This is a genomic window from Acidimicrobiales bacterium (assembly GCA_041394245.1).
GTDB lineage: Bacteria > Actinomycetota > Acidimicrobiia > Acidimicrobiales > Aldehydirespiratoraceae > JAJRXC01.
Window position 1 is genome coordinate 2,745,405 of the sequence record JAWKIR010000002.1, and the last position, 56,868, is coordinate 2,802,272.

The window sequence follows — 56,868 nt, forward strand, 5'->3', positions numbered from 1 at the left end:
GGGCTCGTCGGCGCCGGGACGTCTTCGTCGAGTACGAGACCCTGTTCGACTTCTACGACCAGCGGCTCGGCGGCAAGGTCACCTCGGGGGCCGACTTCGATCGATGGTGGAACCGGCGCCGAGAGAAGGATCCCCATCTGCTCGACCTGCACCTCGACGACATCTTCGACGTCGCCGAGGTCGACGCGGATGCCGAATCGTTCCCCGACCGCTGGAAGGCGGGGGACGTCGAGTTCGCGCTCGACTACGAGTTCGACGAGACCTCCGCGCACGACGGTGTGACCGTCACGGTGCCGGTCACGCTTCTCGGCCATGTCGACGCGAGGGCGTTCGACTGGACGGTGCCGGGGCTGCGTGAGGAGCTGGTGACGGCCTTGCTGCGTTCGATGCCGAAGGAGGTGCGCAAGTCATTCGTGCCGATCCCCGACACGGTGGCGCAGATCCTTCCCGCGTTGACGCCCGGCTCCGGCGCGGACCTGGTCGACGCGGTTCGCCGCGAGCTGCGGGCGATCTCCGGCGAACCGCTTCCGCCGGACGCGCTCGTGTTGGACCGACTGCCCAATCACCTGCGACCGATCTATCGCGTCGTCGACGATGCCGGTGAGGTTCTGGTGCAGGGCCGTGATCTCGCGATGATCAGGCACCAACTGGCCGCGGAGGTGAGGGAGGACCTTGCCGGCGGCGCCCACGACCTCGTGCGATCGGGCGAGAAGCGGTGGGTGTTCGGCGACATTCCCCCGCTGGTGCGCACCAGCGCGGCCGGCCTGGAGGTCGACGCGTTCCCTGCGCTCGTCGACGAGGGTGAGACGGTCGGCCTCCGCCTCTTCGCCGATGCCGATCAGCAGCACGACGCCATGTGGGCGGGCAGCGCGCGTCTGCTGCGGCTCAATGTGGGTGGATCGGCGCGGATGCTCAACGACCTCTTCGACAATCGGGCAACGCTCGCGTTGGCGTCGAGCCCGCATGGATCGAAACTCGCCTGGGTCAACGACGCAGCCGATTGCATCTTCTCGCATCTGCTGGGTGAGGCCGGTGGCCCGGTGTGGACCGAGCGCGACTTCGTGGCGCTGGTCGAGCAGGTGCGTCGCAGTCTTCCCGATGCTGTCGAGACGATCGGCCGTGAGGCGGTGGCGATCCTGATCGCGGCCGCCGGCCTCACCCGCGATCTCGCTGCGCCCGTCGCGAGCGCACTGCACCCGGCCTATCTCGACATGCAGGCCCAGCTCGACCGCCTCGTGTATCCGGGCCATCTCGCGGGGGTGGGAGCCGGCCGACTCGGCGATGTGGCCCGCTATCTGGCCGGCATCCGGATGCGGCTCGACAAGCTGCCCGACCGGGTCGCCCTCGACCGGCAGCTGATGCAACGGTGCCGCTCACTGGAGCACGAGTTCGACGCCTACGCCGAACGGCTCGCACCCTCGGTCGCGCTGGAGGATCTCAACTGGCAGCTCGAGGAATTCCGGATCGCAACCCTCGCCCAGCAGGTGGGCGCGAAGGGGAAGGTCAGCGAGAAGCGCATCCGCGCCGCCCTGCACGCCCTCTGATCCCGTCGTGTCTGACGATATGATCATGTCCGACATCGAAGGAGCGGCGATGCCGAAACCCATCTACGACGTGAAGGCGCAGTTCTTCAAGACGCTCGGCCATCCCGCACGAATCCGGATCCTGGAGATCCTGGCGGGTGGTCCCCGCTCGGTGTCGGAACTCCAACCCGACGTCGGTCTGGAATCCTCCCACCTCTCCCAGCAACTCGCGGTTCTCCGCAAGGCGGGTGTCGTGCGGGCGAAACGCCAGGGGTCCTCGATGATCTACTCGGTGGCCGATCCGCAGGTGTTCGAGTTGCTCAGCGTGGCCAAGAAGATCATCGTCACATCGCTGTCCGGAGCCGACGACCTGCTCGCCGCCCTCGACTCGATGAGCTACGGCCCGTTCACCGAGGAGAATGCGGCGGGCTAGACGGATGACCGCCCCGACGGCCGGCCGGCCTCCGACGGCGCCCCGGTGATCGCCATCGCCGTCGTGCTGACGGTCGTGGTGGCGGCCGCAGCGCTCCTGCGACCGGGACTGCGTGCATCACCCCGATGGCGAGCGACGGTCACCCCGCTCGCCTCGATCATCGGGTCGGGGTTCCTGGTGGTGACGCCACTCCTGGCGGCGGTCGTCGGTTCGTGGGCACCGGTCGCCATGGCCGGAGTCGTCGCGGTCGCCCACTGGGTGGGCGCCGCGATGCGACTGGTGATCGCCGAGGTCGAACCCCGGCTGGAGAAGACTGATCCGTCTCGCATCCTGGTCGATCTCGATCGATTGTCGCGGCTTCTCCTCAGCTTCGCATACGTCGTCTCGGTGGCGTTCTACCTCCGGCTCATGTCGTCGTTCGTTCTCCGTTCGGTCACCGACGACCCGCGTGCGGCACAGGTGCTCACCACGATGGTGCTGGTCGGTATCGGTGCAGTCGGCTGGCGACGGGGCCTGCACGGACTCGAGGCGCTCGAGGAGGTTGCCGTCGGCATCAAGCTCTCGATCATCGCCAGTCTCGTGGTCGCGCTCCTCGCCTTCGACCTCGGCGACCCGGGCGCGGTGGTCGATGCGTACCGGACGGCGCAGATCGAGTGGGGTGGATGGGACGCGGTGCGGGTCCTGGCGGGGATGTTGTTGGTCGTCCAAGGGTTCGAGACGTCGCGTTACCTGGGTGCTCACTACGACGCGCCGACCCGCATCGCCTCCATGCGACGGGCCCAGTTGATCTCCGCGGCGATCTATCTCGTCTTCGTGGCGCTGTCCGTCCGGGTCTTCGACGCGCTCCCGTCGACGGTCCAGGAAACTGCGATCCTGGATGTCGCGGGCGAGATGACCGTGGTGCTGGTGCCGTTGCTGGTGGTCGCAGCCGTCGCCAGCCAGCTGAGCGCCGCGATCGCCGACACCGCCGGCGGAGGAGAGATGCTTGCCGGCGCGATTCCGCGGATGTCGTCAGCGGGAGTCGGCTATGTCGCCGTCACCGGGTCGGCCGTCGCCGTGGTGTGGCTCGCCGACGTGTTCGCCATCGTCAGCCTCGCCTCGCGTGCGTTCGCGGCGTACTACCTCGTCGCCACCATGATGTTGCTGGTGGTCCTGATCCGCGACCGCTCGGTACCGCGTCGCACCGCCCGCCTCGCCGGCTTCGGGACGCTCGCGGTCCTGCTGGGGCTCGTCGTGGTGTTCGCGATTCCGGCGGGCTCGTGAGGTCGGCGCCACACGATCGGCCGGGAGGCGGACTCACGACTCCAGCGGTATGTCCGCCAGCTCTCTCCACAGGTCACGCAACCTGCGGTACTCGCGTTCGTGGAGGCGACCCAGCACCTCGATGACCGGTGGCCGGGCACCATGATCGGTGGCGAACTGGACGAGTGACTGCGCAGAGACGGGCGAACCGCCGAACGCGTCTTCCAGACAGTCGGCGATTTCTGCACGGCACACTGTTCCCATGATCTGACCATATGACGGATTGCTCATCATTTGCAGGCGGGCGGGGTGATATCGGTCACTCGAACGGAGGGAGAGCAGCGTCGAAGGGCATGGATCCCTGCTGTCGTGAGCGTCTCGCCCACGAGTCGCTCGATGTTCGCTGGTGCGTCATTCGGATCCGAATGGAAGGAGATGAGGCGCGCGACGGTTGACGAGTGCATGACGACGACACCGATCGACATCCGGCGCTCCGACGATCGGTACTCCACCCGGATCGGATGGCTCGACTCGAAGCACTCGTTCAGCTTCGGGCGTCACCACGATCCCGCCAACACCGGCCACGGTCAGCTGATCGTGTCCAACGACGACCGGGTGGCCCCGGGCGCCGGTTTCGACACCCACGCCCACCGCGACATGGAGATCGTCACCTGGGTGCTCTCCGGAGCACTCGAACACAACGATTCCGAGGGCAACCACGGTCTGATCTATCCCGGTCTCGCCCAGCGGATGAGCGCCGGGCGCGGGATCTGGCATTCCGAGATGAACGCGAGCACGACCGACGAGGTCCATTTCGTGCAGATGTGGGTGGTGCCCGACACGGTGTCGATCGACCCCGGCTACGAGCAACTCGACGTCAACGCCCGCCTCGCCGGCGGCGATCTGGTGCCCATCGCATCCGGGCAGGGTCACGACGGCACGATCACGATCCATCAGCGCGACGCGGTGCTCTGGGGTGGCCGCCTGCCGACCGACCGGCGGGTCGAGGTGCCCGATGCGCCCTGTGTGCACGTCTTCATCGCGCGCGGGAGCGCCGATCTCGAGATGGCCGGACCCCTGGGAACGGGTGATGCCGTCCGCCTCACCGACGCCGGCCGGTTGGCGCTCACGGCAGGACCCGAAGGTGCCGAGGTGTTGATCTGGGCCACCGGCCGAGGCTGACGCCCGGCGCAACGGTTCCTACATCATTCCCAGTTCGAGACGGGCGACGTCCGACAGGCGTGAACTGTCCCACGGCGGATCGAACACCAGCTGCACGTCGACGAACTCGACACCGGGAATCCGTGCCACCGCGTCGTGGAGGTCCTGGCGCATGATGTCGCCCATGCCGCAGAAGGGGGCAGTCACCGACATGTCGATCTCGACTCGCCAGCCACCGTTGGGCAGCTCGATCGCGTCGACTCGATAGACCAGACCGAGCTCCACGATGTCGACGGGGATCTCGGGGTCGTAGACCGTGGTGGCCGCTTCCCAGACCTGATCGACACTGAAGTCGGCGCCGGCGTCGTCGGTCCGGGCCTCGGGAGCCTGGATGAATCCGAACTCGATCGCATCGGCCGGGGCGAGGCGAGCCATCTCGCCGTCGCTCGTCGTGACCGTGGCCGTGCCGCCCAGGGCCTGGAGCAACGTGACTTCGTCACCCTCGGCGAGCACCGCCGTGTGGCCCGCCGGAACGATGGTGACCTTGCAGGCTCGGGGGAGTGTGAACCCCTTCGGCCCTCCGAGGTTGACCGGGGTCTCACGCATCGGCGCGTCGCAATCGGTCGATGATCCAGGTGCGCAGTGTCTCGAAGGCGACGTCGTCGACCACCTGATCGGCAAAGCCGTTGATCAGGAGCCCGCGTGCCTCGCCGGCGGGGATCCCTCGGGAACGCAGGTAGTAGAGCGCCGTCTCGTCGAGCTGGCCGACGGTGGCGCCGTGCTTGCAGGCCACGTCGTCGGCGAGGATCTCGAGGCGGGGTTGGGTGTCGGCCTCGGCTCGGTCGGACAGCAGCAGGTTGTGGTTCTCCTGCTCGGCGTCGGTCCCGTCGGCCCCGGGGCGCACGTCGATACCCCCGCTGAAGATGCCGGTACTCGCATCGTCGAGGACACCGCGGAACAGCTGACGGCTGGAGCAGCCCTTCGCTGCGTGGACGACGTCGATCTGCTGATCGAGGGTCTGGTCGCCGAATCCGAAATAGAGACCGGACAGGTCGGCGTGCGCGGCCTCGCCCGCGAGCTGCACGTGGAAGGCGATGCGTCCGTAGGACGCGCCGAGGTTGAACGAGCGGGCGCGATAGGTGCTGGCGGCACCCTGGATCACCTCGACACGGTTCAGGCTGATCTGGGTGGCGGGCGCGTCCTGGAGCACGATGTGCTCGAGGGTGGCGCGGTCGCCGAGGGTGATGGTGGTGCGGACGTTGGCACCGCCCTCCTGCGGGCCACCCAGTCGGGTCTCCACGACGGTGGCCCGGCAGTCGTCGCCCAGTTCGATGACGACGCCGGTCGAGGCGGTGTTGTGGTCGTCTCCGGGCACGGCGAGGTCGACGACGTGGATCGGCACCGTGATGGTGTGGCCCGACACAACCCGGATGACTGCGCCGTCGCGACCGAACCGGGTGTTGAACGCGTCGAACGCGTCGACGGGATCGTCCTCACGGGGAAGGCCTGTCGACGGTGACGACGATCCGCCGTCGAGTTCGTCGGCCAGGGTGGTGATCGTCAGGCCCTCGGCGGTCATGGTCAGGTCGGAGAGGGCCGGGTCGACGGCGCCGTTGACGATCACGACTCGAGGACCGTCGAGCTCGGGGATCTGGGCCGCGACATCGGCAGGCACCGCGGTGGGGCCACCGGATGGCCCGAACGTGAGTCGGGCGAGGTCGGCATGGGGCGCGTAGCGCCAGGCTTCGTCGCGTCGGGTCGGAAGATCCGGCGCCGCCGCGGTGGCGGAGCGGTTCACGAGGGCGCTCCGGAGAGGGGTCGACCGGAGCCGTCGAGGTCGTGGTTGACGAAGTCGGCGTAGCCGTGGTCCTCGAGATGCAGGGCGAGGGTGTAGTCGCCCGACTCGACGATGCGACCGTCGACGAGGACGTGTACGAAGTCGGGCTTGATGTAGTCGAGGAGGCGTTGGTAGTGGGTGATCACGATCATCGATCGCTCGGGAGTGCGCAGGGCGTTGACCCCCGACGCGATGACGCGCAGCGCATCGATGTCGAGGCCGGAGTCGGTCTCGTCGAGCACGGCGAGACGCGGTTGCATCACGGCCATCTGGAGGATCTCGTTGCGCTTCTTCTCGCCGCCACTGAAACCGGCGTTGACCGCGCGATTGAGGAAGTCGTCCTTCATCTCGACGAGCTCCGTCGCCTCCTTGGCGATCGCCAGGAACTCGCGGGCGCTGATCTCGGTGTCGCCGCGGGCGCGGCGCACCGAGTTGAGCGCGGTGCGCAGGAAGTACATGTTGTTCACGCCCGGGATCTCGACCGGGTACTGGAACCCCATGAACACGCCGGCGGCGGCTCGTTCCTCCGGTTCCATCGCGAGGAGGTCGGCGCCGTCGAGCGTGACGGTGCCGGTGATGTCGTAGCCGTCGCGGCCGGCCAGGGTGTGGGCGAACGTGCTCTTGCCCGAGCCGTTCGGACCCATGATCGCATGGACCTCTCCGGCGCCGATGTCGAGGTTCAGGCCCTTGAGGATCTGCTTGTCGCCGATCGCGGCGGTGAGGTTTTCGACGTGCAGCATCAGCCGACACTTCCTTCCAGGCTCACGCTCAGCAGGCGCTGAGCTTCGACGGCGAATTCCATGGGGAGTTCGTCGAACACGTCACGGCAGAAACCGTTGACGATCATCGCCATCGCGTCTTCTTCGGACATGCCGCGCTGGCGGCAGTAGTAGAGCTGATCCTCGCCCACGGTCGAGGTCGATGCCTCGTGCTCCACCTGAGCCCGGGGGTTCTTGACCTCGATGTAGGGGATGGTGTGGGCACCGCAGTCGGAGCCCAGCAGCAGCGAGTCGCACTGGGTGTAGTTGCGGGCGTTCTCGGCCGAACGCATCACCTTGACGAGGCCCCGGTAGGTGTTCTGGCCGCGGCCGGCCGAGATGCCCTTGGAGATGATGCTGCTGGTGGTGTCGGCACCGATGTGGATCATCTTGGTGCCGGTGTCGGCCTGCTGGCGCTTGCTCGAGAGGGCGACGCTGTAGAACTCGCCCACCGACCGGTCACCCTGCAGGATCACGCTCGGGTACTTCCAGGTGATGGCCGAACCGGTCTCGACCTGGGTCCACGAGATCTTGGCGTCGGTGTGGGCCCGCCCGCGCTTGGTCACGAAGTTGTAGATGCCACCGACACCGTTCTCGTCGCCGGGGTACCAGTTCTGCACGGTCGAGTACTTGATCTCGGCCCGGTCCTTGGCGACCAGCTCGACCACCGCGGCGTGGAGCTGGTTCTCGTCGCGCTGAGGGGCGGTGCAACCCTCGAGGTAGGAGACGTGGGAGTCGTCCTCGGCCACGATCAGGGTGCGCTCGAACTGGCCGGTGTTCTGGGAGTTGATGCGGAAGTAGGTGGAGAGCTCCATGGGGCACCGCACCCCCTTGGGGATGTAGCAGAAGGACCCGTCGGAGAAGACTGCCGAGTTGAGCGCGGCGAAGAAGTTGTCGCGCACGGGCACCACCGAGCCGAGGTGCTCGCGGACGAGATCGGGATGGTCCTTCACGGCCTCGGAGAACGAGCAGAAGATCACGCCGGCCTCGGCGAGGGTCTCCTTGAACGTGGTGGTGACCGAGACCGAGTCGACGATCGCGTCGATGGCGACATTGCTCAGCATCTTCTGCTCGTGGAGCGGGATGCCGAGCTTGTCGAACATGTCGCGGATCTCGGGGTCGACGTCGTCGAGGCTGTCGAGCACGGGCTTCTTCTTCGGCGCCGCCCAGTAGCTCAGGCCCTGGTAGTCGATGGGCTGGATCTGGAGCTTCGCCCAGTCGGGTTCGTCCATCGATTGCCAGGCCTCGTACGCCTGGAGGCGCCACTCGAGGAGCCACTCGGGTTCGTCCTTCTTGGCCGAGATGAGCCGGACGGTGTCCTCGGTGAGGCCCGGGGGCGCGATGTCGGTGTCGAGGTCGGTGCTGAAGCCGTATTCGTAGCCGGCCTCGGTCAGTGCCTCTATCTCGCGCAGTGAATCGTTCATCGAACTACTTTCCCGTTCATCGAGGTCAGGTCTAGCCGTCGACCTCGATGAAGATGCACTCGCCGGGACATTCCTCGGCCGCTTCGATCACGCTCTCGACCGCCTTGTCGGGGATTCTCGCCATGCCTTCGGCCCCGGCCGGGTTGGCGGTGCCGTCGAAGAGCTTCTCACTGCCGAAGTTGCTCGCGGACTCCTTCACGTAGAAGAGCCCGTCGTCGAGTCCGAAGAAGACCTCGGGGGCGATTTCCTCGCACAGACCGTCGCCGGTGCAGAGATCCTGGTCGATCCAGACCTTCATGTCGTTCCTTTGGGGGTTGGCGTGCCTCGAGGTTACCAAGGTTTCGCCAGTTGTAACTGCTGAAAGTGCAGAAAATGGCCCTTCATGTTACGGTCACGAGCATGGATTCCGCCAACCGCGCCCTCTCGGCGACGCAGCGCCGGGTGCTCGTCGCCGTGAAGCGGCAGGGCGAGTCGACGGTCGACGAGCTCGGCGAACTGCTCGAGATCTCCCCCAGCGCGGTCCGCCAGCACCTCGGCGCGCTGGAGTCCGCAGGAATGGTGTCGTCTCGTCGCCAGTACGGGCTCCCTGGTCGGCCGGCGAACCGCTATCGGGCAACGGCGCGGGCCGAGTCGCTCTTCGAGGCCGACGACGGCCGCTTCTCGCTCGAGCTGCTCGGGCATCTCGAAGCCGAAGCCCCTGAGCTCGTCGCCCGGGTGTTCGATCGACGCCGTGTGAAGATGGTCGACGATGCCCGCTCGCGGGTGGAGGGGATGACCACCGACGAGCGGGTCGGCATCGTCGCCGAGCTCCTCGACGACCAGGGTTGTCTCGCCGATTCCGAGGTGGTCGACGACGGGCACCACCGCATCAACCTCCACACCTGCCCGGTCTGGGCAGTCGCCAGTCGCCACCGCGAGGCGTGCACCAGCGAACTCGACTTCATCTGCGACCTGATTCCGGGCGCGACGGTGGAGCGGGTCACCCACAAGACGTCCGGCGACCACACCTGCGTCTACGAGATCCGCGCTACGAGCTGACCACGTCGCGGTTGCGCCACCGGAACGGTCCCGATGATCGCTCCCGGGTCGCGAACGCCGCGATCTGATCGGAGAACCGCGTGGTGAGCGGACCGACGATCGCGGTCACCAACACATAGCCCGCCGCGAGCGCGCCCAACTCGGGGCCGTCGGCGAGCCCGGCTCCGAGCGCGGCGATGACGATCGAGAACTCGCCACGGGCGATCAGCACGGTGCCGGCCCGTAGGCGGCCGCGCGTGCCCACGCCGCGACGCCGCGCCGCGTACCACCCGGTGGCGACCTTGGTGAGCGCCGTGATCACGGCGAGGAGCACCGCCCAGCCGGCCACATCCACGAGATCGGCGGGATCGATCTGGAACGAGAAGAACACGAAGAAGGTCGCCGCGAAGAGATCGCGCAGCGGCGAGAGGAGTTCGAGCGCTCGTTCCTCCGCCTTTCCGGAGAGGGCCAGGCCGACCAGGAAGGCGCCGATGGCTCCGGACACCTCGAAGAGCTGGGCGACGCCGGCGACGAGGAGGACGAGACCGAACACGCCCAGGAGCACGGACTCGTTCGATCCGCTGCCGAGCCCGCGGCTGAGGTGAAGCCCGTAGCGGAGGGCGATCAGGAGAATCACGGCAACGACGGCGAGTGCGATCGCCACGCTGATCAGCGTTTCTCCGAGCGTGCCCCCGACGATCAGCGCGGCCACCACGGGGAGGTAGATCGCCATCGCGAGATCCTCGATCACGAGGAGGTCGAGCACCGACGGTGTCTCACGGTTGCCGATGCGGCCGAGATCGTCGAGGACCTTCGAGATCACACCCGACGAGGAGACCCAGCAGACACCACCGAGCAGCAGCGCGGCCAGCGGCGTCCAGCCGAGGATCATCCCGACCGCGAAGCCGGACCCGGCGTTGAGCACCATGTCGACCAGTCCCGGCGGTACGCCGGTCTTCAGCCCGGTGCGCAACTCGTCGTCGCTGTACTCGAGGCCGAGCGTGAAGAGCAGCAGCAACACGCCGATCTCGGCGGCCAGCGAGACGAAGTCCTCGGTCACGTCGAGCTCGGCGACGCCGCCGTTGCCGAACGCCAGCCCGGCGATCAGATAGAGCGGGACCGCAGTCACGCCCAGACGGCCGGCCAGGCGCGACAGGATGCCGAGGCCGAAGACGACTGCGCCGACCTCCAGAAAGGCGACAGCCGTCTCCGTGGAGCCGGCGGCGAGCATCATGCCGAGGCGATCACGGGGATCAGCCCCCCAGCATCGAGCGGAGTGTCCGCAGCCCGTCGAGCGGACCGACCGCGACGACGACGTCGCCGGCGGTCAGCACGAAGTCGGCGTCGGGGGCCGGAACGGGCACGTCGTCACGGATGACCGCCACGATCGAGGCGCCGGTCGTGGTGCGGAACCGACCGTCGCCGATCGGGTGTCCTGCGGCTTCGGAGTTCGTGGGGATCTGGGTCCAGTCGAGGGCCAGCCCGCCGATCACCTGACGGATCTGTGAAACGGTCTCGGTCACCCGGCTCACGCCGAGGATCTGCGCCAGGACCTGCGTGTCGGTTTCCGACAGGCTGACGAGCGACCGGCACGCATCGGGATCGTCGGCACCGTAGGCGAGGATCTCGCGGCGACCGTCGTGATGCACGATCACGGCCATGTCGTGGCCTTCCTCGCTGGTGAACTCGTGACGCACTCCGACGCCGGGCAGCTTCGTCTCGCGCACCTCTGTCATGCTGGGAGGCTAACGGGCCGGCCGCTGCGGCCGGACGGTGGGGTTCGTGGTCGCTCAGATCCCCGTCGGTCGGTTGGTGAACCGGTTCTCGGTCGGGCTGAAGAACCAGCCGCCGCCGGCCTTGGTCCCACCGTCGACCGCGATGTTGTGGCCGGTGACGAACGAGGACATGTCCGACGCGAGGAACAGCGCCACCCGGGCCTGGTCGGTGGGCCACCCGAGCCGCCCGACGGGCGCCCAGGTCGCCCACAGATCCTCGTGGCCGGCGGAGCGGGCGATGTAGTCGACCTGGGGCGTCTGGGTGAGATCGACACCGATCCCATTGGCCCGGATTCCCTCGCGGCCGTAGCCGACGGCCAGTGATGTCGTGAAGTGGGCGGCCGCTGCCTTCATGGCTGCGTAGACGGGCTCGCCGGGGTAGCCCCGCATCCCCTCGACGGAGTGGAAGTTGACGATGGACCCGCCGCCCCGCTCGATCATCGGAGTGAGGAACGCCTGCGTCACCGCGAACATGTGCCACAGGTTGATGCGGTACATCTCCTCCCACGACGCCGGGTTCGACTCGGTGAAGCGCACCGACGGCCGATAGTCGCCGACATTGTTGACGAGGACGTCGATCCCGCCGTGTCGTTCGAGCACGTCGGCGGCCAGGGTCGCCACGCCGTCCTCGGTGCGTACGTCGACGATGTGGGCGTGGACCGAGCCCCCGGCCGCGGTCACCGTCTCGACGACGGTTTCGGCTCGCGCCGGATCGATCTCGGCGACCTCGACGATCGCACCGTGGGCCGCGAAGAGTTCGGTGACGGCGCCGCCGATACCCGCCCCGCCGCCGGTCACCACGGCGACCTTGCCCTCGAGGAGGCGGTTCCAGTCGTCGATGGCCGGCATGTCGTTCGGATCGATGGTCACCGCGTTGCTCCTGTGCTCGATGGTCCCCCGCCGTCGGGTGCGTCACCCTACCCAGGTCGGGATCGGCGGTCAGGGGGGCACCGATGTGCGGGACGGAGGACCCCGGTTCGGCCGGTCGACGGTGATCCGGCACGCTACGGTCTGGTGTGCGCGATGGCTGGCGACATCCGGGTCGGATCGGCGGACTCGTCTACGCGGTGGCCGCCCTCTTGTTGGGCGGTGTGGTCGCCGTCTTCAGTCGGCTCCGCCTCGCCGAGGAACGTGGTCGGCGCAGGGCGGCGCGTGCGTTGCCCGAAGGGGCGATCATCATCGTCTCGAACCATGCCAGCTACGCCGACGGTGTGTTGCTGGCCCTCATCTGCCGCCGGATGGGTCGTTCGGTTCGCCTGCTCGCGACTTCCGGGGTGTTCCGGATCCCCGTGCTCGGGTCACTGGCCCGCAGTGTCGGCTTCATCCCGGTCGCGCGGGGGTCGGCTTCGGCCGCCGACGCGCTGGAGCCTGCCGCAGCGGCGCTCGCGGTCGGGGAGGCGGTCGGCATCTTCCCGGAGGGCCGGACCACGCGGGATCCCGACCACTGGCCGGAGCGGGCCAAGACGGGAGCGGTGCGCCTCGCGTTGCGGACCGGTGCACCGATCGTGCCCGTTGCCATGGTGGGAACCCACCGCGTGCTCAGCCGGCGCTCGCCACTGCGTTCCATCCTGGTCAATGTGGTGCTGCGACCGGAGGTGCTGACCGAGGTGGGCGAGCCCATCGATGTCGCCGAACTCGCCCGGGCGACGGGGCATCGCCCCGACGACGTCCGGGGCATCACCGACGAGGTCTGGACGCGCGTCGTCGCGCTGGTTGCCGGACTCCGCGCCGATGCCGCTCCCGACCCGCGAGGTACCGCACCCGCGACCGACTGATGCCGCGCTCGGTCAGATGACGGGAGGGCGCCCGAGTCGCGTCATTCGAGCGACGGTTCGCCAGCGCATGCGGTCGATCGGGCGCGGCGTCGTCTGCCGAACCCCGTCGGCGAGGCCCCGGACCACGTCGCGACGGGCCTGTGTGCCCGGTGCCCTGAGCAGCATGAGTGTCGTCCAGACGAGGAGATAGACGGCAGCGACGACTCGGGGGAGACGGCGATGTGCGGTCCAGACCCGGTTGCGGGCGGTCGACACGAAGGCCTGGCCGTGACGGGCGGGCTGGGTCGCCGGATGATGCACGGTCGCCGTGGCGAGATAGTGGATCGACCGACCGGCATCGAGGAGGCGCCACGCGAGGTCCGTTTCCTCCATGGAGTAGAAGAACGCGTCGGGATAGCCGCCGGCCTTCTCGTAGTCGAGTCGGCGGATCGCGCAGGCCCCGCCGAGAAACGTCGTGACGTCGCTGCTGCGCAGCGGGTTGCCGGCGCGCAGGCGGGGCACATGGCGGCGCTGCGTGACCCCGGTCGTCTCGTCGGTGATCCGCATCGACACGGCCGCGACGTCGTGGCGCTGCTCGAAGAGGTCCACGACCGCCCGGGCGACCTGATCGTCGGCGCAGCGGGCATCGTCGTCGAGAAAGAAGAGGACGTCGCCCGTCGCCGCGGCGGCCCCGGCGTTGCGCCCTCCGGTGACCCCCAGGTTCTCCGGGAGCGTGATGCTACGGACCCCTGGATACGTGCCCGGAGCGGCGCCGTTGCCGACGAGCAGGATCTCGTCGGGCGGCACCGACTGGGTCCGGATCGACTCCACGGCGGCGGCGACCTCGAGGGGTCGGTCGCCCATGGTGAGCACGATCCAACTGCTGGTCCCCTGCACGGGCCGACCCTACCCGGCCGGTTCCGGCTCGCACCGGCCCTCGGCGGCTTCTCGGGAAGTCGCTTTGGTAGTCTCCCCCTGATGTCTTCGAACACGTCCGGTGGATCCATGCCGGAGCTCCACGACGCTCACGCGGCGATGCGGCTCGGGCCCTACCTCTCGGATCTGTGGGACCGGCGAAGCTACGTCTGGTACGAGTCCGTCAGCGAGCTGCGCAGTCGCCAGGTCACCAACGTGTTGGGCAATCTGTGGCACCTGCTCAACCCGGCGCTCAACATCTTCGTCTACTACCTGGTCTTCGGCCTGTTGTTGAAGGTGGACCGCGGCGTCGACAACTTCATCCTCTTCTTGTCGACCGGTCTCTTCGTCTTCCAGCTCACCCAGAAGTCGACGATCGACGGCGCGAGATCGATCATCAGCAACAAGGGCCTCCTCAAGGCGATCAAGTTCCCTCGTGCGCTCCTGCCGATCACCGGTGCGGTCACCGAGTTCATGTCGGCGTTGTCGTCGTTCCTCGTGCTGTTCGGGATCGCGCTGCTCACCGGCGAGTCGCCGTCGTGGCGATGGTTCGCGCTGATCCCGTTGCTCGTCGTGCAGTTCGTGTTCAACCTCGGCGCGTCGATGGTCGCCGCCCGGCTGACCACCCACTTCGTCGACTTCATCCAGATCCTTCCGTTCTTCTTCCGGCTGGTGCTCTACGGGTCCGGCGTGATCTTCGACGTCACGAAATACGTCCACGAGGGGTCGCGTGTCCGTCTGCTCTTCGAGCTCAACCCGATGTACTGCTTCATCACCGTGGCACGGTGGGCGATGTTCGGCGGCGAGCTCGATCCCACGGTCGTCGTGTCGGGCATCGTCTGGTCGATCGCACTCTGCATCGTCGGCTTCTTCTTCTTCCGCGCGGCCGAGGAGCGCTACGCCCGTGTCTGAGCTCTCATCGCAATCCGTCGCGAACGACGTCGCGCCCGTGAGCGTCGATGTCCAGCACGCCGACATCCGATACCGCGTCTACCAGGACAACTTCTTCAGCGCCCGTCAGATGGTGAGCCGCGGCTTCAAGGGGCGGGAGTCGGTGATGGTGCATGCCGTCCAGGACGTCTCCTTCCAGGTGCACGTGGGCGAGGCGTTCGGCATCGTCGGTTCGAACGGCTCCGGCAAGTCGTCACTCCTCCGAGCCATCGCCGGTCTCCAGTCGCTCCACAGCGGCCGGATCGACGTGCGCGGCGAGACGGGTCTGCTCGGCGTGGGTGCGGCGCTCAAGCCGTCGCTCTCGGGCTACCGCAACGTGATGCTGGGCGGGTTGGCGATGGGCCTCAGCCGTGACGAGATCGATCAGGAGATGGCGGGCGTGGTCGAGTTCTCCGGGTTGGGCGAGGCCATGGGTCGACCGATGCAGACCTACTCGTCGGGCATGCAGGCCCGTCTCGCGTTCTCGATCGCCACCCTCCGCGTCCCCGAGATCCTGCTGATCGACGAGGCACTCGCGGTGGGCGACATGGAGTTCCGCACCCGCAGCCTCGAGCGGGTGAACCAGATCCGTGAGCGGGCCGGGACGGTCATCATGGTGTCGCACAGCCTGAAGGAGATCACCGATTCGTGCAGCCGCGCGATCTGGCTCGACCAGGGCGTCCTGCGGATGGAAGGGACGGCCGACGAGGTGGTCGCCGCCTACGAAGAGAGCGCCTGAGCTGTCTGTCGACTGGTGCGACCGCGACCCGGCCGGCGCAGGGGCAACCGCGGCCGTCGGACGATGGCGTTCGGTCCGCAACCGGCTGCGTGACGCACTGGTGTCGGCCGACGGGTGGATCGCTCGGCGCCCGACCATCGACATCGCCGCGGGGCGGGCCCGGTTCGTCGTCGTGGCGAAGGCGGTCGTGCGCCCCCGGATGGGCCGGTTCCGTACCCGGTTGGTCGGTTCCGCATCCGGAGGGATTCTCGCGGGGATCGGAACGGCGCGGCGCCGGGCGATTCGTCCCGGCACGCCCATCGGGTTCCCGCAGGACGCCGGGGGATCGGCCATCGATCTCTCGCAGCTGCCCGACCCCGGTTCGCGGGCCTTCGATCGTCTCGCCCGACGCGGCCGCCGGGCCGGGGTCGTCCGACTCGACGAGGGGCTGACGGCAACAGCGGCCGCCGGGGTCGTTCGCCTCGCCGAGTCGGGGGTGCCCCTCGTGGCGCCGGGGTTGTCCTCGTCGCTGCGTTCGGTGCTCGGCCCGGAGCTCTCCGACGTGATCGAGCGCGCGCCGTTCGTCGCCCGCGACCCCCACCTCCGTGAGCGTCATTCGATCGCCGTGCGGCGCGCCGCATGGTCGCGTTCGTGGCGACCGCCGACGATCTCCGTGCTCTTGGCCTCCCGTCGACCGGCCGATCTGCCCGAGGCGATCCGGATGGTTCGCTCCCAGCGCGGCTGTGAGCTGCAGCTGTGTGTCGGCCTGCACGGGCCGGAGTGGCCCGACGACAGCGAGGCGGCGATTCGGGCGGCCTTCGACGGCCCGCTCGTGGTGGACCGGTTCGCCGACACGGTCGATCTGGGCACCATGCTCGATGCGCTCGGGTGTCGGGCCGACGGTGACTTCGTCACCAAGTGGGACGACGACGACCACTATGGCGCCGATCATCTCGTCGACCTGGTGTCGGCAATCGGCTACACGGGTGCGCAGATCGTCGGCAAGGCGGCCGAGTTCGTCCATCTCGAATCGATCGACACGACGATCCGGCGCTACGCGATCGGAGCCGAGAGCTACTCGACCACCCTCGCCGGTGGCACGTTGCTGCTGTCGGCCGAGACGTTGCGCGACGTCGGAGGATGGCCGGCGGCCTCGTCGCGGGTCGACGGCCTGCTGATCGACGAGATCCTCCGTCGCGGCGGTTCGAGCTATCGGACCCACGGCTTCCAGTTCGTGCTGCGTCGTCGGCGTCCCAGCTCGACACTGGGCCACACATGGACCGCTCCCGACGAGTACTTCCTCCGCGACGCCGTCGACCAACGGCCCGGCCTCGACCTCGTGTTCGCCGGCATCGCCACGGCTGCCGCGGCCGATCGACGCGAGTCGGGAGAACCCCACACATGAGCGCCGTCGTCGGAAATCGGTGGGACACGCTTCCGGTGCTGTCAGCGGTCGATGCGGTGCCGACACGGCGGGTCTCGGTGTGCATCCCCGCCCGCGACCCCGGCGTGGCGCTGGATCGCACCCTCGCCGGCCTGCGGTCGCAGCGCTATCCGTCGGCGCTGCTCGAGGTGGTCATATCGGACGATGCCTCGGCCTCGCCGATCGAGGTCGACGCAACCGGTCTCGATCTGGTGGTCGACCGGCGTGACGGCCGCGACGGCTTCGGAGCGGCCGCGGCACGCAACCGGGCCGCCGAGATCGCCACCGGCGACGTGTTGGTCTTCCTCGACGCCGATGTGGTGCCATCTCCCGACTTCGTCGCCGCGATGGCTCGATGGTTCGACCAGACCGACGACGCGGTCGTTCTCGGGGCCATGCGGTTCGTCGATCTCGACGGCATCGGCGCCGACGAGGTCGGCCGACTGCTGCTCGACGGCGGTTGGGACGACCTCGTGCGATCCCGCCGCATCCCGGGTCAGGACTGGCGAGCCGGCTACGTCGCCGAGTCGCGTGGGCTCACCGTCGACGAGGTGGATCTGTTCCGTGTGGTCACGGGGGCCGCGCTCGCCGTGCACCCCGACCGGTTCAACGAGGTCGGGGGATTCTGCGAGGTCCCGATCCGCGGCATCGAGGACACCGAACTCGGTTACCGGCTCATGGCCAACGGCGGGATCCTGGTCCCCGATGCCACCGCGCTGGTCTGGCACCAGGGCCGTCCGACGCTTCGCGGGAGCGCGGCCCGACGCAATCGGCGCGAACGGCAATCGACCACCGAGCGGCTGCTGCCGGTCGGAGGCTTCCGGGGCCCCGCTCCTGTCGCCGACCGAGGCGAATCGATCGCCGAGAGGGCGTGCGTGCGTGTCGTCGACGACGGCGATGGCACCGCGGCGTCGGTGATCGAGCGGATCCGCCGGGTCGGAGGGACCGACGTGTCGGTCGCCGCGGTGCCCGCGATCGAGCCGCGCGGCGGCTTCACGCCGGCGTTCGCCCAGGTCTGGTGCTCGCCCCGGTATGCGTGGGGTCCCGGCACGCTGCTGCGGCTGATCGACGAACTCGCCGACCCCGAGGTCGGGCGCGTCCGGGTCCCCGACCCCGACGGGGGTTTCGCGGTGGACGCCTACACGACCCGCGCGCTGTGCCGCGCGGCCCGACACGACGACGGAACGCCGGTCGCCGACCGCGTCGCCCGACTGTTCGGCGAACGTTGGGTCGCCGCCGAACGGCTCGACCTCCGACCGGTCGCCGACGAAGCGGCATCGGGTCGCGTTCGGCGACGTGAGGTGTGGGCCCAGCGGGCCCTCGCCCGGTTGCGATGGATCGGCCGGACCGGGCGTCGGCGGGCGGCCGCGGCCGATCGGGGCTCGTCGTGAGGCGTACGGTGCAGCGAATCCGCGATCGCCTGTCCCACGCGTCGGAAGTCCGGCGACACGCCGCGCTGCCCATGCGAGAGCCCCGGGTTCCGATGGCCGCGCCCGGTCGCTCACCCGCCGGCGTCCCGGGCAACGCCTGGCATCTCCTGGCGCTCGACGACGTCGCGACGTCGCCGTCCGTGTCCGTCGTCGTGCCGGCGAAGGACTGTCAGCCGACACTCGACCGACTGTTGGCGTCGCTGTCCCGAACGGACGCCCCCGTCGGCGCCTCGCGACCGGAGCTGGAGATCATCGTGGTCGACGATGCGTCGTCGCCGCCGCTCGTCGTCCCCGACGGGGTCACCCTCGTCCGCCTCGAACCGTCGCCCTCCTTCGGTGCCGGTCGGGCCCGTAACGAGGGTGCCCGTCGGGCGACCGGCGACATCCTCCTGTTCCTCGATGCCGACATGTTGGTCGGCCGCGCCGCCGTCTCCCGGCTGGCCCGCTGGTGCTCGGCCCATCCGGCGGCCGTCGTCACCGGCGTCATCGCGTTCTTCGACGTCGACGAGGTCGGCGCGGAACAGCTCGATGCCGCGATCGAGTCGGGCCGGCTGCAGTCGACGTTGGCCGACTTCGAACGCAACGACCAGGACTGGCGCGACCCGCACTTCCTGCGCACTGCCGACATGACCCTCGAGGACCCCGAGATCTTCAGCGTCACGATCGGCGCCGTGATGTGCCTCCCGCGTGCGCTGCACGAGGCGATCGGGGGCCTGCGCGAGCTCGGCCGCCGAGGTATCGAGGACACGGAGTACGGCTACCGACTCCACACCGCAGGAGCCCTCATGGTGCTCGATCGCACCGCGGAACTCTGGCATCAGGGGCGTCGCTTCTTCAGCTCGGAACACGCGGCGCAGGCCAAGCAGGATCGCGCCGACCTCAACAACGAGCTCATGGCGTCGGCGCGCTATCGCGTCGACTCGTCGACCGCCCGCCGGGTGCCCGTCGCCGTCGTGCACGCGGTGGGCGACGCGTCGGTCGATGGCTTCGCCGACTCGGACCGTCGAGACCTCGTGACGGCCGAGGACCGCGATGGCGCCGACGTGCTCGACCCGGTCGATGCCGTCGGGGTGCCCTACCGGATCGATGTCCACCGCTCGTGTCGGGTAGCCCCGGGGTCGTTCGGCGCCCTGATCGATCGGGTGCGGCGCGACGGACTCGGATCCCTGTCGGTCGAGAGTCCGGAGGGAGACCTCCTGATGACCGTGACGAGCCGCCGGGCCGAGGGTCGAGCGTCGCTCATCGGACTCCGCGGCGATGCCGCGTCCGCCCATGTCGGGTCGGCCTTCGGCGCGCGCACCGCCCCCGCAGCCGACTTCGACATCAGCTGACCCGGCGAGTGGTAGGGGGTCAGGCCCCTGCGGCGTGGAACGGAAGGGACTCGTAGCGGCGGACGAACGCGCCGGGTGCGAAGCGGCCCGCTTCGGCGTCGACGGTGAAATCGGGGAACCGCTCGAGCAGGCGTTCGAGCGCGACCGTCGCCTGCAGGCGAGCCGCCGCCGCGCCGAGGCAGTGGTGGGCGCCGTAGCCGAGGCTGAGGATCCGGTCGAGGTGGCGCGTGACATCGAGGTCGCCCGCGTCGTCGCCGTACTCCCGCTCGTCGCGGTTGGCCGAGCCGTAGAGCAGCATCACCTTGGTGTCGGCCGGAATGGTCGTGCCGTGCCGCGTGACCTCGCAGGTCGTCGTGCGGGCGAGGTTCTGCACGGGCGAGGTGAGACGGAGGAACTCGTCGACCGCGGCGCGGATTCGGCTCGGGTCGTCGAGCAGGATCCGGCGCTGGTCACCGTGCGCGGTGAGCAACTCGGCGGCACCGCTCAGGAGGCCGGTGGTGGTGTCGTTGCCTCCGGTGACCATCGTGAACACGAAGCCGATGATCCAACCGGGGGTGGCCACTTCCGGGCCGACCTCGACGAGTCCCGACACCAGATCGTCGCCGGGCTCGACCTTGCGCCGTTCGATGAGCTCCTCCCCGAAGGCGAAGAGCTCCATGAAGGCGTCGCCGGCCGACTCGAAACTGTCGGAGGCCGTGGCGGCGACGATCGCGTTGGTCCAGCGGTCGAAACGGGCGCGATCGCTCACCGGCACGCCCAGATAGTGGGCGACGACGAAGCTCGGCAGCGGCTTGAACAGCGCCTCCACGATGTCGCAGTCGCCCCGGTCGGCGATCTCGTCGAGCCGATTGTCGACGAAGGCTCGCACGCTGGCCTCGATCGCATTGACGCGGCGCGGCGTCATGGGCTTGCTGACGAGACGGCGCATGTCGGTGTGATCGGGAGGATCCATCATGACGATGGGCCGGGCATCGTCGCTGAACATCGCCGCCCCGTCCCTGTCGGGGGTCAGCCCCTGCGCTGAGGAGAACGTGGTGGTGTCGCGGGCGGCATCGAAGACGTCGTCGAATCGGGACAACACGTAGAAGTCGCCGTGGACCGGATGGGCGACCCGGTGCACCGGCGCCTCGTCGCGCAGTCGGCGGTAGTCGTCCCACGGCGACCGCCAGCTCTCCGCGGATCGCAGGTGATACAGCCCGCTCGACTCTGTGTGGTCCATCCCCGTGCCCTTCGTCGAGAACACGCTACGTCGTCACCTATGGTCGGGTCATGGTGTTGGACATCGTTCCCAGTGGGCAGGCCTGCGGCGCCATCGTTCGCGGCGTCGATCTCGCCGGCCCCCTCGACGACGAGACCGTGGACGAGATCCGCAGCGCATGGCTCGCCCACAAGGTGGTCGCCTTCCCCGGGCAGCGACTCACCGACGACGACCTCGAACGCGTCACGCTCCGGTTCGGACCGTTCGGCGACGATCCCTTCTTCGAGTCGATCGACGGGCATCCGCACATCGCCGCGATCCATCGCGCGGCCGACGAGACGGCGCCGATCTTCGCCGACTCCTGGCATGCCGACTGGACCTTCCAGGAGTTCCCGCCCGACGGCACGTGCCTCTACGGCAAGGTGGTACCGCCGGTCGGCGGCGACACCCTCTTCGCCGATCAGGTGGCTGCACTGGCCGCGATGCCGGTCGATCTGCGCCGACGCATCGAAGGGCTCACGGCCGTCCATTCCGCGCGACGCGGGTACGCCCCCGACGGTCTCTACGGCGACGACGACCGCGAACCGCGAGCGATGAGGATCATCGCGAGCGACGAGGCGTACCGCACCCAGACCCATCCCCTCGTGCGCGTGCACCCCGAGACCGGCACGGCGGCGGTCTACAGCACGTTCGGCTACATCATCGGCATCGAGGGGATGGCCGACGAGGACGCCAACGCCCTCCTCGGCGAGGTCTACGCGTGGCAGACCCGCGAGGAGTTCCGCTACCGGCACCGGTGGGAGCCCGACATGTTGGTGATGTGGGACAACCGCAGCGTGCTCCATCGGGCCACGGGCGGCTACGACGGCTACGAACGACTGCTCCATCGCACGACGATCGGCTACAACCGCACGATCCGTAGCCGGTGACCGACCTGCCCGAGGGACACGAGGTCAGCTCGGAAGTGGGAGCGTCTTCTCCGGGTTGAACAGGTCGTCGGGGTCGAGCGAGCGCTTGATCGTCCGCATCAGTTCCCACTCGATCGCCGGCTTCTGTGGCTCGACCCGATCGCGTAGGAGCGTGCCGAGACCGTGCTCCGCGCTCAAGGTGCCGCCGAGCTCGAACACCAGTGCGTCGATCGCTCGGCGCAGTTCGGGCCTGGCGTCGGCGAACGCGGGGATGTGGTCATCGCTCGTCGGGAGGATCATCATGTGGATGTTGCCGTCACCGACGTGTCCGAATCCGTAGCAGAGCGCGTCGGGTGTGATGCGCGCCGCGAGCGAGTGCACCCGGGTGATGAACGCGCAGATGTGGTCGATGGGCACGGCGGTGTCGAGTTTCACGCCGTGGGCGTGGTGCTCGGGGAAGGCGCGTGTCGGCGGGATCTCGTCGCGGAGGAACCACAACGCCGACTCCTGCTCGGGCGTGGCGGCGACCACGGCATCGGTGATCAGGCCGGCGTCGTCGGCCGCAGCGAGCAACGCCGTCAACCTGTCGGTGACCGGTTCGGACGAGGCCAGCTTCACCAGCATGTAGTGGTCGGCGCGCGTCTCGATCGGGTGCCCGACGCCGTAGCGCCGCTGCACCCGCTCGATCGCGACCTCCGGGATGAGCTCGAACGCGGTGAGGATCGCCGGCGCGTGCACGTGAGCCAGGGCGTAGAGCGCCATGAGCGCGTCGAGGTCGGTGATGGCGGCGAGGGCGGACTGCTCGTGGGGTGTCGCGGGCACCAGTTTCAGGACCGCCGAGGTGACGACGCCGAGCGTTCCCTCTGCACCGATGAAGAGCTGTTTCAGGTCATAGCCCGACGAGTCCTTGCGCAGGGCCCGGCGTCCGTCCCAGATTCGTCCGTCGGCGAGGACGACCTCGAGCCCCATGACGTTGTCGCGGAGGTTGCCGTAGCGGACCACGTTGTTGCCGCCGGCGTCGGTGGCGATGGCTCCGCCGATCGTCGCCGTGCCCCGCGCCCCCCAGTCGGGTGCGAACTTGCGGTCGACCGCGGCCGCGGCTTCCTGGAGCGCTTCGATCGTGACGCCCGCCTGCGCGGTGATCGTCCACCGTTCGGGATCGACCGACTCGATGGTGCGGAGCCGATCGAGCGACAGCACGACCGCCGCCCGGGTCGCCGGCATCTGCGTCCCGCCCGAGAGACCCGTGTCGCCGCCTCTCGGAACCATCGCAACGCCGTGCTCGGCGCACGCACGGACCGCGGCGGCCACCTCGGTGGTCGACGCCGGCCGCACCACGGTGGGATGTCCGACGACCACCGCTCCCGGACCGAGGGTGTCGGTGAGAAGGTCGAGAAACGCAGTGGTCGGGGCGGGCGGGGTCGGCGTGAGCTTCCTCGGCACGTCCATCGTCGTGACCGTACCCGACTCCTTCGGCGCCCGGTGATCGTGGTGACGACACTGCCGGGGATTCGATGCTACGAAGGGCCCGACGACGCCCTGGAGGTGCGAGATGCGAGATCAGCTGCTGATCGGCGGTGCATGGCGGGACGGAAGCGCGGGCGAGCGCATCCCGATCGTCGACCCGGCAACGGGCGACGAGATCACCACCGTCGCCGCGGGCACCCCGGCCGATGCGACCGCGGCGGTCGACGCGGCGGATCGGGCACAGCGTGATTGGGCCCGGGTGTCACCGCGGGACCGGGCCGAGATCCTGCGCAGCTGCTGGTCGACGCTCGTCGCCCACACCACCGAGCTCGCCGAGTTGATCACCCGCGAGCACGGCAAGCCGCTGGCCGACGCCCGGGGCGAGGTCGCCTATGCCGCCGAGTTCTTCCGGTGGAACAGCGAGGAAGCCGTACGCATCCGCGGCTCGCTGAGTACCGCACCGTCGGGTGCCAACCGGATCATCGTGCGTCACCCGCCCGTCGGCGTGGTCGTCATGGTCACGCCGTGGAACTTCCCGGCCGCGATGATCACCCGCAAGGTGGCCCCGGCGCTGGCCGCCGGCAACGCCGTCGTGATCAAGCCGCCGAAGGAGACACCGCTGACCGCACTTCGCGTGGCCGAACTCCTCCAGGATGCCGGTGTGCCCGACGGTGTCGTCAACGTCGTACCCACCGCCGAGGCCGGCCCCTGGTTCGATGCCGCGACCGCCCACCGGGCCACCCGCATGGTGTCGTTCACCGGATCGACCGAGGTCGGTCGGGTCCTCCTGCGACGCTGCGCCGACCGGGTGCTGAAGGTCGCGATGGAGCTCGGTGGCAACGCCCCCTTCCTCGTGTTCGACGACGCCGACATCGACGCCGCGGTCGAGGGCGCGATGGTCGCGAAGATGCGGCACTCGGCCGAGACCTGCACCGCGGCCAACCGGTTCTTCGTCGAGACCGGAGTCGCCGCGGCCTTCACCGAGCGGCTCGCGGCCGCGATGCACGACGTGCGGGTCGGCAACGGGCTCGACGAGGGCGTCGGCTGTGGTCCGATGATCAACCCTGCGGCGATCGAATCCATCGGTTCGCTGGTGGACGCCGCCGTGGCGGGCGGCGCACGGGTAGCGACGGGGGGCATGGCGCTCGACGGACCAGGCTTCTTCTACGCGCCCACCGTGCTCGGCGACGTCGCCCCGGGATCACCCATCACGCGCGAGGAGATCTTCGGACCGGTCGCCCCGGTCATCCCGTTCGACGACCTCGACGTCGTGATCGACCACGCCAACGACACCGAGATGGGGTTGGCCGCATACGTCTACACCACCGACCTCGCCAAGGGACTCTCGGTCGCCGAACGACTCGAGTCCGGCATCGTCGGCATCAATCGCGGCGCCATGTCGGATCCGGCTGCCCCCTTCGGAGGGATGAAGCAGTCCGGTCTCGGTCGTGAAGGGGCCAGCGAGGGCATCTACGAATTCTGCGAGACGCAATACATCTCGGCGAGCTGGTAGCCCGCCGGCGCGTCACGCAGCGAGCGGCGGGGGGATCTCGTCGGCGTGGAGGGCGGCCGATTGCTCGGCGGCGAGATCGCGCACGATGAGCACGATGCTGGCGACGAGGGCCAGGGTCAAGACGGCAATCAGTGAAAAGGCAGCCAGGATCATCTTCGGGTTCCCTCCCTCGGAGCGATCGGCGGCGGCCGGCTCCTTTGATTGCGGTCATGTTACGAACATGACGGAATCGTTGTCAATCGGGAGTGGGGGTGACCGGCTACCAGCTGATCGTGATCTCCAACTCCGATTCCTCGGTGCCGATCTCGATCTCGACCTCCACCTCGACGGAGTCGGGTACGTCGACCGTGTAGCGCAGCCCGTCTCGCGAGAATTCCAGGTCGTTGTGGCGGGCGAGCTGATCGGCGAGGGTTCGCAGCACTCCGGCCGCTTCCTCTCGTGTCAGCTGGCGCTTCTCTTCGAACTCGATCAGGTCCATGGATGCTCCTGTGGTCGGCGGGGGTCAGGGGGCGACGCCGGCAGTGCTGCCGACCGCCAGTTCGACGAGGCCGTCGAGCTGGGCTTCGGTGAGTTCGCCGGTGGTCCGGGACACCACCGTGCCATCGGCATCGACGGCGACCCAGTAGGGGAAGCGGGTGAGCCCGTAGGCGGCCGCCATCGAACCGGCGCTGTCGTCGAGGATCACCGGCGTCTGCCAGTCCTCGCGGGCGAACCACTCGGAGGGCGGGTAGTTGCCGCCGCTCGGGTCGACGGCGGTCGAGACGGCGATCATCTCGAAGCCGTCGGGGAGCGTCGTGTTCTCGAGCCAGCGCCGCACCACGGGGACCTCGGCCTGGCAGTGCGGGCACCAGTGAGCGAAGAACCCGATCAGGCGTGCGGTGCCGTCGGGGCCGAGCTCGGTCGACCGGCCGTCGAGGAGCGTCGCCCGGACCCTGGGGATCGTGAGTCCCGCGCCCGCGTCCGTGTCGGAGTACGGCGTCAGGAAGTCGCCGTAGACGTCGATGGGACCCGTCTCGGTGTCGATGGGTGTGTCGACGGTGTCGGTCGTGTCATCGCCGTTTCCGGTGAAGACCACCACCGCGGCGACGGCGACGATGACGAGGAGCCAGGTCATCGGGGAACGGAAGACGGCGGGCAGTGACTTCATGGGGTCTCCTTGACTGGGGTGCGGATTCCGGTGATCGAAACGGCGAGGATGACGGCGAAGCAGGTGCCGGCCATCTGGGGGATGGTCATCCAACCGAGTCCCTCCACCCAACGGGCCGAACAAGGGTTGGCAGCCTCGCAGAACGTCGACTGCTCGGGGAACAGCTGGATACCGATGTGGTACACCGACGCGACGAGGCCGACCCCGGCGAGTACGGCGACGTATGGGAGCACGGCGCGGTCACGACGAAGCGTTGCCATGACGCCGATCGCCGCGATCGGATACATGGCGATGCGCTGGAACCAGCACATCTCACACGGTACGAAATCGGCGATCTCGGAGAAGTAGAGGCTGCCGGCAACGGCGCCACCGGCGACGATCGTCACGAGCCGTAGGGCATCGCCGGAGAGCGCGTTGCGTCCGGCCTGACGGGTGAGCGCAACGACGACGAAGACGGCTCCGGCCAGCAGAACGAGCGCGGAGAAGTCGCCGACGACGTTGGGGTCGATGTCGTTCATCCGCCCTCAGTCTCTCGGGGGGAGCGTCGAGTACACAGGGTCACAGGTCCCGATTCTGCATCAGGCCCGAGAGGTAGACGGGGTCGGGCTGACGACCTCGTAGATCTCGATCGGCGACATGTCCTCGGTCAGGTCGCGCAGCAACCCGATCAGTTCCCCGGACTCGGGAACGGCGAAGTGGACGTGGAGGTCGGCGAGCGAGCTCCAGTGTTCGACGAACACGAAGCGCCGGTCGTTCTCGACGTCGCGGTGAACCGAGTGGAGCAGGCATCCGGGTTCGGTGCGGGAGCGGTGGACGTGGGCAAGGCAGAGCGCCTCGACCTCGTCGACGGTGTCGGGCCGGGCGGTCACCGAGCCGGTGACGATCACCATCGAGGGGGTGGTCATGTCAGCGACCGTAGTGGGAGCCGGCCTTGGCGAGTACGAGCGCGCGGATCGCCTCGGCCTCGTGGGGCGCCGGTCGCTAGGGTCCGGGCATGAAGATCACTGACCTGTTCTCCGTCGACGGCAAGATCGTGCTGGTCACCGGAGGTTCTCGTGGCATCGGCGAGATGATCGCCGCCGGATACCTCGCCAATGGCGCGAAGGTCTACATCAGCTCGCGCAAGGCCGAGGCATGCGATGCCGCGGCACAGCGGCTCATGGCCGAGCACGGCGGCGAGTGCGTCTCGGTCCCGGCCGACCTGTCGGGGCTCGAGGGCATCGACGCGCTGGTGGCCGAGATCTCGAAGCGCGAAGACCATCTCGACATCCTCGTGAACAACGCGGGCGTCTCCTGGGGGGCGCCGCTCGCGGAGTTCCCCGAGAAGGGCTGGGACAAGGTCATGGACACCAACGTGAAGGGTGTCTTCTTCCTCATCCAGCAACTGCTGCCGCTGCTCGAAGCCGGTGCGACCGCCGAGGACCCGAGCCGGATCATCAACATCGGTTCGATCGACGGCATCAAGTCGCCCGCGTTCGAGACCTACTCCTACGGCCCGTCGAAGGCCGCCGTCCACGCGTTGACGCGCCAGCTGGGCGGCCAACTCGCACCCCGCAACATCATCGTCAACGCGATCGCGCCGGGGCCGTTCCCCACCTGGATGCTGAGCACCGGTGTCGGCACCGGCGGCGACGTCGAGGGCACCGATTGGGAAGCCCTCGGGCGGACCAATCCCCGTGGTCGCGTCGGCACCCCCGAAGACATCGCGGGCCTCGCCATCTTCTTGAGTTCGCGGGCCGGGGCCTACACCGTCGGCGAGGTCATCACCTGCGACGGCGGGATCATCGTCTCCTAGACCGATCCGGCAGGAACCGTTCCCGATAGCGCGCGAACGTCTCGTCGAGTTCGGCCCGGTCGACGCCGACCAGCGAGTACTCGTGCTGCCCGGCTTCGGCCGGTGGACGGGCATCGACGGGCACCGGGGCGATGTCGAACCGACGGCAGAGGCCATCGAGCGTTCCCTGGGGATCGGCGATCAGCTCGCGTTGATCGATGTGGGTCACCTGCGCGTCCGGGAGATCGGCGTCGACCAGCGCGTCGAGTGACCGGCCGTACAGATCGAGGTGGTAGCGGGCGATCTCGGTCTCGTCGACCGTGTCACTGAACGCCCGACGGAGGTTGGCGACGAGGCTCGTCACCGAACCCAACACCTCGGTCGGCTCCCGATGGGTGATCACGACCCGCGCATCGGGGTAGCTGGCGAGCACGGTCGGCAGGTTGTTGAGATGCACCGGCGACTTCAGGACCCACCGCGACGGGCGATGCCGTTGGAGGCTCTGGAGGACGAGGCGGTGCCGGTCGTAGGCCGGGGTCATGTCGCAGGCCTGGAGCCAGTCGACATACCGGGGAACCCGGTAGCGGCTGATGAACTCCTCGCTGCGGAACGCGAACGACATCGCCGAGAGGCATTCCTTGTGCATGCGGCCCGCGTAGCGGTGGATCGACATCATCCCCTCGCTCCGCCGCTGTGGCCAGGTGAGCTCCTCGTCGGCCGCGGCGATCCGGGGGTCGTCGTCGGCCACGACCGCTCCGGGAGGAGGGGCGGGGAAGAGGAGCTCCCATCCCTCGGGTGCACGGAGCTCGGGATGCTGCGCGAGGAGTCCGTGAAGGAAGGTCGTGCCGGTGCGGGGCGCGCCGGCGACGATCACCGGTGCATCGATCCGTTCCGCGCCGATCGCCGGGTCGTGACGGGCGGCCGCTTCGAGTCGTGCCCGTTCCGCGATGATCCGGGTCAGCCACCGGTGGGTGAAGGCGCGGCCGTCGGCGGTCAGGGCGGCATCGACCTCGAGGGAGTCGAGGAGGAGGTCGAACGGTTCCGCGACGGTCGCCAGCGAACGCTCGATCTCGTCGGTCGTCGTGTCGGCCGCGTCGGCGGCGGCGACCACCAGGGCGGCGCGCTCCACCTCAGGTCCGGAAGCGCCACGCCAGGTGGGTGCGGCGGGCGGCGAGTTCGGCTCGGCGCTGCTCGGGCGCCACGCGAGGCGTGTCGGGGCCCATCACGGCGTCGAGTGTGTCGACCTTCACCACGCGCGACTCGATGGCCGGGGCGTGATCGTCGTGGGGCCAGAACCAGCGGAACGTGCACAACCCGGTGCCTCGTCCGCCGGTGTCGAGCCAGTTCGCGGCGCCGACGTCGATCGGGGAGATCACCGCACGGATGCGGCCGTCGGCCGACAGGGTGGTCTGGCGATGGTTGCGGCTGCAGACGCGACCGGTCGGATCGGTCAGTTCGAACGTGCCCATGCGATAGAGCTGGAGGGCCCAGTAGTCGGCGTGGGGCACGTCGGCTTCCACGAAGATCGCCTCGTCGGGGGCCAGGTCCCAGAAGTTGAACGAGTACCGCGCCGCCGAGAGTCCCTTCGCGACGGCCAGCCCGCTCGAGAAGACGTTGGGCTCGCGTTCGTCACGGTTCTCGACCATGTAGCGGTTCCAGTAGAGCATCGAGTCCTCGACCTGCCGGTAGGCGCGATCGAGTCGGGTCTCGAGCTCGTCGAGCGAAACGGCAGGAGTGGGGCCGGGGTCGTCGAGGCACTCGATGACCATCGTGGCCGGCTCGTCGGCGGTCCAGTCGTAGTAGTACTCGCGAAACGACGCCATGATCGCGCCGTCCGGCAGGTCGATGTGGCGATCGCCGCTGCCGTCACCGCCCAGGGTCAGCTCGAACTCGTCGCCCGGACCGATCCCCAGGTCGGAAGCCGTGACCTGGCCGACGGTCCCCCACACCTCGTTGTGCATGAAGCCCTTGCGGATCGCGAGGAGCCACTGGTCGCACGAGTGCATCCGGCCGGTGATCCGGTAGCGGCGGTCCGGGCTGATGCGGGCGTGGTGGTAGACGTTGTCCGCGTTCGGGCCGCCCCACTGATGCACCAGGTCGTTGTGGCGGTGGAATGCCGGCCGGGCCGGGTCGGCGTGGAACACCTCCCACTCGACGAAGCCGGCGATCTGTTCGACGAGATGCTCGAGCTGTTCGACCGGTGCGTCGGGGAACTCGTCGCCGACCACTCGATCGGCGAGCTGGTGCAGCCGGTCGGTGAAGGCTCGGAAGGTCGCGGTGAGGTCGCCGTCGGACACGGCCGGAGCGTAGTCGACCGCCCGCGGACTACCGTTCGCCGGATGACCGATCTCGTGCTTCCGTTCCCGCGGGTCGATCTCGGCCACTGGCCGACGCCGCTTGCGCCGTGCCGGCGTCTGCAGGAGGAACGCGGCGGTCCGTTGATCTGGCTCAAGCGCGACGACTGTTCAGGACTCGCGTTGGGTGGCAACAAGACCCGCAAGCTCGAGTTCCTGCTCGGCGAGGCGCTCGCCCAGGGCGCCTCGGGGGTCGTCACCTTCGGCGCGATCCAGTCCAACCATGCCCGCCAGACCGCCGCCGCCTGTGCACACGTCGGGCTTCCGTGCGATCTCGTCCTGACCGATGCGGTCGACCGCCCGACCGAGATCTACCGGTCCGGTGGCAACCGGTTGCTCGACGACGTGCTCGGTGCGACCGTGCACGTCGTCGCCGACGACGCCGCCGCGCTCGTTCGGGCCGGCGAACTCGCCGAGGCCGAGCCCGAGCGCTACTTCATCGATCCCGGCGGTTCGAGTGCCACCGGCGCGCTCGGCTATGTCGCCGCCGCGGCCGAGCTGGCCGAACAGATCGCGGCCGCGGGGCTCCGGCCCGGCGAGCTGGTGGTCGCCTCGTCGACGGGCGGCACCGCAGCCGGGCTCGTGGTCGGCCTGGCGGCGGCCGGGCTCGACCTTCTCGTCACCCCTGTCGCCGTGTATGCCGACGCGGCGCACACGGCGGGTTCGATCGATCGGCTCGTGTCCGACACGGCGGCGCGGCTCGGCCTCGATGCGGCGGCCCTCGGCCCGTGGCGGGTCGACGGAACCGCTCTGGGTGACGGCTACGGCATCGAGACGGCCGAGTCCCACGCCGCCGTGCTCGAACTCGCCCGCACCGAGGGTGTCCTGCTCGACCCCGTCTACACGGCCAAGGCGTTCGCCTCGTTGCTGGCCCGGACCGGCGACATCGACCCCGAAGCCGACGTGGTGTTCCTGCACACGGGCGGCCAACCGGGGATGTTCGCCTACGCCGACGCGTTCACCTGATCGGGTTGCCATCCGGGGCGTCCGAAGACGTGCCCCCACTTGTTGCGCCAGCCCTTGGCCCGGCGAACGTCGCGGGCGATGTCGGCCATCTCGTGGTAACCGATCCGGATCGGATTGAAGGTCTTGATGTTCTTGGTCAGGCCGTACTTCACCCGGCGGACCTCGGGTTCGAACGTGCCGAACAGCTTGTCCCAGGTGATCAGGATGCCGCCGTAGTTCTTGTCGAGATACTGCGGGTTGGCGCCGTGATGCACCCGGTGATGCGAGGGGGTGTTGAGCACCGATTCGCTGACGGGGTCGAGTCGGTCGATCACCTCGGTGTGGATCCAGTACTGGTAGAGCAGGTTCAGCTGCCCGGCGCGTGCGGTCTGCTGCAGCGGGATGCCGAGCAGTGGCATCGGGAAGAACACCCATGAGGTGAGATAGCCCGACCAGGGCTGGCGCAGTGCCGTCGACAGGTTGTAGTGCTCGCTCGAGTGGTGGGTGACGTGGTTGGCCCAGAGGATCCGCTTCTCGTGCTGCCAGCGGTGACTCCAGTAGTAGAGGAAGTCCCACATCACCATCGACACCAGGAACGATCCCTTGCGCTTGCCGAGATCGGCGACCCGATGGCGGTACAGGAACCTGCTGACCCGCGAGAGTGCGCCGTAGTAGGCGAGATTGACCGCGACGTTGCCGGCCAGCATCGCCAGGCTCGCCGTCGTGTCGCGCTTCTCGTAGCCGACGGGGATGAGCTCGTCGGGTGGCAACGACGGGTCGGAGAGTTCGGCCGGCGTCCAGTCGTCGAGATCGCCGGGTTCGCGCAATGGCCGGCCCCGCAGCGCCCGTGCCTCGGCCAGCATCGTCAGCACGAAGATGGGGAGCGAGGCCAGATCGACCTTGTCGATGGGGAGCGACCGCTTCACCCCCGCAGCATGACCCGCAGGACGGGCACTGTCCACGCGGGACTGTCCACGCGGGACTGCCGACGGGGTCGGCTCGCCCTACGCTGGCGGCGATGGGGCTTCTCGACCGACTCGTCCGCCGGGAGGCGGTGACGGATCCCCTGGTCGCGGACCTGCGGGCCGTGCTGGCCGACGATCGCGTCCGTGTCGACGGTGCCGAGCGGGCGTTGATGGCCAAGGACGCCTCGGTGTTCGGTGGCGGAGTCGCCGGCCCGACGTGCTTCCCCACGTCCACCGAAGAGGTCCGGGCGATCATGCGCGTCGCCGAGCGTCATGGATCGGCGGTCGTCCCCCGGGGCGCCGGCACCGGCCTGGCCGGGGGCGCGATTCCCCTGGGCGCGCCGATCGTGGTGTCGCTGGGGAAGATGAACCGCATCCTCGAGATCGACGAGGCGAACCGGATCGTCTGGGTCGAACCCGGGGTGATCAACCTCGACCTGTCCAAGCACCTTCGCCCCCTCGGCTACCACTTCGCACCGGACCCCTCGAGTCAGGCCGTCTGCACCCTGGGCGGGAACGTCGCCAACAACTCCGGGGGTCCCCACTGTCTCGCCTACGGCGTCACCGACGCTCATGTCGTCGCGGTCGAGGTCGTGCTGGCCGACGGCGAGGTCGTCATGCTCGGAGGGCTCGACGCCGAGCCTCCGGGCTATGACCTGCGCGGCGCCTTCGTCGGTGGCGAGGGCACGCTCGGGATCGCGACCCGGATCGCTGTTCGCCTGACCCGCAATCCGCCGGCCGTGCGCACCTTGCTCCTGTCGTTCTCGACCGTTCGCGACGCCGCCGAGACCGTCAGCGCGATCATCGCCGACGGCATCGTGCCCGCCGCGCTCGAGGTCATGGACCAGCGCATCACGGTCGCCGTGGAGAACTTCGTCGGCGCCGGCTACCCGGTCGACGCCGCCGCCGTGCTCCTTGCCGAGGTCGAAGGGCTCGATGCGGGGGTCGAGATCGACGCGGCGCGGATCGAGGCGATCGGCCTGGCCAACGGCGCCACAGAGGTGCGTCGGGCCGGATCCGATGACGAACGCGAGCTCCTGTGGAAGGGCCGCAAGACCGCGTTCGGGGCGATCGCCCAGCTGGCCCCCGACTACTACCTCCACGACACGGTGGTGCCCCGCTCGGCCCTGGCCGACGTGCTCGAGCAGGTCTACGAGATCGCCGATCGACACGACGTGATCGTGATGAACGTGTTCCACGCCGGCGACGGCAACCTCCATCCACTGCTGCTGTTCGACGCCCGGGAGGCGGGCACCCTCGAGCGGGTCCACGCGGCGGGAGCCGAGATCCTCCGGGCCTCGCTGGCCGCCGGTGGCGTGCTCAGCGGGGAGCACGGCGTCGGGGTCGAGAAGCAGCGCTTCATGGGCGAGCTGTTCACCGACGCCGACCTCGAACACCAGAACCGGTTGCGGCGGGCGTTCGATCCGGCCTGTCGGGCAAACCCCGGCAAGGTCCTGCCGATGGGTCACTCCTGCGCCGACATCCAGGCACTGCGTGCGGTTCCGACCGGGGTGTGGGGATGAGCACACTGGCGATCACCGACCCGGTGTTGCTCGGGTTCGCCGAGGAGGTCGGTGCCCAGGGCCCGGTCGCCGTCGCCGGCCGCCGCACCCGCTGGGATGTCGGGGGCCCGCTCGACGCCGATGCTCGGGTCCTGTCGGCTCCCACCGGCATCGTCGCCTACGCCGCGTCGGAGATGACGGTGCAGGTGCGGGCCGGGACCCCGGTGGCGGAGCTCGCCGCCGAACTCGCCGACCACGGGCAACGCACCGCACTGCCCGATCGGGGTGGCACGGTCGGCGGCGCCGTCGCCGTCGGGGAGAATCCGGTCGATGTGATGGCCCGCGGTCGACTCCGTGATGCGGTGCTCCAGGTCCGCTATGTGGGCGCCGCGGGCGAGCCGGTCACCGGCGGTGGCCCGGTCGTGAAGAACGTGACGGGCTACAACCTCCCGAAGCTGATGACGGGTTCGCTCGGCACCCTCGGCTTGCTCGCCGAATTCGTGTTGCGCACCAATCCCATCCCTGCGGCGTCGCGTTGGCTCTGCGCTGCCGGGGTCGATCCGACCGCGGCCCACCGGGCCGTGCACCGAGCCGCCGAGGTGCTGTGGGACGGTTCGTCCACCTGGATCCATCTCGAGGGTCACGGCCCCGACATCGATGCCGAGGGCGCCGTGTTGCGCGATCTCGCCGGCTTCGTCGAGGTCGACGGCCCGCCCGCCCGGCCCGCCCATCGCTGGTCGCTGAGCCCGGCGGAGGTCCTCGCCCTTCCTGCGTCGAATCCGGGTGCCACGCTGGTCGCCGTCGGGGTCGGGCTGGCATGGTCCGACACGCCCCAGCCGCCTCGGCCGGTTCCGCCCGGGGTCGCCGCCATCGCGGCCCGACTCAAGCACAACTTCGACCCTACGGGCCGCCTCAACCCCGGTCGCGAGGTCGGCCGCTGATGGACCTGCAGCTCGAGCCCGACGACTTGAACACGTGCGTGCAGTGCGGGCTGTGTCTTCCCCAGTGCCCGACCTATCGGGTGACCGGCGACGAGACCCGCAGCCCCCGCGGCCGGATCCAGTTGATGCGCGAGGTCCAGGTCGGGGACGCCCCGGTCACCACCGAGATCAGGGAATCCTTCGAGAGCTGTGTGCAGTGCCGGGCCTGCGAACCGGCGTGCCCGAGCGGCGTGCCCTACGGCCACCTCATGGAGCGCACCCGCGAAACCTTGGCAGCCGCGGGGGAGATGACGCCCCGATGGCAGCGCCTCCTCTACCGACCACTCGGCCACCCCCGCCTTCTTCGCTTCGGGAGCTCGGTCCTCGCCGTCGCCAACCGACTCCGGCTCGTTCCCAGACGCCTCGGCCTGCCCGCGTCGATGCCGATCCGGCGCCCGGCGCACACGACGTCGGGCACCGATGTCTTCCTGTTCACCGGGTGTGTGATGGATGCCTGGCAGCGAGACGTCCACATCTCCGGCCAGCGGGTGATCGAGGCGGCCGGTTTCGGCGTGACACCGACCGGCGACGTCGCCCCGTGCTGCGGTGCGCTGCAGGCCCATGCGGGGCTCACCGACCAGACCCGGGCGCTCGCCCGGACGACGATGGCCGCCCTCGGCGACGACGACCGTCCGATCCTGGTCGATTCGGCCGGCTGCGGCGCGGCGATGAAGGACTACGGCCATCTGTTGGGCACCGCCGAGGCGGCCGCGTTCGCGGCGCGGGTGTTCGACATCCAGGAATGGCTTGCCACCCACGTCGACCGGTTGCCGGTGGTCGAACCGCTCGACCTGCGGGTGGCCGTGCAGGACCCGTGTCATCTCCGCCAGGTGCAGCGGGTCCACGGGGCGACCCGGACGGTCCTGGCGCCATTCGTCCGCGAGCTGGTCGAGCTCGACGACGACGGGCTCTGCTGTGGCGCCGGCGGCGCCTACTCCGTGTTCGAAGCCGAGCTCGCGGGTGAGATCAGGGAGCGCAAGGTCGCCGCGATCGATCGGGCGACCCCCGATGTCGTGGCGAGCGCGAACCCGGGGTGCTCGATGCATCTCGCCGGTGCCGGAGTCGCGGCGGTGCACCCCATGGTGCTCGTGGCCCGCGCTCTCGGCGTCGAGAAGTCGTAGATCGTGCCGCCCACGGTCGCAGTGGTCGGCGCGGGACCGGCCGGTCTGATGGCCGCCGAGGTGCTCGCGAGCGCCGGCGCGGCGGTGACCGTCTACGAGATGCACCGTTCGCCGGGGCGCAAGCTGCTGCTCGCGGGGCGCAGTGGGCTCAACCTCACCCACCGAGAGCCGCTTCACGGATTCCTCGGGCGCTACGAACCCGCGACGGCGGCGTTGACTGCGGCCATCGAGGCCTTCCCGCCCGAGCAGGTGCGGGCCTGGGCCGAAGGACTCGGTCAGCCGACGTTCGTGGGCTCGAGTGGCCGTGTCTTCCCCGAAGCCCATCGTGCCGCCCCCCTGCTGCGGGCCTGGCTGGATCGGCTGGCCGGCCTCGGTGTCGAGCTGGCGACCTCGCACCGGTGGGTCGGATGGGAGGGCGATCGGCTCCGGTTCTCGACTCCCGACGGGGAGCGCGTGGTCGATGTCGATGCGTCGGTGATCGCGCTCGGCGGGGCCAGCTGGCCCCGAGTGGGATCCGACGGAGGATGGGTGGCGACGTTCACGGCCGACGGCACCGAGGTCGAACCCCTGCGCCCGTCGAACTGTGGCGTGGTCGTCGACTGGTCCGATGTGTTCAGGGAACGGTTCGAGGGTCATCCGATCAAGAACGTGGTGGTGCGCTGGGGCGAGCGGTCGGTGCGGGGTGAGCTCGTCGTCACCCGGGACGGTCTCGAAGGCGGACCGGTCTACGCCCTTTCCGGGACGTTGGGACGGACGAACCGGTTCCCGACGTCCCTCGTCCTGGATCTGGCCCCGGACCTCGATGCCGCGTCGCTCGTCGATCGGTGCTCCCGCCGGCGACCGAAGGAGTCACAATCGACGTGGCTGCGCGGTGTCGGTCTCGAACCGGTGGTTGCCGGTCTGCTTCGCGAGGCGACCGGCAACCGGATCCCCGACGACCCCGCGGAACTCGCCACCCTGGTGAAGGCCGCGCCGGTCGAGGTGCGACGCCTCGCGTCGATCGACCGAGCGATCTCGACGGCCGGCGGTGTGGCGTTCGCTGCACTCGACGTCGACCTGATGATGCGGTCCCGTCCCGGCGTGTTCCTCGCCGGCGAGATGCTGGACTGGGACGCCCCGACCGGCGGCTATCTCCTCCAGGCCTGTTTCTCGACCGGTCATCGCGCCGGTAGGGCCGCGGCCTCGTTCGTCGGCCTCGACAGCTGACACGGTCGTCAGCATTCGGGGATCGGTCTGAGGCGATCGTCGACGATTTCGTGGAGACCGACGTCGGTACCGGTCGCGTCGGACCAGGTTTCCGGGTCGCCGAGTGCGTGGACCCGGTGTCGTCCCTCGTGATCGAGGCTCATCGCCGTGCCGGTGAGCGTGTCGCCGATGGTCAGGGCGAACGGGATCGGTTCGGTCCGGTTCGTCGAGAGCCGACCGTCGACGAGCCCGATCTCACCGTCTGCTTCCGGGACGGCGGTGGGTCGGTTCCGCAGCCAGCAATAGCCGACCGGCTCGTCGATCAGGTCCCCGATCGGACTCCCGATGCGATCGTGGAGTCCGGCCAGCCCGTAGAGGCTCCCGTCGGTGCCGTTGCCGAAGGTGGCGAGGAGGTCGGCGGTGAGTGCGGCGACCAGCGGCGGGAGCGGCTCCGGGATCCAGGTCGAGAACGTGTTGTGCACGAGGCGATCTCGATCGGGACGCGGCCCGAACAGGTCCACCCCGTCGACACCCCACGGGATGTCGATCTCGAGTTGTCGGGCGATGGTCGGCACGATGTCCGTGGTCTCCACCGGCTCGCGGTGGTGCACCCCTGCGCGCTGATCGGGCAGCTTGTAGAAGAGCGGGACGCCGGCGACGCCGACGACGTTCTCCTCGGTGATCCCGCGGGCCGAGGTCCCGGGAACGAACGAGATGCCGTGGTCGGCCACGACGACCACGGTCGCGTCGTCGAACACCCCGGCTCGCTCGAGCCGGTCGAGGTACTCCCCGAGCAGCCGGTCGACGAACTGCAGCTGGAGCAGGTGTCGCTGTTGGCCGGCCCGAGCGATCGTCGGGTCGTCGTCCCAGGCCGAGGAGTAGCCGGGGAGCACGATGTCGGGGTAGGTGTCGCCGTTCCCGTGGAGGCGCCACGGCACGTGGGGGAGCAGGATGTGGAGGTAGTGGAGGCGGGGGACGTCGGAGGGCATGATCGCGGCGAGCTCGGCCCGGAAGTCGGCGACCCGGGAGTCGTCGGTGAGCAGGCGATCGAGGGTCGCTCGGTTCTCGTCGTTCACCGCTTCGGCATCGATCTCGACCGCATCGGCGTCCGGGGTCGGAGTCGGCCCGATCTCGATGGGGATCTCGCCGTCGCCGGGGAGGGCGGCCGCGGGGGCGTCGGGCGTAGGAGCGGCGGGAGCAGGAGCGGCGGCCTCCGCGGTGCTCCGGTCCTCGGTGCTCCGGTCCTCGGTGCCGAGATCGTCGCCGAAGTCGCCCCAGGTCGCGCCGATGTCCGGAAGCCCGATGTCGAGACCTTCCGGGGTCGCGAGATGACCGAAGACGATCATCGCGTCGTCGAGCAGCGACCGGAACGACGAGCCGTCGGCCGATCCGGTCTCGTCGAACACGGCTTCGGTCGTGGTCGATGGGATGGGTTGCGTCGGTTCCGACGGGTCGACATCAGATGCCATCAACTCGATGATCGACGCCGGCGGTTTCCCGTCGCAGACCGACGGCGGGCAGAGGTCCACCAACGGGTCGGACGCGCTGATGTCGTACACGTCGCCGAGCAGGGTGAACAGGTTCTCCGGGTAGAGCGAGTAGACCGGCGCCGCTTCCGTCTCGTATCGGCCGGTCAGGATGGCCGGTACGGCCCGCTCGGTCGTGAAGCCGACGGTGGTCGCGTTCGAGAAGAAGTGGGAAGTGTCGGCCAGACGGGCGAAGTTGGGCCACCGGGCACGGTCGATCGCGCCGGTCTCGTCGAGCAGTGAGGCCACCGGGAGTTCATCGAGGACGAGCAGGTACACGGGCGGGAAGCGTTCGTTGACGCGGTCGGCGAGCGACGCGCGGATCGGCTCGGCTCCGTCGTCGGTCACCCCGACCGTTGCGGTGAACGAATCCTCCGACACGAGGTCGGAGAGCCCGACGGCATCGATGTCGTCGGGGAACACGACCTTCGACGCGGGGGAGACGAAGAGGAAGAGCGCCACGAAGAGCACGGGCGTCAGCGCGAGCAGCGAAACCGCCGACCTGACCCCCGAATTCGTCGCGTAGAGCACGGCGAGTCCACCGGTGATCGCGAGTGCCGTGACCACCGGCACCAGCCAGGGTCCGGGCAACACGTCGACGACCTGGATCGCGACGAGGAAGACGAGCCCGGCCACGATGGCGAGGTGCACGCGGTCGCCGAGCCGGGGAGCGATGGCGTGAATGGTCACCTCGGCCGCGCCGAGCAGGGCCGCAGGCGCGAGCGCAACTGCGAGCGCGAACCACGTGACCTGCGCCGGCGACGACCCGTGGGCCGTGAAGAAGGTCGGGTTGTCGCCGAGGATCCCGAGCAGCGGCTGGGTGATCGCAAGGGTGCACAGCGCGAGGAGATGGAGCGAGCGCCAGACCGGAGTGGGCATGGCGGAGTCTGTCAGATCGGCTTCGGTCGGCGTCGAGACGAGCCGGGACCGCGTCCGTCGCCGATCGGGGGAAGAATGGCGCCATGACCACCTTCGACGCCGAGAAGATCACCCGGGGGAACTGGAAGACCATTCCCTTCCTCGAACACACGGGCATCGTGGTCGACCATGCCGAGCGGGGCTTCGTCCGGCTGCGGATGCCGTTCGAGCCGAACGTCAACCACGTGGGGATGATGTATGCCGGCGCGTTGTTCACGCTCGCCGAGGTCCCGGGCGGAACGATCTTCCTCACCACGTTCGACGGCACGAGCTACTACCCGATCGTGAAGGACCTCCAGATCCGCTTCCGGCGGCCGGCGATGACCGACATCACCGTCGAGGTCCGGATCAGCGACGACGAGGTCGCCCGGATCAGCGCACAAGCCGAGGCGAACGGCAAGGCCGACTACGGGTGGGAGTGCGAGCTGATCGACACCAGCGGCGAGGTCGTGGCGATCAGCCGCAACACCTACCAGATGCGGGCGTTCGACCTGGGCTGACGTCGACGGCCGCGCCGACGAGCGTCAGCGGGCGTTGAGGATCGCCGCGGTCGCGCCGTCGAGCGTCACGCTGCTCACGGTCTTGCCGTCGGCATCGAGCATCGGTTCCGGGAGCGTGTACGTCGCCAGACCGAGGCGCGGTTCGCGCAGGACCACCATCCCGTTCTCGAACTCTCGGATGATGAACCCACCGGTCGCCTCTCGGGGACCGGTCGCCGGTCCGAGGTCGGTCGAGAATCCGGGCCAGAAGCTGTCGGGCGCCGTCACGGCGAGGCTCTCGGACCCGACGAGATCGGCGCCGGCGTTGACCAGGAGCGTGGCGGCGAGGTTGTACGTCTGGTCGTGCGGACGGTCACCGGTGGTGCCGTCCTCGTCCATCAGCAGCACGTCGGTTCCCAGCGCGTGCGCACGATCGATGAAGGACAGGAACGTCTGGAAGCCGAACTTGTTCGTCCCGGCCACGAGGCCGACGTCGTTGGCGCCTCGCTCGAGCATGAGATAGTCGGCCGCAGCGATCTGCCGCGTGACGTGGAGATTGTCGAAGCCCGGCGAATCGGAGTACCAGATCGAGTTGTGCATGATCTCGATGTCGGGGAACGTCGTCCGGATCAGTGTCAGGTAGTCGGCCATGTACCGACGCCAGTTCCACGTGGTGATCGACTGCCCCGTCCTCGGGTCGATCGGGTTGACGTCGGTTCCGTCGACGTCTGACCACCGGCGCAGCATGTTGACGTCGTCGAGCATGATCCCGGGGTAGCCCTTGGCGACGAACTGGGCGATGCGGTCGATCTGGTACTGCACGAAATCGGGGTTGCCGAGGTCGCCGGCGAGAAGGGGGCAGCCCCCGGGTTGTCCGCAGTTGAAGTCGATGTAGGTGAGGGTGCCGTCGGCCTCGCGCATGAACCAGTCCGGGTGCTGATCGGCGAGGTCGTCGTCGGCGAAGATGCCGTAGCTGTTCATGTAGACGAGCACGTCGTCGAACTCGGCGAGCCGTTCGTCCCAGTACGGCGACCAGACCACGAGCCGGCTGTAGTTCTCGCGCATCCACTGCCACTCGGCCGGGGTCGCCGCGTCCGTGTACTGGTCGAATTCGCTGCTCGCGCGAGCGACCACGCCGGCCCGGCCGCTGTTGCACGCGGACGCGAGCAGGGCGACGGTGAGAACGAGAACGGGCACCCGGACGCGGAAACGCATGGTCAGACCTTCGACGTCTCCCCACGCTCGCTTGAGAAGTCTCGTGGGCCGGCGTACGCACTCGGCGGCGCCGGCGCGGGATCACCCTCCCGTTCGACGAGCGACGATCTCGACGTGGGGGACGACGAAGATCCCGTCGTCGGCCTCTGCCCAGCGCAGGAAGTCGGAGGCCATCGCCTCGAGATCGTGTTCGGTCGCCAACCCCCGGTCGAGTGCGTGGTTCCGGTAGCTCGACCGGAGGATCCGGTCGGCCCAGATCCCCGACCACCACCGACGACGCACTGGATCGGCGTAGCACCACACCGATGCGGTCGTGTCGAGCTCGACGAAACCGGCGGCGCGTACCCAGCCCAGGAGGTGTCGACCGGCGTTGGCGTCGTGGCCGTTGGCGGCGGTCATCGCCTGGTAGACCCGCATCCACTCGGTGATGCCGGCGAAGTCCGGGGCCCAGGTCATCCCGCCGTAGTCGGCGTCGCGGACGGCGACGACGCCGCCGGGTCGGGTCACGCGGCGCATCTCCTCCAGCGCCGCCACCGGCCGTTCGAGGTGTTGGAGCACCTGGTGCGCGTGCACGACGTCGAAGTGGCCGTCGGGGAAGTCGAGCGCGTGGATGTCGCCGGTCGTGAACTCGGCGACATCGCCATGGGCCGCGTCGGCGGCGGCGACGACGTCGGCCGACGCGTCGATGCCGGTGACGATGCTTCCCGGCGCGTGGGCGGCGATGTCGGCCGTGAGGCTCCCCGGTCCGCACCCGACGTCGAGGATTCGCGCGCCGGTGGCGAGGTGGGGCACGAGGTACCGCGCCGAGTCCGCGACGGTCCGTGCGCCGTGTGCGCGTAGGACCGAATCGTCGTGGCCGTGGGCGTAGGCGTCGAGGGCGCCGGTCATGAGAGCGGCTGGAAGCGGCGGGCGGCCACCCGATGGGCTGCGAGGTTGGCGCCGAGATCGGGCGACACGAGACGGCCGTCGCGTACGACGGGGTTGCCGTGCACGATCGTGTCGCGTGCCGCGGTCGGACCGCAGCGCAGCCAGCCCTCGATCGGATCGTCGAGGACGCCGGCGAACACCGGACCACTGAGTTCCCAGATCGCGATGTCGCCGACGGCGCCCACCGAGATCTCGCCCAGCTCGCCCGAGCGGCCGAGGCAGCCGGCACCGCCCCGGGTCGCGATCTCGAGGGCGATGCGGGCGGTCATCGCCGCGGCGCCGGAGACGAGCTTGCCCTGCAGCATCGAGAGGCGGGCCTCCTGCCACAACGATGCCGAGTCGGCCGAGGACGACCCGTCGCAGCCCAGCCCGACGGGACACCCGGCGTGCCGCATGTCGATGACCGGCGCGATGCCCGACGACAGGATCATGTTGGAGCTCGGACAGTGGGCGATCCCGACCCCGGCTGCACCGAGGCGGGCGACCTCCTCGGGATTGGGACGGACGACATGGGCACCCCAACTGCGGTCCGACATCCAGCCGACGTCGTCGAACAGGTCCACGGGTCGCATGCCGAACGTGGCGAGCGCGAACTCGTCGTCCTCGGCGTTCTCCGCGAGATGGGTGTGGAGTCGCACGTCCAGACGTTCGGCCAGCTCGGCCGTCCGGCGCATCAGATCGGGTGTGACGGTGAACGGTGAGCAGGGCGCCAGGGCGATCCGGGTCATCGCGCCGTGGCGGGGATCGTGCCACCGGGCGACGTGCCGCTCCGACTCGGCGAGGATGTCGTCCTCGTCGCGCACGGCGTCGTCGGGAGGGAGACCGCCGTCCTTCTCCGACAGGCTCATCGATCCGTAGGTCGGGTGGAACCGCATCCCGAGGTCGAGCGCCGCCTGTACCTCCGCGCCGAGCAGGTCGCCGGCCCGCAGCGGATGGAGGTAGTGGTGATCGCTCGACGTGGTGCAGCCCGACAGCGCGAGTTCGGCCAGACCGACCCAGGCGGCGAGGTATTCGGCCTCCTCGTCGATCGCCGCGGTCCAGAGCGGATAGAGCGACTGCAGCCAACCGAACAGCGGGGCATCGGTCATGGGGGTGTAGGCGCGGGTGAGGTTCTGGAACAGGTGATGGTGGCTGTTGACCAGCCCGGGTGTGACGAGGCAGCCCTCGGCGGAGATCCGCTCGGGGGCCGGCGGCGCGGGGTCGTCCGATCCGCCCACGCCGGAGATCAACCCGTCGGTGATCGCGACCCAGCCGCCCGGCACCTCGCGGCGGGTTTCGTCGACCGTGGCGACCAACCACGCGTCGTGAATCAGGAGGTCAGCCATCGGGTTCGTTCTCCAGGGCGTTGAGATAGTTGTAGATCGTGATGCGGGAGACACCCATGATCTGGGCGATGTCGTCGACGGCGCCGCGCAGGAGGAACGCCCCCCGTTCGTCGAGCATGCGCACGACACGTTGCTTTTGTGACCGGTCCCACTCGGTGGCGGGCACACCGATGTCGCGCTCGGCCATGCGCAAGATGTCGTCCAACGCGTCGCGGATCGAGGGAATCGGGATCTCCTCGGGAGTCGATGCAACGCGCAGCTGGATCGAGGTCGCGCCCTGCGTCATCGCGGCGCGGACCATCTCGGCGATCGCATCGGCCATCGAGTCGAGGTCGCCGGTCACCGACGACGCGAACGGTCCGAGGTCGACATCGAGGCCCCGACCGTCGAACGCGGCAACGGCTGCCGTGACGTGAGGACCGGGTTCGCCCTCGACGAAGGGTGCCACGAGAAACTCTGCCGCGATCTCGGTCCCCCGGGCCATGCCTGCACCGTACCCCACTGTCGAGCGCATCTGTACATTTTGTAAAGAAGCTCTGGTACGTTCTTGTGGTGCCCCGAACCGCCCTCGCTCTGCGCGTCGACATCGATCGTCTCCTCGGGCGGCTCGCGGCGCTCGCCGAGATCGGGGCGATCGAGGGCACCGAGGGGTGCGCACGGCTCGCGCTGACCGACGAGGACAAGGCCGGGCGCGATCTCGTCGTCACCTGGATGCGTGACCTCGGGCTCGACATCACCGTCGACGGCATCGGCAATGTGATCGCGACCCTTCCGGGTGAGGTCGACGGCCCGCCGGTCATGTGCGGTTCCCACATCGACACGGTCCGCACCGGAGGGCGCTACGACGGCAACCTGGGTGTGCTCGCCGGGCTCGAAGTCATCGAGACCGTGATCGGCGCCGGGCTCACACCGCGGCGCCCGCTCGCTGTCGGATTCTTCACCGACGAGGAAGGCGCCCGGTTCGCCCCCGACATGCTCGGCAGCCTCGTCTACGTCGGTGGTCTCGCGCTGGAGGAGGCGCTCGACATCGAAGGGATCGACGGCGCGATCGTCGGAGAAGAACTCGAACGCATCGGCTACGCCGGCGCCGCGCCGGTGCCGGGCGCGGTGCCCCATGCGTTCGTCGAACTCCATGTCGAGCAGGGTCCGGTGCTCGAGGCCGAGGGCATCACCATCGGTGCGGTCGATGGCGTCCAGGGCATCAGCTGGCAGGAGCTGACCATCACCGGTCAGTCGAACCATGCCGGCACGACCCCGATGTCGATGCGGCGCGATCCCGGCTTCGTGGCGGCGGCGATCACCACGTTCGTCCGGGAGCTCGCGACGGAGCTCGGGCATCCCCAGGTCGCCACCGTGGGCAAGGTCGACTTCATGCCCAACCTCGTCAACGTCGTTCCGGCGAGCGCAACCCTCACCGTCGATCTGCGCAACACCGACGAGGCCGTCCTGCGCGAGTCCGAACGTCGGCTCGCCGAGTACGTCGTGGCTGCGGCCGACGCCGAAGGGTGCACGGTCGAGACGCGGGTCCTCGCCCGGTTCGAACCCGTGATCTTCGATCCCGAGGTCGTCGCACTGGTCGAACGAACCGCCGATCGTCTCGGGCACTCGGTGAAGCGGATGCCCTCGGGTGCCGGCCACGACGCCCAGATGTTCGCGCGCGTGTGTCCGACCGCGATGGTGTTCACGCCGAGCCGAGACGGGCTGAGTCACAACCCGGCCGAGTACACGAGTCCCGCCGACCTCCAGGCCGGTGCCGACGTGCTCCTCCAGGTGATGTGGGCGCTCGCGAGTCAAGGAGAAGCCAGTGACTGAGCCCGGGTCCGTACCCGCCCCGTCCCCCGGGGTCACGCCGCCGCTCACCCCGATGTCGTTGTCGACCCTGATGGGTCGGGTCGACCACGAGTGGCGAACCCGCAGCAAGATCTTCGACCTGCCCAACGCCCGGATCTGGAGGCCCGACGACCACATCGACCTGTCGTTCGATTTCCTCGGGCGGCGCTGTGCGTCGCCGATCGGTCCGGCGGCCGGACCCCACAGCCAGATGGCGCAGAACATCGTCCTCGCCTGGCTCGGCGGAGGCCGTCTGTTCGAGTTGAAGACCGTTCAGATCCTCGATGATCTCGAGATCGGTCGACCGTGCATCGACATGGAGACCATCGGCTACAACATCGAGTGGAGCCAGGAACTGACGGTGCCCCAGAGCCTCGCCGAATACGTCAAGGCGTGGATGGCGCTCGAGGTCCTACGGCACTGGGAGCCGCTACGGGAGTTCGTCGGCGACCCCGGCCCCCACGTGTTCGACATGTCGGTCGGCTACGACCTGGCCGGGATCCGAAGCGACAAGGTCGCGTCGTTCATCCGCGGCATGCACGACGCCACGGCGTCGATCGACGCGCTGCGTTCGGAGCTGACCGGCCCGTTCGCAGAGTTCGCCGACCTCGAGTTCCCGCCCGTCATCAGCGACACGCTCACCCTCTCGACCTTCCACGGCTGCCCGCCCGAGGAGATCGAGTCGATCACCAAGCACCTCATCGACGAGCACGAGCTCGACGTCATCGTGAAGCTCAACCCGACCCTGCTCGGCTACGAGACCGTCGCCGGGATCGTCAACGACGAACTCGGCTATGTCGACGTTCCCGTGAAGGAAGCGGCCTTCGCCGCAGACCTCCAGTTCGACCGCGGCATCGAACTGATCGGCGAGCTCAACCAGTACGCCAAGGATCGTGGCCGCGTCTTCGGCATCAAGCTGACCAACACCCTCGTGGTCGACAACCAGCGTGGGTTCATGCCCGACGAGACGATGTATCTCTCGGGTCCGCCCCTGCACGTCCTGGCCGTCACGCTGCTCGACCGGCTGGCCACGGCGCTGCCCGGCACGCTCATGATTCCCGGTCACGAGGGCGACGTGATGGTGTCGTTCTCCGCCGGCATCACGAAGGACAACCTGGCCGACGCGCTGGCCGCCGGGGTCAATCCCGCGACCGTGTGCTCCGACCTCCTCAAGCCGGGTGGCTACGGCCGCATGGCGCCCATGCTGCGCGGCCTGGCCAAGGACATCGCCGCAGCGGGGGCGAACGACCTCGCCTCGTACCGCGCGCGGCGCCAGGCCGACGCCGAGGTCGGCGGCCATTCGTCGGTCGCCGCCGCCTACGCCGCGTCGTTGCACGGTCCCGGCGGCGAGCCCTACCGGCTCGCGGCCAACGAGAAGCTGCCCCGTTCGGTCGATCACGAGCTCGAGATGTTCGGGTGCGTCGCGTGCAACTTCTGCATCACCGTCTGCCCCAACGACGCCTTCTTCAGCATCAAGAGTCTCGAAGGGATGTCCGACCGCCAGCAGTATCTGGTCCTCGCCGAACTGTGCAACGAGTGTGGGAACTGCATGGTGTTCTGCCCCGAAGACGGCGACCCGGCGCAGATCAAGCCCAAGCTCTTCACCGACCCGGAGCTCTTCGCCGCACGCGAAGGGCAGGGATTCCTCGTCGCCGCGTCCGGCGTGGTCGACGCCCGAGCCGACGACGACACCGTCTCACTCGTGCAACGCCTTCTCGCCAGTGAGCAGGGCCTACCTCTCCAGGAGATCACATGACCGACCACGACCGCGCCTGGAACGGACCGCTCGAAGAGACCGAGGGGCGCAACCTCCGTCTGGCCGCCGCCCAGATGGGGCCGATCGGGCGTCATGAACCACGCGCCCACGTCGTCGATCGACTGGTGGCGCTCGTGCAGCAGGCGGCCACCGCCGGCGTCGAACTGGTCGTCTTCCCCGAGCTCGCGCTCACGACGTTCTTTCCCCGCTGGTTCGTCGAGGACGAGCCCGACCTCGACCTCGACAGCTTCTACGAGACCGAGATGCCCGGCCCCGAGACCCAACGGCTCTTCGATGTGGCCAAGTACCACGGGGTCGGGTTCTGTCTCGGCTATGCGGAACTCACGCCCGACGGCCATCGCTACAACACGCAGATCCTCGTGGAGCGCGACGGTGTGGTCGTGGGCAAGTACCGCAAGGTGCACCTTCCCGGTCATCGCGAGCACGAGCCGTGGCGTGGCTTCCAACACCTCGAGCGGCGCTACTTCGAACCCGGCGACGAGTTCCCCACGTGGCACGCGTTCGGCGGCGTCGTCGGGATGGCCATCTGCAACGACCGCCGCTGGCCGGAGACCTACCGATGCCTGGCGCTCGGCGGTGCCGAGCTGATCCTCATCGGGTACAACACGCCGATGCACTACGAGCCGGATCCGAGTCAGGATGCGCTCCAGTCGTTCCACAGCCATCTGGTGATGCAGGCCGGGGCCTATCAGAACGGGTGCTTCGTGGTCGGCGTCGCCAAGGGGGGCAACGAAGAGGGCGTCGAGTCGCTGGCCGACAGCTGCGTGATCGCCCCGACCGGGCGGGTGATCGCACTGACGGCCCACACGGGCGACGAACTCGCCATCGCCGACATCGATCTCGACCTGTGCCGTAACTACAAGGAAACGCTCTTCCAGTTCGAGCGCTACCGGCGCCCCGAGGTCTACGGCGCGATCACCGCACAGGCCGGTCCGATCGCACCGACCGTGCCCGACCACCTCCTGGCCGATCTCTCCCTGGCCGATCTCTCCCTCTCCGATGCCGATGACGAGGATTCCCCATGACCAAGTTCGTTCTCAACGGAGCTGAGGTCGAGGCCTCGGCAGGCCACGAACACCTCCTCGCAGCCTTGCGCGACGAGCTCGGTGTGATGTCGCCGAAGGACGGATGCTCGCCGTCGGGCCAGTGCGGCTGCTGCACGGTCCTCGTCGACGGCAAGGCGCGGGTGGCGTGCCAGACCTCGATGGACAAGACCGACGGGGCCGAGGTCGTCACCCTCGAGGGCGTCGATTCCGACGAGCGTGACCGGATGGCGGCGGCCTTCGCCGCCCACGGCGCCCTCCAGTGCGGCTTCTGCACGCCGGGCATCATCATGCGGACCAAGTCCATGCTCGACAAGAAGGGCAGTGAGCTGACCCGTGAGGGTGCGGCCCGGCTGCTGGGGGCCAACCTCTGTCGTTGTACCGGCTACACGAAGATCCTCGATGCCGTCGAGGCATTGGCCGCCGACGAGGTCGCCGTTGCCCTCGCCCCCAAGGGAGTGGGTTCTCGCGGCGTGAAATACGAGGCCGCCGAGCTCTCGATGGGCGACCGGCCCTTCATCGACGACATGGTGCCCGAGGGACTCCTGCACGGCGCAGTCCGATTGGCCGATCACGCCCGGGCCGACGTCGTTGCGATCGACACGAGTGCCGCGGAGGCGGTGCCGGGCGTCGAGGCCGTGTTCACGGGCGCCGATGTCCCCGGGGAACTCCGCTCGGGTCTGATCCACAAGGACTGGCCGACCTTCATCCCCGTGGGTGGACGCACCAGCTATCTCGGCGACGTGCTCGCCGTGGTGGTCGCCGTTGACCGCCCCACCGCACGCCGCGCCGCGACCCTGATCGACGTCACCTACGACGTGCTGCCGCCGATCGTCAACCCGATCGAGGCGATCGCTCCCGGCGCCGACGACGCCGTCTGGCAGCTCGACGGCAACATCCTCTCGACCTCGACCTATCGACGCGGTGATGCGGCGGCGGCCCTCGCCGACTCGGTCCATGTCGTGCGCGAGACCTTCCAGACCCAGCGCATCGACCATGCGTTCCTCGAGCCGGAGTCGACCCTCGCCGTTCCGGTGCCGGCGGGGCAACCGCTGCCGCTCACCGCGGGCGGCACCAACGGTGAGCCCGTCGACTTCGATCGGCTCATGGTCTATTCGGGGGGTCAGGGCATCTGGGACGATCGCAACGACATCGCCCGCATGCTCGACGTCGACACCGCAGTCGTGGTGACCGAACTCGTGAGCAACGGCGGCGCCTTCGGCGGCAAGGAGGACATGTCGAACCAGGGTCAGACCGCGCTCGCAGCATGGCTCCTGCAACGACCGGTGAAGATCACGTTCTCCCGCGAGGAGTCGTTCCTCGTCCACACCAAGCGCCACCCGATCCGAATGCAGTACCAAGCCGGCTGTGATGCCGACGGGAAGCTGACCGGGCTGCACATCCGCATGGTGGGCGACTCCGGCCCCTACGCATCGGTCGGCATGAAGGTGCTCGAGCGGGCGGCAGGTCACGCCTCGGGCCCCTACGTCGTGCCCAACATCGACTGTGAGGCGATCGCCGCCCGCACCAACAACTCGGTGTGTGGCGCGTTCCGCGGCTTCGGTGCCAATCAGGCCCAGTTCGCCATGGAGGGAGTGATGGACCGCCTCGCGGAGATGGTCGGCATCACGGGTTGGGAGATGCGCAACCGCAACGTCGTCTCGCCCGGCGTCGTGTGGGGTCCGGGCCAGATCATGGATGACGGCTGTCTCGGCGCCCAGGCGTGCCTCGATGCGGTGAAGGAGCCCTACGAGTCGGCCCTCGCGGCGGGCAAGGCGGTGGGCCTCGGTCTCGGCTTGAAGAACTCCGGCCTCGGCAACGGGTTCAAGGAGATCGCCAAGGCGGTCGTCCATTTCCGCCCCGACGGCAAGGTCGAGGTCCGCCACTGCTGGACCGAGATGGGCCAGGGCGTCCACACGGTCGCCCAGCAGGTGGCCGTCGAGGAACTCGGCGTGAGCGCCGACGACGTGGTCGTCATCGTCGACTCGACTCGTGAACTCGGCGCCGGCCAGACCACCGGCAGTCGAGGCACGCTGATGGGTGCCGGCTCGGTCGCCGACGCCTGCCGTGTGGCGATGGCCGACGGCTGCAGGGTCGGGGTCGACTACGAGGGCGAGTACCGCGTCGACTGGACCAACTCCCTCAACGAAGGGCTCGAGCATCCGGTCATCCATTCCACGTTCGGCTATGCCGCGCAGATGGTCATCATGGATCCCGAGACGGGCGAGATCGAAAAGGTCGTCGCCGCCCACGACGTCGGTCGGGCCGTCAACCCGATGTTGTGCGAGGGCCAGATCGAGGGCGCCGTCCACATGGGTCTCGGCTACGCACTCAGCGAGGGATTCCCGTGCGACGACGACGGACGTCCGACCAACACCACACTGCGCGCACTCGACATCATCCGACCCAAGGACATGCCCGATGTCGACGTGATCCTCGTCGAGTCACCCCAGCCCAACGCGCCCTACGGGATCAAGGGCGTGGGTGAGATCGGGCTCGTCCCGACCGCCGGCGCCGTTGCCGCGGCGATGCACGCGCACGACGGAGAGTGGCGCACCGAACTGCCGCTGATCAACGACGCCAATCGTGAGAACGCAGCTTCGTGGACCGGGTCCTGGGTCGGCTCGTGAATCCGGACCAGACCGCCGGCCTCGTCTGCGCCCACCATCACCTCTACTCCGCACTGGCGAGGGGGATGCCGGCGCCGCCCCGCACACCCACGAAGTTCGCGGAGATCCTCGAGCTCGTCTGGTGGCGGCTCGACCGCGCCCTCGATGCCGACACCATCGAGTGGTCGGCCAAGCTCGCCGCCCTGGAAGCCCTCGAACGGGGCTGCACCTCGATCGTCGATCACCACGAGTCGCCCAACGCGATCGACGGGTCGCTCTCCATCATCGCCGACGCATGTGCCGAGGTCGGCGTACGCGTCAACTGCGCCTACGGGGTGACCGACCGTCACGGGCCTGAAGGTGCGGCCGCCGGTCTGGCCGAGAACGATCGCTTCCTGTCGGAGGGAGGCCGGGGCATGGTGGGGCTCCATGCGGCCTTCACCTGCGATGACGAGACGATCGCGGCGGCCGCCGAGCTCGCGTCCCGTCACGGCGTGGGGGTCCATGTGCACGTCGCCGAGGGCGAAGACGACACGTGGGCGCGCCTCGTCGGTCACACCGCCGACGACTGGTGGCTCGTCCATGGCGTGCACCTGCCCGACGACCACGGTCTGCACGGGACCATCATCCACAACCCGCGGTCCAACATGAACAACGCGGTCGGCTACGCCCGGCCGCAACGGTTCTCGAACCCGGTCGGTCTGGGCACCGACGGCATCGGCGCCGACATGCTCGACGAGTTCCGCGTCGCCTTCGTCAGAGCTAGGGAGCACGACGTCACCACCACGCCCGACGACACGTGGGCATGGCTCGACCGCGGCTACGAACTCTTCCCCGAGGCCCGCGACGACCGGGTCACCTGGGACTACCGACCGATGGATCCGTGGCGGCTGGCCTACAGCCCCGGGGTCTCGCCGATCACCGTCGAGATCGACGGCGAGGTCGTCCTGGCCGACGGCGTGGCCACCCGGGTCGACGCCGACGAGATCCGCCACAAGGCAGCCGACGCTGCGCAACGACTCTTTCGCACACTGGAGAACATCACATGACCAACTCGCCAGAGAGCAGCGGTCTCGCCGTGTTCGGCGATTTCGCCCCTGACGGACAGTCCGCCTACGACAACGCGATCACTCGCTTCCGCGAGAACAACATCGTGCTGCCGACCTTCGCCCAGCTCCGGGATCCGTCGACGATCCCGGGCCCGATCCTCGACTCCCTCGACGGCGTCGACAAGAACGCGGCCGACCCGCGCAACCTCTTCCGCGTGCACTGGTTCAATGCGCTCGACGGCAGTGGTCCCCAGGACGTGCCCGACCACATCGAGTTGCCCTCGGAGATGACCGGCGTCGACGCCCGTATCGTTCTCGCGTTCGGCAACCGGTTCCCGATGATCGCCGCTCACAAGGTGCTCGCGGCCTACTCGTGTCTCGTCGCCCGTCTGGTGACCGGCCGCTTCGACCCGACGGTCAATCGCGCCATCTGGCCCTCGACCGGCAACTACGCCCGAGGCGGCGTCGCCATCTCCAAGATCATGGGGTGTCGGGGCGTGGCCGTCCTGCCCGAGGGGATGAGCCGCGAGCGGTTCGAATGGCTCGATCGTTGGATCGACCATCCCGACGACGTGATCCGCACGCCGGGCACCGAGGCCAACGTCAAGGAGATCTACGACGAGTGCATGCGCCTCGAGCAGGATCCGGCCAACGTCATCCTCAACCAGTTCAGTGAGTTCTCGAACCACATGGGTCACTACTCGGTGACCGGCCGGGCCCTCGAGCGGGTGTTCGAACACGTCACCTCCACCGGTCCCGATGCCCGCGCCGGCACGCTCGCCGCGTTCGTCTCGGCCTCAGGTTCGGCCGGCACACTCGGTGCCGGCGACTACCTGAAGGACACCCACGGCGCCCGCATCGTCGCCGTCGAGGCGCTCGAAGTGCCGACGATGCTCTACAACGGCTTCGGTGACCACAACATCCAGGGCATCGGCGACAAGCACATTCCCCTGATCCACAACGTCACCAACACCGACATGGTGGTCGGCATCTCCGACAAGTCGACCGACGAGCTCGATGTGTTGTTCAACACCCCGGCGGGACTTCGTCTGCTCGAGCAGCGTGGCGTCGATCCGGCACTCGCCTCGGTGCTGACCCACATGGGCTACTCGTCGATCTGCAACGCACTCGCGGCGATCACCGCGGCGAAGAAGTGGGGGCTCGGGAGCGACGACGTCATCATGACCGTCGCCACTGACGGATCCGAGCTCTACAACTCCGAGCGCGAGAAGGTGATGTCGAGCCATTTCGCAGGCGGGTTCGACGACCGCGAGGCCGGACAGGTCTTCGACGAGCATCTCGGCGACGTGCAGACCACGCACGCGATCGAGATGGGGCCGGTCGAGCGTGATCGGGTCTTCAACCTGGGCTACTTCACGTGGGTCGAGCAGCTCGGTGTCGACATCGCCGACTTCGAACGGCGTCGGGATCAGAGCTTCTGGTCGGGTCTGCGGCCACTGATCGGGCGATGGGACGAGATGATCGACGAGTTCAACGACGCCACCGGCGCGTCGCACGGGTAACCATCGGAGATGTCGGGAAACCCTTTCGTCCGCTACCGGAAACGGCTCGACAGCTACGCCTCGGCGCGTGCAGGAGGGCTGAGTGACGAGCAGTACGTCGACATCGTCGAAGGGCTCGACGCCGCGGTCGCCGAGGTCGACGGACAGGGCTTCCAGGTGACGCCGACGCACGCCATGCCCGATCTCGCGGCGGCGGCCGGTCTGGCCGAGGGCGTGGAGCTGTTCGTGAAGGTCGAGGTCGACAACGTCGGCGGCTCGCACAAGGCCCGCCACCTCATGGGTGTGGCGATCCAGATGCTGGTCGACGAGGCCCTCGGTGCCGCTCCCGGCGGCCCCCTTGCGATCGCCAGCTGCGGCAACGCCGCACTCGGTGCCTCGGTCATCGCCCGTGCACTCGACCGTCCGCTCCAGGTGTTCGTTCCGACCTGGGCCGATCCGCCGGTGATCGACCGCCTGACCGCCCTGGGTGCCGATCTGCGGGTGTGCTCCCGTCAGCCCGACGAGGCGGGTGACCCCTGCTATCTGCGCTTCGGGGAGGCGGTCCTGGCCGGCGCTCGGCCGTTCAGTGTCCAGGGCGTCGACACCCCCACGACCTTCGATGGTGGCCGCACACTCGGCTGGGAACTCGCCGACCAGGTGGAAGGGCTCGAGGCTCTCTATGTGCAGGTCGGCGGCGGTGCCCTGGCGACGGCGACGTCGCTCGGGGTCGGTCCGGTGCCCCTGTTCCCGGTCCAGGCCGAGGGCTGCGCTCCGTTGCGGCGGGCATGGGATCTGCTCGCTCCCGAGTTCGATCTCGATGCGGCGGCGGCGAACCCGGCGGACTTCATGTGGCCGTGGGAGGACGAACCGTCGAGTGCCGCGTCCGGCATCCTCGACGATGTCACCTACGACTGGCTCCCGCTGATCGCCCGAACCCGTGCAACCGGCGGCGAACCGATCGTCGCGTCGGAGACCACGATCGTGCGGGCCCACGCGCTCGCCCGGGCCACCGGGATCGCCGTCTCGGCCACCGGGTCGGCGGGTCTCGCCGGTCCCCTCACGTCGCCGCCGGAACCGGGCCGCCGTATCGCTGTCCTGTTCACCGGCGTCGAGAGAGAATAGGCGTCATGGAAACCGTCACCGGCGAGCTCCACCACGTCCAACGGCCGTCGACCCGGGTCGATCGCGTCGTGCGGCCCGACAGCTGGCGGGCCGCCCTGGCTGCGCTCGCCGAGTTCCCCGGTTCCCGCCCGCTGTCGGGAGGCACCGATCTGCTCCTCGACCTCGCCCGGTCCTCCGGCGAACCGGTGACGCTCGTCGACCTCTCCGCGATCGGCGGCGCCGCCGACATCGTCGACGACGGCGATGCGTTCGTGCTCGGGGCCGGCGTCACCCACAACCAGATCGTCGCCGATCCGCGGCTCAGGGAGCATTGTCTCCCGCTGGCGCAGGCCTGTCTCGAGATCGGATCCCCGCAGCTTCGCAATCGGGCGACCGTCGCCGGCAATGTCGCGACGGCGAGCCCGGCCAACGACTCGATCAGCGCGCTCATGGCGCTCGGCGCCCGTGTCGTGCTGACCCGTCTCGTTCGTGATGGAGCCGGTGTCACCGAGGTCTCCCGCGACGTTGCCATCGCAGGGTTCTTCACGGGCTTTCGTGCGACGGTGAGGCGCCATGACGAGCTGATCACCGCGATCCGCGTCCCGAAGCTCTCGGCCGACGAGCGCGCCATCTGGGTCAAGGTCGGATTGCGTCGCGCCCAGGCCATCTCGGTCGTCCACGCGGCGATGGTGATCCGCCTGCACGACGGTCGGGTGGCCGATGCCCGGCTCGCCCTCGGTTCCGTCGCCCCGACGGTGATCATGAGCCATGTGTTCCCGGCGGCACTGCTCGACAAGCGCCTGGACGGACCGACCATCACCGCGGCGGCTGCTGCAGTTGCCGCGTCGATCGTCCCGATCGACGACGTGCGGGCGACCGCGAGCTACCGCACGGCGGTCACCGAGGCGGTTCTGCGGCGGGCGTTGCAGACGCTCGCCGAGGATCGTGGAGCCGAGGCATGGCCGCCGGATCCGCCGGTGCTCGGCGTGCGCACCCCTTCGTCGATGCCGTCGTCACCGATCGTCGCCGACGACACCGTGATCTCGTTGACCGTCAACGGCGATGTCGTACACGGGTCGACCGCGGCGTCCACCACATTGCTCGACTGGCTTCGCGACCATTCGTCCACGCCGTGTTCGGGGGTGAAGGAGGGATGCGCCGAAGGGGAGTGCGGGGCATGCACCGTTCGTCTCGACGGTGCTGCGGTGATGGGGTGCCTCGTCGCCGCCGCGCAGGCCGACGGGGCCGTGGTGACGACGGTCGAGGGTCTCGCCGCGACCGAACCCGACGGATCGGCCTCGCTGCATCCGCTCCAAACGTCGTTCGTCGACGAGTTCGCCGTCCAGTGTGGGTTCTGCATCCCCGGGTTCCTGGTCGCCGGTGCCGCGCTCCTCGAGGAGTGTCCGGCGCCGACCGATCAGCAGATCGAGCTGGGGTTGGCCGGCAACCTCTGCCGCTGCACCGGCTACTACCCGATCACCCAGGCGGTCCGAGCGGCAGGGAGCACGCGATGACCGGTGGCGTCGGCGAGTCCCCGATTCGGCGGGACGCGGCCGGGAAGGTCACCGGCGAGGCGACCTATCCCGCCGACCGGATGCCCGTCGACGCCCTCCACGCCGTCGTGGTGTTCACCGACCAACCGCATGCCCGACTGGTGTCGCTCGACATCAGCGCGGCGGAATCGGTCGACGGCGTGGTGACGGTCGTGACCGCGGCCGACGTGCCGGTCAACGAGTACGGCCTCACGATGTTCGACCAGCCGGTGCTGATCGGTCTCGACCACACCGGGCGTTCCGACGTTCGCTGCGATGTCAGCCGCTGGGAGGCCGATCATCTCGCGGTGGTGGTCGCCGAGTCGCGCCTCGCCGCCGAAGCCGGAGCCGCGGCGATCGCTGCCGGCGCCGAGTGGGAGCCGTTGCCCATCGTCGGTGATCTCGCCGCGGCCCGTACCGACCGGGTCCTCGTCCACGGCGAGACGGCACCGTCCAACACCTACTACGAGATGGCGATCCACAAGGGCGATCCGGAGGCGGGCTGGGCGGCCGCCGACGTGGTCATCGAGGGCACCTACGAGTTGCCCCATCAGGAGCACGCCTATCTCCAGGTGGAGGCCGGAACCGCGTGGACCGATGGCGAGGGTCGCATCACGGTCGAGACGTCGGGTCAGTGGACGTACGAGGACCGCGAACAGATCGCCCATGCGCTCGACCTCCCCGAGGATCGGGTGCGGGTGATCTACGCCACGATCGGCGGCGCGTTCGGCGGCAAGGAGGACATGAGTCTCCAGATCGTGCTCGCCCTCGCAGCCCGCAAGCTCGGACAACTGGGCATCGACCGGCCCGTGCACTGCCGCTGGTCCCGCGAGGAATCGATCGTCGGCCATCACAAGCGCCACCGGGCGACCGTCGAGGCGCGTCTCGGTGCCACACGAGACGGCAGGATCACCGTCGTGGAAGCCGACGTCTGGCTCGATGCCGGGGCCTACAACTACACGTCCAACAAGGTGCTCGGCAACGCCCATCTCTCGGTCGCGGGGGCCTACGAGGTGCCCAACGCCCGGATCGACAGCCGCGCCGTCTACACCCACTCGGTTCCGGGCGGTGCGTTCCGCGGCTTCGGAGGTCCGCAGGGCGGGTTCGTCGCCGAGACCCAGATGAACAAGCTCGCCGACGCGCTGGGCATCGACCCGATCGAACTGCGTCGGCGCAACATGCTCCGGGAGGGGAGCATCGGCATCACCCAGGAACCGTTGCCCGCCGGCGTCGGGCTCCCGCAGGTGATCGAGGCCTGCGCCGAACGAGCGCCGACCGACGGCGAGCTCGATCCGGTCGCCCCGT

At 69.0% G+C, this 56,868-nt stretch carries 54 protein-coding genes (2 of these 54 running past the window's edge); 29 read left to right on the top strand and 25 right to left on the bottom strand.

Going from position 1 to position 56,868, the window contains the following annotated elements; genetic code table 11:
* The 3 genes in view from hrpA to R2707_13665 are tightly spaced (at most 45 nt apart) and all read left to right on the top strand, a layout consistent with a single transcriptional unit that may run on beyond the window.
* A protein-coding gene (gene hrpA, locus R2707_13655) for an ATP-dependent RNA helicase HrpA (protein MEZ5246140.1) crosses the window boundary here: on the top strand, window positions 1-1,544 show its 3' portion. The gene continues 2,170 nt to the left of window position 1, outside the view; only the last 1,544 of its 3,714 coding nucleotides appear in the window; the start codon falls outside the window, past its left edge; it ends in the stop codon at window positions 1,542-1,544.
* Window positions 1,545-1,569: 25 nt separating this feature from the next.
* Window positions 1,570-1,956 carry a metalloregulator ArsR/SmtB family transcription factor gene (locus R2707_13660; GenBank protein MEZ5246141.1) on the top strand — a complete coding sequence of 129 codons (387 nt, stop codon included), beginning with the start codon at window positions 1,570-1,572 and terminating at the stop codon, window positions 1,954-1,956.
* Between the two features lie 45 nt (window positions 1,957-2,001).
* Entirely contained in the window at window positions 2,002-3,219 is a 1,218-nt protein-coding gene (locus tag R2707_13665) for a hypothetical protein (protein MEZ5246142.1), read from the top strand.
* Window positions 3,220-3,252: 33 nt separating this feature from the next.
* Here R2707_13665 and R2707_13670 read toward each other — a convergent pair whose 3' ends face one another.
* Window positions 3,253-3,462, bottom strand: coding sequence for a DUF2795 domain-containing protein (locus R2707_13670; GenBank protein ID MEZ5246143.1), 210 nt, complete (start codon window positions 3,460-3,462; stop codon window positions 3,253-3,255).
* Window positions 3,463-3,660: 198 nt separating this feature from the next.
* Here R2707_13670 and R2707_13675 point away from each other — a divergent pair, with 198 nt between their 5' ends.
* Window positions 3,661-4,380, top strand: a complete 720-nt coding sequence (locus R2707_13675) for a pirin family protein (GenBank protein ID MEZ5246144.1) — start codon at window positions 3,661-3,663, stop codon at window positions 4,378-4,380.
* Window positions 4,381-4,398: 18 nt separating this feature from the next.
* On the opposite strand, the gene R2707_13680 is transcribed toward R2707_13675, so the two are convergent.
* From R2707_13680 to R2707_13700, 5 genes are read right to left on the bottom strand one after another with little or no spacing between them, the layout of a single operon-like run.
* Entirely contained in the window at window positions 4,399-4,965 is a 567-nt protein-coding gene (locus R2707_13680) for an iron-sulfur cluster assembly protein (GenBank protein ID MEZ5246145.1), read from the bottom strand.
* Window positions 4,958-6,157, bottom strand: coding sequence for a Fe-S cluster assembly protein SufD (gene sufD, locus R2707_13685; protein MEZ5246146.1), 1,200 nt, complete (start codon window positions 6,155-6,157; stop codon window positions 4,958-4,960). Before sufD ends, R2707_13680 begins: the two co-directional genes overlap by 8 nt.
* Window positions 6,154-6,936 carry a Fe-S cluster assembly ATPase SufC gene (gene sufC, locus R2707_13690; GenBank protein MEZ5246147.1) on the bottom strand — a complete coding sequence of 261 codons (783 nt, stop codon included), beginning with the start codon at window positions 6,934-6,936 and terminating at the stop codon, window positions 6,154-6,156. The genes sufD and sufC overlap by 4 nt, the downstream gene beginning before the upstream one ends.
* Window positions 6,936-8,378, bottom strand: coding sequence for a Fe-S cluster assembly protein SufB (sufB, locus tag R2707_13695; protein ID MEZ5246148.1), 1,443 nt, complete (start codon window positions 8,376-8,378; stop codon window positions 6,936-6,938). Before sufB ends, sufC begins: the two co-directional genes overlap by 1 nt.
* 31 nt (window positions 8,379-8,409) lie before the next feature.
* Window positions 8,410-8,676 carry a ferredoxin gene (locus R2707_13700; protein ID MEZ5246149.1) on the bottom strand — a complete coding sequence of 89 codons (267 nt, stop codon included), beginning with the start codon at window positions 8,674-8,676 and terminating at the stop codon, window positions 8,410-8,412.
* 101 nt (window positions 8,677-8,777) lie between these two features.
* Between R2707_13700 and R2707_13705 the strand changes: the two genes are divergently transcribed.
* Window positions 8,778-9,416, top strand: coding sequence for an ArsR family transcriptional regulator (locus R2707_13705; protein ID MEZ5246150.1), 639 nt, complete (start codon window positions 8,778-8,780; stop codon window positions 9,414-9,416).
* On the opposite strand, the gene R2707_13710 is transcribed toward R2707_13705, so the two are convergent.
* Genes R2707_13710 through R2707_13720 form a run of 3 tightly spaced genes read right to left on the bottom strand, consistent with a single transcriptional unit; the run spans window position 9,406 to window position 12,040 of the window.
* The gene (locus R2707_13710) at window positions 9,406-10,629 is read right to left on the bottom strand and encodes a cation:proton antiporter (GenBank protein ID MEZ5246151.1); all 1,224 of its coding nucleotides are present in this window, start codon (window positions 10,627-10,629) and stop codon (window positions 9,406-9,408) included. The two genes, R2707_13705 and R2707_13710, sit on opposite strands and share 11 nt — an antisense overlap.
* Window positions 10,630-10,648: 19 nt before the next feature.
* Window positions 10,649-11,131 (bottom strand): cation:proton antiporter regulatory subunit, encoded by a 483-nt coding sequence (locus tag R2707_13715; GenBank protein MEZ5246152.1) that lies wholly within the window; start codon window positions 11,129-11,131, stop codon window positions 10,649-10,651.
* Between the two features lie 54 nt (window positions 11,132-11,185).
* Window positions 11,186-12,040: an SDR family oxidoreductase gene (locus tag R2707_13720; protein ID MEZ5246153.1), complete on the bottom strand. Its 855-nt coding sequence runs from the start codon at window positions 12,038-12,040 to the stop codon at window positions 11,186-11,188.
* A gap of 146 nt (window positions 12,041-12,186) precedes the next feature.
* Between R2707_13720 and R2707_13725 the strand changes: the two genes are divergently transcribed.
* Window positions 12,187-12,945, top strand: coding sequence for a lysophospholipid acyltransferase family protein (locus R2707_13725; protein ID MEZ5246154.1), 759 nt, complete (start codon window positions 12,187-12,189; stop codon window positions 12,943-12,945).
* 12 nt (window positions 12,946-12,957) lie between these two features.
* Here the strand turns inward: R2707_13725 and R2707_13730 are convergent, their stop codons facing one another.
* Window positions 12,958-13,821 (bottom strand): glycosyltransferase, encoded by an 864-nt coding sequence (locus tag R2707_13730; protein ID MEZ5246155.1) that lies wholly within the window; start codon window positions 13,819-13,821, stop codon window positions 12,958-12,960.
* Between the two features lie 81 nt (window positions 13,822-13,902).
* Here R2707_13730 and R2707_13735 point away from each other — a divergent pair, with 81 nt between their 5' ends.
* The 5 genes from R2707_13735 to R2707_13755 all read left to right on the top strand — a co-directional run bounded on the left by R2707_13735 (window position 13,903) and on the right by R2707_13755 (window position 19,671).
* Entirely contained in the window at window positions 13,903-14,751 is an 849-nt protein-coding gene (locus R2707_13735; protein MEZ5246156.1) for an ABC transporter permease, read from the top strand.
* Between the two features lie 37 nt (window positions 14,752-14,788).
* Window positions 14,789-15,508 (top strand): ATP-binding cassette domain-containing protein, encoded by a 720-nt coding sequence (locus R2707_13740; protein ID MEZ5246157.1) that lies wholly within the window; start codon window positions 14,789-14,791, stop codon window positions 15,506-15,508.
* Between the two features lie 100 nt (window positions 15,509-15,608).
* Window positions 15,609-16,892 (top strand): hypothetical protein, encoded by a 1,284-nt coding sequence (locus tag R2707_13745; GenBank protein MEZ5246158.1) that lies wholly within the window; start codon window positions 15,609-15,611, stop codon window positions 16,890-16,892.
* Window positions 16,889-18,301 (top strand): glycosyltransferase, encoded by a 1,413-nt coding sequence (locus R2707_13750; GenBank protein ID MEZ5246159.1) that lies wholly within the window; start codon window positions 16,889-16,891, stop codon window positions 18,299-18,301. Before R2707_13745 ends, R2707_13750 begins: the two co-directional genes overlap by 4 nt.
* Window positions 18,302-18,309: 8 nt before the next feature.
* Window positions 18,310-19,671: a glycosyltransferase family 2 protein gene (locus tag R2707_13755; protein MEZ5246160.1), complete on the top strand. Its 1,362-nt coding sequence runs from the start codon at window positions 18,310-18,312 to the stop codon at window positions 19,669-19,671.
* A gap of 19 nt (window positions 19,672-19,690) precedes the next feature.
* Here R2707_13755 and R2707_13760 read toward each other — a convergent pair whose 3' ends face one another.
* Complete coding sequence (locus R2707_13760; protein MEZ5246161.1) at window positions 19,691-20,890, bottom strand: cytochrome P450; 1,200 nt, start codon at window positions 20,888-20,890, stop codon at window positions 19,691-19,693.
* Window positions 20,891-20,940: 50 nt separating this feature from the next.
* On the opposite strand from R2707_13760, the gene R2707_13765 reads away from it, so the two are divergent.
* Window positions 20,941-21,798, top strand: coding sequence for a TauD/TfdA family dioxygenase (locus tag R2707_13765; GenBank protein MEZ5246162.1), 858 nt, complete (start codon window positions 20,941-20,943; stop codon window positions 21,796-21,798).
* 24 nt (window positions 21,799-21,822) lie between these two features.
* On the opposite strand, the gene R2707_13770 is transcribed toward R2707_13765, so the two are convergent.
* Window positions 21,823-23,226, bottom strand: coding sequence for an FAD-binding oxidoreductase (locus R2707_13770; protein MEZ5246163.1), 1,404 nt, complete (start codon window positions 23,224-23,226; stop codon window positions 21,823-21,825).
* A 103-nt stretch (window positions 23,227-23,329) separates the two neighbouring features.
* On the opposite strand from R2707_13770, the gene R2707_13775 reads away from it, so the two are divergent.
* Entirely contained in the window at window positions 23,330-24,757 is a 1,428-nt protein-coding gene (locus R2707_13775; GenBank protein MEZ5246164.1) for an NAD-dependent succinate-semialdehyde dehydrogenase, read from the top strand.
* 12 nt (window positions 24,758-24,769) lie between these two features.
* Here the strand turns inward: R2707_13775 and R2707_13780 are convergent, their stop codons facing one another.
* From R2707_13780 to R2707_13800, 5 genes are all read right to left on the bottom strand, one after another.
* Complete coding sequence (locus R2707_13780; protein MEZ5246165.1) at window positions 24,770-24,910, bottom strand: hypothetical protein; 141 nt, start codon at window positions 24,908-24,910, stop codon at window positions 24,770-24,772.
* 106 nt (window positions 24,911-25,016) lie between these two features.
* Window positions 25,017-25,235 (bottom strand): amphi-Trp domain-containing protein, encoded by a 219-nt coding sequence (locus R2707_13785; protein MEZ5246166.1) that lies wholly within the window; start codon window positions 25,233-25,235, stop codon window positions 25,017-25,019.
* A 24-nt stretch (window positions 25,236-25,259) separates the two neighbouring features.
* Window positions 25,260-25,904: a TlpA disulfide reductase family protein gene (locus R2707_13790; GenBank protein MEZ5246167.1), complete on the bottom strand. Its 645-nt coding sequence runs from the start codon at window positions 25,902-25,904 to the stop codon at window positions 25,260-25,262.
* A complete protein-coding gene (locus R2707_13795) occupies window positions 25,901-26,422 on the bottom strand; it encodes a disulfide bond formation protein B (GenBank protein MEZ5246168.1) in 522 nt (173 codons plus the stop codon). Before R2707_13795 ends, R2707_13790 begins: the two co-directional genes overlap by 4 nt.
* Window positions 26,423-26,482: 60 nt before the next feature.
* Entirely contained in the window at window positions 26,483-26,809 is a 327-nt protein-coding gene (locus R2707_13800) for a putative quinol monooxygenase (GenBank protein ID MEZ5246169.1), read from the bottom strand.
* An 89-nt stretch (window positions 26,810-26,898) separates the two neighbouring features.
* On the opposite strand from R2707_13800, the gene R2707_13805 reads away from it, so the two are divergent.
* Window positions 26,899-27,699 (top strand): SDR family oxidoreductase, encoded by an 801-nt coding sequence (locus R2707_13805; protein MEZ5246170.1) that lies wholly within the window; start codon window positions 26,899-26,901, stop codon window positions 27,697-27,699.
* On the opposite strand, the gene R2707_13810 is transcribed toward R2707_13805, so the two are convergent.
* Both R2707_13810 and R2707_13815 read right to left on the bottom strand, forming a co-directional pair.
* Window positions 27,686-28,807: a sulfotransferase gene (locus R2707_13810; protein MEZ5246171.1), complete on the bottom strand. Its 1,122-nt coding sequence runs from the start codon at window positions 28,805-28,807 to the stop codon at window positions 27,686-27,688. The genes R2707_13805 and R2707_13810 overlap by 14 nt on opposite strands.
* Window position 28,808: 1 nt before the next feature.
* On the bottom strand, window positions 28,809-29,975 hold the full coding sequence (locus tag R2707_13815; protein MEZ5246172.1) for a DUF1214 domain-containing protein: 1,167 nt from the start codon (window positions 29,973-29,975) through the stop codon (window positions 28,809-28,811).
* A 42-nt stretch (window positions 29,976-30,017) separates the two neighbouring features.
* Here R2707_13815 and R2707_13820 point away from each other — a divergent pair, with 42 nt between their 5' ends.
* Window positions 30,018-30,998 (top strand): D-cysteine desulfhydrase family protein, encoded by a 981-nt coding sequence (locus R2707_13820; protein ID MEZ5246173.1) that lies wholly within the window; start codon window positions 30,018-30,020, stop codon window positions 30,996-30,998.
* Here R2707_13820 and R2707_13825 read toward each other — a convergent pair.
* Window positions 30,977-31,903 carry a sterol desaturase family protein gene (locus tag R2707_13825; protein MEZ5246174.1) on the bottom strand — a complete coding sequence of 309 codons (927 nt, stop codon included), beginning with the start codon at window positions 31,901-31,903 and terminating at the stop codon, window positions 30,977-30,979. The two genes, R2707_13820 and R2707_13825, sit on opposite strands and share 22 nt — an antisense overlap.
* A 92-nt stretch (window positions 31,904-31,995) precedes the next feature.
* On the opposite strand from R2707_13825, the gene R2707_13830 reads away from it, so the two are divergent.
* From R2707_13830 to R2707_13845, 4 genes are read left to right on the top strand one after another with little or no spacing between them, the layout of a single operon-like run.
* Window positions 31,996-33,465: an FAD-linked oxidase C-terminal domain-containing protein gene (locus tag R2707_13830; protein MEZ5246175.1), complete on the top strand. Its 1,470-nt coding sequence runs from the start codon at window positions 31,996-31,998 to the stop codon at window positions 33,463-33,465.
* The gene (locus R2707_13835; protein MEZ5246176.1) at window positions 33,462-34,385 is read left to right on the top strand and encodes an FAD-binding protein; all 924 of its coding nucleotides are present in this window, start codon (window positions 33,462-33,464) and stop codon (window positions 34,383-34,385) included. Before R2707_13830 ends, R2707_13835 begins: the two co-directional genes overlap by 4 nt.
* Window positions 34,385-35,545, top strand: a complete 1,161-nt coding sequence (locus tag R2707_13840) for a (Fe-S)-binding protein (protein ID MEZ5246177.1) — start codon at window positions 34,385-34,387, stop codon at window positions 35,543-35,545. Before R2707_13835 ends, R2707_13840 begins: the two co-directional genes overlap by 1 nt.
* A gap of 3 nt (window positions 35,546-35,548) precedes the next feature.
* On the top strand, window positions 35,549-36,751 hold the full coding sequence (locus R2707_13845; protein ID MEZ5246178.1) for a TIGR03862 family flavoprotein: 1,203 nt from the start codon (window positions 35,549-35,551) through the stop codon (window positions 36,749-36,751).
* An 8-nt stretch (window positions 36,752-36,759) separates the two neighbouring features.
* Here R2707_13845 and R2707_13850 read toward each other — a convergent pair whose 3' ends face one another.
* Window positions 36,760-39,135 carry a sulfatase-like hydrolase/transferase gene (locus tag R2707_13850; GenBank protein MEZ5246179.1) on the bottom strand — a complete coding sequence of 792 codons (2,376 nt, stop codon included), beginning with the start codon at window positions 39,133-39,135 and terminating at the stop codon, window positions 36,760-36,762.
* An 83-nt stretch (window positions 39,136-39,218) separates the two neighbouring features.
* Between R2707_13850 and R2707_13855 the strand changes: the two genes are divergently transcribed.
* A complete protein-coding gene (locus R2707_13855; protein MEZ5246180.1) occupies window positions 39,219-39,674 on the top strand; it encodes a PaaI family thioesterase in 456 nt (151 codons plus the stop codon).
* Window positions 39,675-39,698: 24 nt separating this feature from the next.
* Here the strand turns inward: R2707_13855 and R2707_13860 are convergent, their stop codons facing one another.
* From R2707_13860 to R2707_13875, 4 genes are all read right to left on the bottom strand, one after another.
* On the bottom strand, window positions 39,699-40,868 hold the full coding sequence (locus R2707_13860) for a putative glycoside hydrolase (protein ID MEZ5246181.1): 1,170 nt from the start codon (window positions 40,866-40,868) through the stop codon (window positions 39,699-39,701).
* Window positions 40,869-40,949: 81 nt separating this feature from the next.
* Window positions 40,950-41,756 (bottom strand): methyltransferase domain-containing protein, encoded by an 807-nt coding sequence (locus R2707_13865; GenBank protein MEZ5246182.1) that lies wholly within the window; start codon window positions 41,754-41,756, stop codon window positions 40,950-40,952.
* Entirely contained in the window at window positions 41,753-43,120 is a 1,368-nt protein-coding gene (locus R2707_13870) for an 8-oxoguanine deaminase (GenBank protein MEZ5246183.1), read from the bottom strand. Before R2707_13870 ends, R2707_13865 begins: the two co-directional genes overlap by 4 nt.
* Entirely contained in the window at window positions 43,113-43,604 is a 492-nt protein-coding gene (locus tag R2707_13875) for a helix-turn-helix domain-containing protein (GenBank protein ID MEZ5246184.1), read from the bottom strand. Before R2707_13875 ends, R2707_13870 begins: the two co-directional genes overlap by 8 nt.
* A 68-nt stretch (window positions 43,605-43,672) precedes the next feature.
* On the opposite strand from R2707_13875, the gene R2707_13880 reads away from it, so the two are divergent.
* The 9 genes in view from R2707_13880 to R2707_13920 are tightly spaced (at most 9 nt apart) and all read left to right on the top strand, a layout consistent with a single transcriptional unit that may run on beyond the window.
* Window positions 43,673-44,932 (top strand): Zn-dependent hydrolase, encoded by a 1,260-nt coding sequence (locus tag R2707_13880; GenBank protein ID MEZ5246185.1) that lies wholly within the window; start codon window positions 43,673-43,675, stop codon window positions 44,930-44,932.
* Window positions 44,925-46,706, top strand: a complete 1,782-nt coding sequence (locus tag R2707_13885; protein MEZ5246186.1) for a hypothetical protein — start codon at window positions 44,925-44,927, stop codon at window positions 46,704-46,706. The genes R2707_13880 and R2707_13885 overlap by 8 nt, the downstream gene beginning before the upstream one ends.
* Window positions 46,703-47,752, top strand: a complete 1,050-nt coding sequence (locus tag R2707_13890; protein MEZ5246187.1) for an N-carbamoyl-D-amino-acid hydrolase — start codon at window positions 46,703-46,705, stop codon at window positions 47,750-47,752. The genes R2707_13885 and R2707_13890 overlap by 4 nt, the downstream gene beginning before the upstream one ends.
* On the top strand, window positions 47,749-50,400 hold the full coding sequence (locus tag R2707_13895) for a molybdopterin cofactor-binding domain-containing protein (GenBank protein ID MEZ5246188.1): 2,652 nt from the start codon (window positions 47,749-47,751) through the stop codon (window positions 50,398-50,400). Before R2707_13890 ends, R2707_13895 begins: the two co-directional genes overlap by 4 nt.
* Window positions 50,373-51,428, top strand: a complete 1,056-nt coding sequence (locus tag R2707_13900) for an amidohydrolase family protein (protein MEZ5246189.1) — start codon at window positions 50,373-50,375, stop codon at window positions 51,426-51,428. The genes R2707_13895 and R2707_13900 overlap by 28 nt, the downstream gene beginning before the upstream one ends.
* Complete coding sequence (locus R2707_13905; protein ID MEZ5246190.1) at window positions 51,425-52,951, top strand: pyridoxal-phosphate dependent enzyme; 1,527 nt, start codon at window positions 51,425-51,427, stop codon at window positions 52,949-52,951. Before R2707_13900 ends, R2707_13905 begins: the two co-directional genes overlap by 4 nt.
* 9 nt (window positions 52,952-52,960) lie before the next feature.
* Window positions 52,961-54,052 carry a PLP-dependent lyase/thiolase gene (locus R2707_13910; GenBank protein MEZ5246191.1) on the top strand — a complete coding sequence of 364 codons (1,092 nt, stop codon included), beginning with the start codon at window positions 52,961-52,963 and terminating at the stop codon, window positions 54,050-54,052.
* 5 nt (window positions 54,053-54,057) lie between these two features.
* Complete coding sequence (locus R2707_13915) at window positions 54,058-55,545, top strand: FAD binding domain-containing protein (protein MEZ5246192.1); 1,488 nt, start codon at window positions 54,058-54,060, stop codon at window positions 55,543-55,545.
* A protein-coding gene (locus R2707_13920) for a xanthine dehydrogenase family protein molybdopterin-binding subunit (GenBank protein ID MEZ5246193.1) crosses the window boundary here: on the top strand, window positions 55,542-56,868 show its 5' portion. It continues 956 nt past the right edge of the window; only the first 1,327 of its 2,283 coding nucleotides appear in the window; its start codon is at window positions 55,542-55,544; its stop codon lies off the right edge, out of view. The genes R2707_13915 and R2707_13920 overlap by 4 nt, the downstream gene beginning before the upstream one ends.

What these genes read in the sequence shown, in the direction of transcription:
- R2707_13660 (MEZ5246141.1), top strand. Translation starts at nt 1,570, where the DNA reads ATGTCCGACATCGAAGGAGCGGCGATGCCGAAACCCATCTACGACGTG.
- R2707_13670 (MEZ5246143.1), bottom strand. Translation starts at nt 3,462, where the DNA reads ATGGGAACAGTGTGCCGTGCAGAAATCGCCGACTGTCTGGAAGACGCG.
- R2707_13675 (MEZ5246144.1), top strand. Translation starts at nt 3,661, where the DNA reads ATGACGACGACACCGATCGACATCCGGCGCTCCGACGATCGGTACTCC.
- R2707_13680 (MEZ5246145.1), bottom strand. Translation starts at nt 4,965, where the DNA reads ATGCGTGAGACCCCGGTCAACCTCGGAGGGCCGAAGGGGTTCACACTC.
- sufC (MEZ5246147.1), bottom strand. Translation starts at nt 6,936, where the DNA reads ATGCTGCACGTCGAAAACCTCACCGCCGCGATCGGCGACAAGCAGATC.
- sufB (MEZ5246148.1), bottom strand. Translation starts at nt 8,378, where the DNA reads ATGAACGATTCACTGCGCGAGATAGAGGCACTGACCGAGGCCGGCTAC.
- R2707_13700 (MEZ5246149.1), bottom strand. Translation starts at nt 8,676, where the DNA reads ATGAAGGTCTGGATCGACCAGGATCTCTGCACCGGCGACGGTCTGTGC.
- R2707_13705 (MEZ5246150.1), top strand. Translation starts at nt 8,778, where the DNA reads ATGGATTCCGCCAACCGCGCCCTCTCGGCGACGCAGCGCCGGGTGCTC.
- R2707_13710 (MEZ5246151.1), bottom strand. Translation starts at nt 10,629, where the DNA reads ATGATGCTCGCCGCCGGCTCCACGGAGACGGCTGTCGCCTTTCTGGAG.
- R2707_13715 (MEZ5246152.1), bottom strand. Translation starts at nt 11,131, where the DNA reads ATGACAGAGGTGCGCGAGACGAAGCTGCCCGGCGTCGGAGTGCGTCAC.
- R2707_13735 (MEZ5246156.1), top strand. Translation starts at nt 13,903, where the DNA reads ATGTCTTCGAACACGTCCGGTGGATCCATGCCGGAGCTCCACGACGCT.
- R2707_13750 (MEZ5246159.1), top strand. Translation starts at nt 16,889, where the DNA reads ATGAGCGCCGTCGTCGGAAATCGGTGGGACACGCTTCCGGTGCTGTCA.
- R2707_13760 (MEZ5246161.1), bottom strand. Translation starts at nt 20,890, where the DNA reads ATGGACCACACAGAGTCGAGCGGGCTGTATCACCTGCGATCCGCGGAG.
- R2707_13765 (MEZ5246162.1), top strand. Translation starts at nt 20,941, where the DNA reads ATGGTGTTGGACATCGTTCCCAGTGGGCAGGCCTGCGGCGCCATCGTT.
- R2707_13770 (MEZ5246163.1), bottom strand. Translation starts at nt 23,226, where the DNA reads ATGGACGTGCCGAGGAAGCTCACGCCGACCCCGCCCGCCCCGACCACT.
- R2707_13775 (MEZ5246164.1), top strand. Translation starts at nt 23,330, where the DNA reads ATGCGAGATCAGCTGCTGATCGGCGGTGCATGGCGGGACGGAAGCGCG.
- R2707_13780 (MEZ5246165.1), bottom strand. Translation starts at nt 24,910, where the DNA reads ATGATCCTGGCTGCCTTTTCACTGATTGCCGTCTTGACCCTGGCCCTC.
- R2707_13785 (MEZ5246166.1), bottom strand. Translation starts at nt 25,235, where the DNA reads ATGGACCTGATCGAGTTCGAAGAGAAGCGCCAGCTGACACGAGAGGAA.
- R2707_13790 (MEZ5246167.1), bottom strand. Translation starts at nt 25,904, where the DNA reads ATGAAGTCACTGCCCGCCGTCTTCCGTTCCCCGATGACCTGGCTCCTC.
- R2707_13795 (MEZ5246168.1), bottom strand. Translation starts at nt 26,422, where the DNA reads ATGAACGACATCGACCCCAACGTCGTCGGCGACTTCTCCGCGCTCGTT.
- R2707_13800 (MEZ5246169.1), bottom strand. Translation starts at nt 26,809, where the DNA reads ATGACCACCCCCTCGATGGTGATCGTCACCGGCTCGGTGACCGCCCGG.
- R2707_13805 (MEZ5246170.1), top strand. Translation starts at nt 26,899, where the DNA reads ATGAAGATCACTGACCTGTTCTCCGTCGACGGCAAGATCGTGCTGGTC.
- R2707_13820 (MEZ5246173.1), top strand. Translation starts at nt 30,018, where the DNA reads ATGACCGATCTCGTGCTTCCGTTCCCGCGGGTCGATCTCGGCCACTGG.
- R2707_13830 (MEZ5246175.1), top strand. Translation starts at nt 31,996, where the DNA reads ATGGGGCTTCTCGACCGACTCGTCCGCCGGGAGGCGGTGACGGATCCC.
- R2707_13835 (MEZ5246176.1), top strand. Translation starts at nt 33,462, where the DNA reads ATGAGCACACTGGCGATCACCGACCCGGTGTTGCTCGGGTTCGCCGAG.
- R2707_13840 (MEZ5246177.1), top strand. Translation starts at nt 34,385, where the DNA reads ATGGACCTGCAGCTCGAGCCCGACGACTTGAACACGTGCGTGCAGTGC.
- R2707_13850 (MEZ5246179.1), bottom strand. Translation starts at nt 39,135, where the DNA reads ATGCCCACTCCGGTCTGGCGCTCGCTCCATCTCCTCGCGCTGTGCACC.
- R2707_13855 (MEZ5246180.1), top strand. Translation starts at nt 39,219, where the DNA reads ATGACCACCTTCGACGCCGAGAAGATCACCCGGGGGAACTGGAAGACC.
- R2707_13860 (MEZ5246181.1), bottom strand. Translation starts at nt 40,868, where the DNA reads ATGCGTTTCCGCGTCCGGGTGCCCGTTCTCGTTCTCACCGTCGCCCTG.
- R2707_13865 (MEZ5246182.1), bottom strand. Translation starts at nt 41,756, where the DNA reads ATGACCGGCGCCCTCGACGCCTACGCCCACGGCCACGACGATTCGGTC.
- R2707_13870 (MEZ5246183.1), bottom strand. Translation starts at nt 43,120, where the DNA reads ATGGCTGACCTCCTGATTCACGACGCGTGGTTGGTCGCCACGGTCGAC.
- R2707_13875 (MEZ5246184.1), bottom strand. Translation starts at nt 43,604, where the DNA reads ATGGCCCGGGGGACCGAGATCGCGGCAGAGTTTCTCGTGGCACCCTTC.
- R2707_13890 (MEZ5246187.1), top strand. Translation starts at nt 46,703, where the DNA reads ATGACCGACCACGACCGCGCCTGGAACGGACCGCTCGAAGAGACCGAG.
- R2707_13895 (MEZ5246188.1), top strand. Translation starts at nt 47,749, where the DNA reads ATGACCAAGTTCGTTCTCAACGGAGCTGAGGTCGAGGCCTCGGCAGGC.
- R2707_13905 (MEZ5246190.1), top strand. Translation starts at nt 51,425, where the DNA reads ATGACCAACTCGCCAGAGAGCAGCGGTCTCGCCGTGTTCGGCGATTTC.
- R2707_13910 (MEZ5246191.1), top strand. Translation starts at nt 52,961, where the DNA reads ATGTCGGGAAACCCTTTCGTCCGCTACCGGAAACGGCTCGACAGCTAC.
- R2707_13915 (MEZ5246192.1), top strand. Translation starts at nt 54,058, where the DNA reads ATGGAAACCGTCACCGGCGAGCTCCACCACGTCCAACGGCCGTCGACC.